The 55695-nt window shown below is 72.3% G+C and carries 57 protein-coding genes (2 of these 57 cut by a window edge); 10 read left to right on the forward strand and 47 right to left on the reverse strand.

The window, feature by feature from the left end:
* The 24 genes from smpB to ligD (AC3A3L_RS11315) all read right to left on the reverse strand — a co-directional run.
* On the reverse strand, positions 1–143 hold the beginning of the coding sequence (smpB, locus tag AC3A3L_RS11200; protein WP_487640103.1) for an SsrA-binding protein SmpB. Its footprint begins 337 nt before the window's first position; only the first 143 of its 480 coding nucleotides appear in the window; its start codon is at positions 141–143; its stop codon lies off the left edge, out of view.
* Positions 144–203: 60 nt separating this feature from the next.
* A complete protein-coding gene (locus tag AC3A3L_RS11205; protein WP_487640104.1) occupies positions 204–1409 on the reverse strand; it encodes a peptidoglycan DD-metalloendopeptidase family protein in 1206 nt (401 codons plus the stop codon).
* A 144-nt stretch (positions 1410–1553) separates the two neighbouring features.
* Positions 1554–2462 carry a permease-like cell division protein FtsX gene (ftsX, locus tag AC3A3L_RS11210; protein WP_487640105.1) on the reverse strand — a complete coding sequence of 303 codons (909 nt, stop codon included), beginning with the start codon at positions 2460–2462 and terminating at the stop codon, positions 1554–1556.
* A 43-nt stretch (positions 2463–2505) separates the two neighbouring features.
* Complete coding sequence (gene ftsE / locus AC3A3L_RS11215) at positions 2506–3195, reverse strand: cell division ATP-binding protein FtsE (RefSeq protein ID WP_268112177.1); 690 nt, start codon at positions 3193–3195, stop codon at positions 2506–2508.
* Positions 3196–3243: 48 nt separating this feature from the next.
* Positions 3244–4290 (reverse strand): WD40 repeat domain-containing protein, encoded by a 1047-nt coding sequence (locus tag AC3A3L_RS11220; RefSeq protein ID WP_487640106.1) that lies wholly within the window; start codon positions 4288–4290, stop codon positions 3244–3246.
* Positions 4283–4810: a DUF4919 domain-containing protein gene (locus tag AC3A3L_RS11225; RefSeq protein WP_487640107.1), complete on the reverse strand. Its 528-nt coding sequence runs from the start codon at positions 4808–4810 to the stop codon at positions 4283–4285. The genes AC3A3L_RS11220 and AC3A3L_RS11225 overlap by 8 nt, the downstream gene beginning before the upstream one ends.
* Positions 4807–5856, reverse strand: a complete 1050-nt coding sequence (locus AC3A3L_RS11230) for a hypothetical protein (RefSeq protein ID WP_487640108.1) — start codon at positions 5854–5856, stop codon at positions 4807–4809. Before AC3A3L_RS11230 ends, AC3A3L_RS11225 begins: the two co-directional genes overlap by 4 nt.
* Positions 5856–6158, reverse strand: coding sequence for a hypothetical protein (locus AC3A3L_RS11235; protein WP_487640109.1), 303 nt, complete (start codon positions 6156–6158; stop codon positions 5856–5858). The genes AC3A3L_RS11230 and AC3A3L_RS11235 overlap by 1 nt, the downstream gene beginning before the upstream one ends.
* A 66-nt stretch (positions 6159–6224) precedes the next feature.
* Positions 6225–7340, reverse strand: a complete 1116-nt coding sequence (gene prfB / locus AC3A3L_RS11240) for a peptide chain release factor 2 (RefSeq protein ID WP_487640110.1) — start codon at positions 7338–7340, stop codon at positions 6225–6227.
* A gap of 123 nt (positions 7341–7463) precedes the next feature.
* Positions 7464–8246, reverse strand: coding sequence for a hypothetical protein (locus tag AC3A3L_RS11245; RefSeq protein ID WP_487640111.1), 783 nt, complete (start codon positions 8244–8246; stop codon positions 7464–7466).
* 60 nt (positions 8247–8306) lie between these two features.
* Positions 8307–10079, reverse strand: coding sequence for a malto-oligosyltrehalose trehalohydrolase (gene treZ, locus AC3A3L_RS11250; RefSeq protein WP_487640112.1), 1773 nt, complete (start codon positions 10077–10079; stop codon positions 8307–8309).
* Position 10080: 1 nt separating this feature from the next.
* Entirely contained in the window at positions 10081–12378 is a 2298-nt protein-coding gene (gene treY / locus AC3A3L_RS11255; RefSeq protein ID WP_487640113.1) for a malto-oligosyltrehalose synthase, read from the reverse strand.
* Entirely contained in the window at positions 12375–14555 is a 2181-nt protein-coding gene (gene glgX, locus AC3A3L_RS11260) for a glycogen debranching protein GlgX (RefSeq protein WP_487640114.1), read from the reverse strand. The genes treY and glgX overlap by 4 nt, the downstream gene beginning before the upstream one ends.
* A gap of 84 nt (positions 14556–14639) precedes the next feature.
* Complete coding sequence (locus tag AC3A3L_RS11265) at positions 14640–15083, reverse strand: Tad domain-containing protein (RefSeq protein WP_487640115.1); 444 nt, start codon at positions 15081–15083, stop codon at positions 14640–14642.
* Positions 15080–15571 (reverse strand): hypothetical protein, encoded by a 492-nt coding sequence (locus tag AC3A3L_RS11270; protein ID WP_487640116.1) that lies wholly within the window; start codon positions 15569–15571, stop codon positions 15080–15082. The genes AC3A3L_RS11265 and AC3A3L_RS11270 overlap by 4 nt, the downstream gene beginning before the upstream one ends.
* Positions 15568–15963 carry a TadE/TadG family type IV pilus assembly protein gene (locus AC3A3L_RS11275; RefSeq protein WP_487640117.1) on the reverse strand — a complete coding sequence of 132 codons (396 nt, stop codon included), beginning with the start codon at positions 15961–15963 and terminating at the stop codon, positions 15568–15570. The genes AC3A3L_RS11270 and AC3A3L_RS11275 overlap by 4 nt, the downstream gene beginning before the upstream one ends.
* A 6-nt stretch (positions 15964–15969) precedes the next feature.
* The gene (locus AC3A3L_RS11280; RefSeq protein WP_487640118.1) at positions 15970–16155 is read right to left on the reverse strand and encodes a hypothetical protein; all 186 of its coding nucleotides are present in this window, start codon (positions 16153–16155) and stop codon (positions 15970–15972) included.
* Between the two features lie 44 nt (positions 16156–16199).
* Positions 16200–17141, reverse strand: coding sequence for a type II secretion system F family protein (locus tag AC3A3L_RS11285; protein WP_487640119.1), 942 nt, complete (start codon positions 17139–17141; stop codon positions 16200–16202).
* Positions 17138–17992, reverse strand: a complete 855-nt coding sequence (locus AC3A3L_RS11290) for a type II secretion system F family protein (protein ID WP_487640120.1) — start codon at positions 17990–17992, stop codon at positions 17138–17140. The genes AC3A3L_RS11285 and AC3A3L_RS11290 overlap by 4 nt, the downstream gene beginning before the upstream one ends.
* Positions 17992–19260: a TadA family conjugal transfer-associated ATPase gene (locus tag AC3A3L_RS11295; protein WP_487640121.1), complete on the reverse strand. Its 1269-nt coding sequence runs from the start codon at positions 19258–19260 to the stop codon at positions 17992–17994. Before AC3A3L_RS11295 ends, AC3A3L_RS11290 begins: the two co-directional genes overlap by 1 nt.
* 101 nt (positions 19261–19361) lie before the next feature.
* Complete coding sequence (locus AC3A3L_RS11300) at positions 19362–20054, reverse strand: response regulator transcription factor (protein WP_487640122.1); 693 nt, start codon at positions 20052–20054, stop codon at positions 19362–19364.
* Between the two features lie 80 nt (positions 20055–20134).
* Entirely contained in the window at positions 20135–21049 is a 915-nt protein-coding gene (gene ligD, locus AC3A3L_RS11305) for a non-homologous end-joining DNA ligase (protein WP_487640123.1), read from the reverse strand.
* Entirely contained in the window at positions 21046–21747 is a 702-nt protein-coding gene (locus AC3A3L_RS11310) for a L,D-transpeptidase family protein (protein ID WP_487640124.1), read from the reverse strand. The genes ligD (AC3A3L_RS11305) and AC3A3L_RS11310 overlap by 4 nt, the downstream gene beginning before the upstream one ends.
* Positions 21744–22658 (reverse strand): non-homologous end-joining DNA ligase, encoded by a 915-nt coding sequence (gene ligD / locus AC3A3L_RS11315; RefSeq protein WP_487640578.1) that lies wholly within the window; start codon positions 22656–22658, stop codon positions 21744–21746. The genes AC3A3L_RS11310 and ligD (AC3A3L_RS11315) overlap by 4 nt, the downstream gene beginning before the upstream one ends.
* Before the next feature lie 83 nt (positions 22659–22741).
* Here ligD (AC3A3L_RS11315) and ku point away from each other — a divergent pair, with 83 nt between their 5' ends.
* Positions 22742–23695, forward strand: coding sequence for a non-homologous end joining protein Ku (ku, locus tag AC3A3L_RS11320; RefSeq protein ID WP_487640125.1), 954 nt, complete (start codon positions 22742–22744; stop codon positions 23693–23695).
* A gap of 228 nt (positions 23696–23923) precedes the next feature.
* On the opposite strand, the gene AC3A3L_RS11325 is transcribed toward ku, so the two are convergent.
* Genes AC3A3L_RS11325 through AC3A3L_RS11335 form a run of 3 tightly spaced genes read right to left on the reverse strand, consistent with a single transcriptional unit; the run spans position 23924 to position 27986 of the window.
* Positions 23924–25387, reverse strand: coding sequence for a carboxyl transferase domain-containing protein (locus AC3A3L_RS11325; RefSeq protein ID WP_487640126.1), 1464 nt, complete (start codon positions 25385–25387; stop codon positions 23924–23926).
* A complete protein-coding gene (locus AC3A3L_RS11330; protein ID WP_487640127.1) occupies positions 25384–26586 on the reverse strand; it encodes a CaiB/BaiF CoA transferase family protein in 1203 nt (400 codons plus the stop codon). Before AC3A3L_RS11330 ends, AC3A3L_RS11325 begins: the two co-directional genes overlap by 4 nt.
* A gap of 8 nt (positions 26587–26594) precedes the next feature.
* The gene (locus tag AC3A3L_RS11335; RefSeq protein ID WP_487640128.1) at positions 26595–27986 is read right to left on the reverse strand and encodes an SLC13 family permease; all 1392 of its coding nucleotides are present in this window, start codon (positions 27984–27986) and stop codon (positions 26595–26597) included.
* Between the two features lie 121 nt (positions 27987–28107).
* Here AC3A3L_RS11335 and AC3A3L_RS11340 point away from each other — a divergent pair, with 121 nt between their 5' ends.
* A complete protein-coding gene (locus tag AC3A3L_RS11340; RefSeq protein WP_487640129.1) occupies positions 28108–28815 on the forward strand; it encodes a FadR/GntR family transcriptional regulator in 708 nt (235 codons plus the stop codon).
* The gene (locus AC3A3L_RS11345; RefSeq protein ID WP_487640130.1) at positions 28812–29582 is read left to right on the forward strand and encodes a sulfite exporter TauE/SafE family protein; all 771 of its coding nucleotides are present in this window, start codon (positions 28812–28814) and stop codon (positions 29580–29582) included. Before AC3A3L_RS11340 ends, AC3A3L_RS11345 begins: the two co-directional genes overlap by 4 nt.
* A 22-nt stretch (positions 29583–29604) precedes the next feature.
* Here the strand turns inward: AC3A3L_RS11345 and AC3A3L_RS11350 are convergent, their stop codons facing one another.
* Positions 29605–34494, reverse strand: a complete 4890-nt coding sequence (locus AC3A3L_RS11350; protein ID WP_487640131.1) for an NAD-glutamate dehydrogenase — start codon at positions 34492–34494, stop codon at positions 29605–29607.
* 136 nt (positions 34495–34630) lie between these two features.
* On the opposite strand from AC3A3L_RS11350, the gene AC3A3L_RS11355 reads away from it, so the two are divergent.
* Complete coding sequence (locus tag AC3A3L_RS11355) at positions 34631–35104, forward strand: DUF2505 domain-containing protein (RefSeq protein WP_487640132.1); 474 nt, start codon at positions 34631–34633, stop codon at positions 35102–35104.
* The gene (locus AC3A3L_RS11360) at positions 35101–35742 is read left to right on the forward strand and encodes a maleylpyruvate isomerase N-terminal domain-containing protein (RefSeq protein ID WP_487640133.1); all 642 of its coding nucleotides are present in this window, start codon (positions 35101–35103) and stop codon (positions 35740–35742) included. The genes AC3A3L_RS11355 and AC3A3L_RS11360 overlap by 4 nt, the downstream gene beginning before the upstream one ends.
* Here AC3A3L_RS11360 and AC3A3L_RS11365 read toward each other — a convergent pair.
* The 4 genes from AC3A3L_RS11365 to AC3A3L_RS11380 are packed head-to-tail and all read right to left on the reverse strand — an operon-like array spanning position 35735 to position 39463.
* On the reverse strand, positions 35735–35947 hold the full coding sequence (locus AC3A3L_RS11365; RefSeq protein WP_487640134.1) for a hypothetical protein: 213 nt from the start codon (positions 35945–35947) through the stop codon (positions 35735–35737). The genes AC3A3L_RS11360 and AC3A3L_RS11365 overlap by 8 nt on opposite strands.
* Before the next feature lie 37 nt (positions 35948–35984).
* On the reverse strand, positions 35985–37613 hold the full coding sequence (gene pruA / locus AC3A3L_RS11370) for an L-glutamate gamma-semialdehyde dehydrogenase (protein ID WP_487640135.1): 1629 nt from the start codon (positions 37611–37613) through the stop codon (positions 35985–35987).
* Positions 37614–37670: 57 nt separating this feature from the next.
* Positions 37671–38015: a DUF6912 family protein gene (locus tag AC3A3L_RS11375; RefSeq protein ID WP_487640136.1), complete on the reverse strand. Its 345-nt coding sequence runs from the start codon at positions 38013–38015 to the stop codon at positions 37671–37673.
* Positions 38012–39463, reverse strand: coding sequence for a WS/DGAT/MGAT family O-acyltransferase (locus AC3A3L_RS11380; RefSeq protein WP_487640137.1), 1452 nt, complete (start codon positions 39461–39463; stop codon positions 38012–38014). The genes AC3A3L_RS11375 and AC3A3L_RS11380 overlap by 4 nt, the downstream gene beginning before the upstream one ends.
* 137 nt (positions 39464–39600) lie before the next feature.
* Here AC3A3L_RS11380 and AC3A3L_RS11385 point away from each other — a divergent pair, with 137 nt between their 5' ends.
* Positions 39601–40023 (forward strand): hypothetical protein, encoded by a 423-nt coding sequence (locus AC3A3L_RS11385; RefSeq protein ID WP_487640138.1) that lies wholly within the window; start codon positions 39601–39603, stop codon positions 40021–40023.
* The gene (locus tag AC3A3L_RS11390) at positions 40020–41357 is read left to right on the forward strand and encodes a hypothetical protein (RefSeq protein ID WP_487640139.1); all 1338 of its coding nucleotides are present in this window, start codon (positions 40020–40022) and stop codon (positions 41355–41357) included. The genes AC3A3L_RS11385 and AC3A3L_RS11390 overlap by 4 nt, the downstream gene beginning before the upstream one ends.
* 2 nt (positions 41358–41359) lie before the next feature.
* Here the strand turns inward: AC3A3L_RS11390 and AC3A3L_RS11395 are convergent, their stop codons facing one another.
* The 3 genes from AC3A3L_RS11395 to AC3A3L_RS11405 form a co-directional block, all read right to left on the reverse strand.
* Entirely contained in the window at positions 41360–42211 is an 852-nt protein-coding gene (locus AC3A3L_RS11395; RefSeq protein WP_487640140.1) for a calcium-binding protein, read from the reverse strand.
* 83 nt (positions 42212–42294) lie between these two features.
* Entirely contained in the window at positions 42295–43590 is a 1296-nt protein-coding gene (locus tag AC3A3L_RS11400; protein ID WP_487640141.1) for a CpaE/TadZ family protein, read from the reverse strand.
* Positions 43591–43594: 4 nt separating this feature from the next.
* Positions 43595–44317: a CpaB family protein gene (locus AC3A3L_RS11405; RefSeq protein ID WP_487640142.1), complete on the reverse strand. Its 723-nt coding sequence runs from the start codon at positions 44315–44317 to the stop codon at positions 43595–43597.
* A gap of 100 nt (positions 44318–44417) precedes the next feature.
* Here AC3A3L_RS11405 and AC3A3L_RS11410 point away from each other — a divergent pair, with 100 nt between their 5' ends.
* Positions 44418–44663 (forward strand): helix-turn-helix domain-containing protein, encoded by a 246-nt coding sequence (locus AC3A3L_RS11410; protein WP_299932250.1) that lies wholly within the window; start codon positions 44418–44420, stop codon positions 44661–44663.
* Between the two features lie 17 nt (positions 44664–44680).
* Here AC3A3L_RS11410 and AC3A3L_RS11415 read toward each other — a convergent pair whose 3' ends face one another.
* The 3 genes from AC3A3L_RS11415 to sigE are packed head-to-tail and all read right to left on the reverse strand — an operon-like array spanning position 44681 to position 47312.
* Positions 44681–46201, reverse strand: a complete 1521-nt coding sequence (locus AC3A3L_RS11415; RefSeq protein WP_487640143.1) for a S1C family serine protease — start codon at positions 46199–46201, stop codon at positions 44681–44683.
* Positions 46198–46713 carry an anti-sigma factor family protein gene (locus tag AC3A3L_RS11420; protein ID WP_487640144.1) on the reverse strand — a complete coding sequence of 172 codons (516 nt, stop codon included), beginning with the start codon at positions 46711–46713 and terminating at the stop codon, positions 46198–46200. Before AC3A3L_RS11420 ends, AC3A3L_RS11415 begins: the two co-directional genes overlap by 4 nt.
* Positions 46713–47312: an RNA polymerase sigma factor SigE gene (sigE, locus tag AC3A3L_RS11425; protein WP_487640145.1), complete on the reverse strand. Its 600-nt coding sequence runs from the start codon at positions 47310–47312 to the stop codon at positions 46713–46715. Before sigE ends, AC3A3L_RS11420 begins: the two co-directional genes overlap by 1 nt.
* Positions 47313–47514: 202 nt before the next feature.
* Here sigE and AC3A3L_RS11430 point away from each other — a divergent pair, with 202 nt between their 5' ends.
* Positions 47515–48177: an O-methyltransferase gene (locus AC3A3L_RS11430; protein ID WP_487640146.1), complete on the forward strand. Its 663-nt coding sequence runs from the start codon at positions 47515–47517 to the stop codon at positions 48175–48177.
* 13 nt (positions 48178–48190) lie between these two features.
* On the opposite strand, the gene AC3A3L_RS11435 is transcribed toward AC3A3L_RS11430, so the two are convergent.
* The 3 genes from AC3A3L_RS11435 to AC3A3L_RS11445 are packed head-to-tail and all read right to left on the reverse strand — an operon-like array spanning position 48191 to position 50219.
* Positions 48191–48529, reverse strand: coding sequence for a hypothetical protein (locus AC3A3L_RS11435; RefSeq protein WP_487640147.1), 339 nt, complete (start codon positions 48527–48529; stop codon positions 48191–48193).
* Positions 48529–50049: a leucyl aminopeptidase family protein gene (locus tag AC3A3L_RS11440; RefSeq protein WP_487640148.1), complete on the reverse strand. Its 1521-nt coding sequence runs from the start codon at positions 50047–50049 to the stop codon at positions 48529–48531. The genes AC3A3L_RS11435 and AC3A3L_RS11440 overlap by 1 nt, the downstream gene beginning before the upstream one ends.
* A gap of 2 nt (positions 50050–50051) precedes the next feature.
* Positions 50052–50219 carry a DUF3117 domain-containing protein gene (locus AC3A3L_RS11445; RefSeq protein WP_487640149.1) on the reverse strand — a complete coding sequence of 56 codons (168 nt, stop codon included), beginning with the start codon at positions 50217–50219 and terminating at the stop codon, positions 50052–50054.
* Positions 50220–50396: 177 nt separating this feature from the next.
* Here AC3A3L_RS11445 and AC3A3L_RS11450 point away from each other — a divergent pair, with 177 nt between their 5' ends.
* Positions 50397–51197, forward strand: coding sequence for an enoyl-CoA hydratase/isomerase family protein (locus tag AC3A3L_RS11450; RefSeq protein WP_487640150.1), 801 nt, complete (start codon positions 50397–50399; stop codon positions 51195–51197).
* Positions 51198–51200: 3 nt separating this feature from the next.
* On the opposite strand, the gene AC3A3L_RS11455 is transcribed toward AC3A3L_RS11450, so the two are convergent.
* The 6 genes in view from AC3A3L_RS11455 to ileS are tightly spaced (at most 48 nt apart) and all read right to left on the reverse strand, a layout consistent with a single transcriptional unit that may run on beyond the window.
* The gene (locus tag AC3A3L_RS11455) at positions 51201–51986 is read right to left on the reverse strand and encodes a M14 family zinc carboxypeptidase (RefSeq protein ID WP_487640151.1); all 786 of its coding nucleotides are present in this window, start codon (positions 51984–51986) and stop codon (positions 51201–51203) included.
* Complete coding sequence (locus AC3A3L_RS11460) at positions 51986–52408, reverse strand: hypothetical protein (RefSeq protein ID WP_487640152.1); 423 nt, start codon at positions 52406–52408, stop codon at positions 51986–51988. The genes AC3A3L_RS11455 and AC3A3L_RS11460 overlap by 1 nt, the downstream gene beginning before the upstream one ends.
* A gap of 16 nt (positions 52409–52424) precedes the next feature.
* Positions 52425–52745 carry a DivIVA domain-containing protein gene (locus AC3A3L_RS11465; RefSeq protein WP_487640153.1) on the reverse strand — a complete coding sequence of 107 codons (321 nt, stop codon included), beginning with the start codon at positions 52743–52745 and terminating at the stop codon, positions 52425–52427.
* On the reverse strand, positions 52745–53527 hold the full coding sequence (locus tag AC3A3L_RS11470; protein WP_487640154.1) for an LOG family protein: 783 nt from the start codon (positions 53525–53527) through the stop codon (positions 52745–52747). The genes AC3A3L_RS11465 and AC3A3L_RS11470 overlap by 1 nt, the downstream gene beginning before the upstream one ends.
* Entirely contained in the window at positions 53524–54582 is a 1059-nt protein-coding gene (dapE, locus tag AC3A3L_RS11475; protein WP_487640155.1) for a succinyl-diaminopimelate desuccinylase, read from the reverse strand. The genes AC3A3L_RS11470 and dapE overlap by 4 nt, the downstream gene beginning before the upstream one ends.
* 48 nt (positions 54583–54630) lie before the next feature.
* Positions 54631–55695, reverse strand: the end of a protein-coding gene (ileS, locus tag AC3A3L_RS11480) for an isoleucine--tRNA ligase (RefSeq protein ID WP_487640156.1). It continues 2139 nt past the right edge of the window; only the last 1065 of its 3204 coding nucleotides appear in the window; its start codon lies beyond the right edge, outside the window — the gene reads right to left on this strand; the stop codon is at positions 54631–54633.

Below are 55695 nucleotides of genomic sequence, written 5' to 3' on the forward strand. Positions count from 1 at the left end.
ACGAGCGACGCGCGCCCCTGGCGCAGCGACTTCACCTCGGTCCCCATCAGGACGAGCCCGGCCTCCCAGGTGTCCTCGATGTGGTAGTCGTGGCGCGCCTTCTTGTTCTGCGCGACCATCTTCTGGCCCTGCTCCTTCGCCATGGGTCCATTCTCCCAGAGCGTGTCCAGCCGGTTGTCCGGCGTGGTGGTCGAAGCCGGTACTCAGAGCCAGTTCATCGGGTCCACGGCCACGCCGTTGGCCATCACGGTGAAGTGCAGGTGGCAGCCGGTCGACCAGCCAGTGCTGCCCTCGAAGCCGATGACCTGGCCCTCCTGGACCGTGTCGCCGACACCGACGTTGTAGCCGCTGGCGTGGTTGTAGATCGTGGCGACGCCCCTGCCGCCGAGGACACCGTGGTCGATCACCAGCCGGTTGCCGTAGACGCCGCTGAAGTACGACGACACGACCTTCCCGGGTGCGGCGGCGCGCAGCGGGGTGCCGCAGCCACCACCGAAGTCGATGCCGTCGTGCAGACCCCAGTAGTGGTAGATCGGGTGGGTCCGGTAGCCGAACGGCGAGGTGACGTAGCCGTCGACGGGGTACGCCAGCAGCCCGGGGCTCGGCGTCGAGGCCTGCGACCTCGCCTGGGCGCGCTGACGGCGCAGCGCGGCGAGCGCGCGCTTGCGCAGCATCTCCTCGATCTTCTTCTGCTCGTTCTCCAGCTTGCGCAGCTTGGCGAGGTCCTTGGCGCGTGCCGCGCTGGCACCCGCGCGGGCGTCGCGGCGCTCGATCACGAGCGAGACGACGGAGTCCTTGGCGGCCTGCTCCTCGGCCTCCAGGCCCTGCATCAGCTCGAGGTGCTCGGCGGCGGCCTCACGCTTGACGGCGACGGCGTCGCGGGCGTCGGCGACCTGGTCCTCCCGCACCTGGAGCAGCACCTCGGCGGCCTTGAGCTCGTCGTACTCGCGCGCCTCCTGGCCGATCACGACGTCGCGGACACCGTCGCGGCGGGTGAGCTCCTCGGTGGAGTCGGCGTCGAGGAGGGACGAGAAGGCCAGCAGCTCGGGGTCGCCCTCGGCGTACATGTCGGTGACCGTGCGGGCGACCTTCTCGCGCTGGGCGTCACGGTCGACCTGCCCCTGGGCGAGGGCCGCCTCGGCGGCGGCGAGCTCGGCCTCGGCGGCCGCCAGCTCGGCCTGCATCTGCTCGTCGCGCTCTGTCGCGACCTCCACCTTGCCGCGCGCCGTGGCGAGCCGGGTCTTGGCGACGGCGAGCTGCTGCTGGGCGGCGTCGAGGCGGGCTGCGGCCTTGCGCAGCTGCGCGCTGGACTCGTCGAGGTCCTGGTGCGCGCCCTTGAGCTCGCGCTCGACCTTGTTCTTCTTGTCCTTGAGGTCGTCGGCGTGAGCAGCGGAGACACCCAGCGCCATGACCGCAACGAGAGCTGCGGCCACAGGGCGATGAGCGGCACGGGGGAAGGTACGCACCGGGGAAGCCTTTGCGTCGGGGAAGCGGGGAAGGGTGTCCTCCCGACGCGGGGCCGGGCGGGACGCCTAGACGCTAACCTCCGACGATCAGACTTTGAGGTATTTCCGCGTCAACACGAGTGTCGGGAGCAACGTCAGCAGCGGACCGAGGATCGCGATGGCTCCTGCGGCCAGCCAGAACTCGTCCCAGCCGATCCACGGCACGAACCTCAGGTTCTGCTGGAGGTCCCCGATCGCGAACTCCATGAAGGCCGCCAGCGCCCCGATGGCGAGGGCGACACTGATCAGCGCGGTCACCAGCGCCTCGAGGAGGAACGGCAGCGCGATGTAGAGCGTGGAGGCGCCCACCAGCCGCATGATCCCGATCTCCTTGCGCCGCGCGAAGGCGGCGAGGCGGATCGTGTTGGCCACGAGCAGCAGGGCGGCCAGTACCAGCAGGGCGGCCGTGCCGAGGGCGTACGTCCGCATCTTGGTGATGGTCGTGAGGATCGGTCCGACCTGCTCGCGCAGGTCCCGCACCCGGGAGACGCCGTCGAGGCCCTGCACCGCGCTGGTGATGCCCTCGTACTGCTCCGGGTCCTCGAGCGTGATCCAGATCGTCTGCGGCATGTCCTCGGCAGTAAGTGCTGGGTTGTCGCCGGAGAACAGCTCCTCGCCGTAGAGCTCCTTCGCCTTCTCCAGGGCCACCTCGCCGGACTCGAACCGGTAGCTCGCGACCTCCGGGTTGTCCTCGACGACGGCCTCGATCTCCGCCTTCTGCGCGTCGGTGACCGGGTTGGGGCAGACCGGGTTGGAGTCGTTGAGCCGGCACAGGTAGACCGTGATCTGGAGCTGGTTGCCGAAGTGCTCGGCCGCCCGCGTCGCCTGCTGCTGGAAGAGCAGGCCGATGCCCACGAGCGTCAGCGAGACGACCAGGGTGAGGATCACCGCGAGGTGCATCGTCAGGTTGCGTCGCAGGCCCTGGCCGAGCTCGGAGTAGACGTAGCGCAGCTGCATGGAGTGGGGGTCTCGATTCGTTCGGGAAGGCGGATCGGGTCAGTCAGTTCTGGTGGCCGTAGACGCCCTGCGCCTGGTCGCGCACGACGTGGCCGTTGTCGAGCTCGATCACGCGCTTGCGCATCTGGTCGACGATGCCGGCGTCGTGGGTGGCCATCACGACCGTGGTGCCGGTGCGGTTGATCCGGTCGAGGAGCTTCATGATCCCGACCGACGTCGTGGGGTCGAGGTTTCCGGTGGGCTCGTCGGCGATGAGGATCATCGGCCGGTTGACGAACGCGCGCGCCACGGCGACACGCTGCTGCTCGCCGCCGGAGAGCTCGTCGGGCATCCGGTCGCCCTTGCCGCTCAGGCCCACCAGCTCGAGCGTCTCCGGGACGACGTCCTTGATCTCCTTGCGGGACTTGCCGATCACCTGGAGCGCGAACGCGACGTTCTCGGTCACGGTCTTGTTGGGCAGCAGGCGGAAGTCCTGGAAGACGGTGCCGATGTCGCGGCGCAGCCGCGGCACCTTCCAGCCGGCCAGTCGGTTGATCTCCTTGCCGGCGACGTAGACGCGGCCGGTGGTCGGGCGGTACTCGCGGAGCACCAGGCGCAGGAAGGTCGACTTGCCCGAGCCCGAGGAGCCCACCAGGAAGACGAACTCCCCCTTCTCGACGTCGACGGACACGTTGTCGAGCGCGGGGTGGGGGTGGCCGGGATAGGTCTTGGTGACCTTCTCGAAGCGAATCACGGCGTCGAGGCTACGTGAGGGGTGGACGCGATCGGCGAATCCGGGCGGCTACCGGCCCTCGGGCACCTCGAAGTCCGTCGCAGACTGCTCGCCGGTGGCGGCGTCCCACGCCAGCACGCCGTCGTCGGCGGACACCGAGTAGAGGACCGAGCCGTCCGGTGACCAGGCGACCGCACCGGGGGCGTCGGTGTGCCCCTCGAGCTGCTCCGCGCGACGGCCGCCGCGGGTCGGGTCCCAGAGCGTGACGGACGTCTCGTCCAGCGACGTGAGCGCGACCGTCTCCCCGTCGGGGGCGTACGCCGCCTCGTGGAGGCGGGTGCCGCGCAGCTCCGCCGCCAGGCCCCAGCCGTCGGCGTCCCACACCGAGGGCTGGCCGTCGGCGCCCGGGCCGAGGAGCCACGCGCCGTCGGCGCTCCAGGCAACGGTGCCGCCCTGCCCTGACGGCAGCTGCTGCGACTCCCCCGAGACCAGGTCGTGCACCTCGACGGGACCGTTGCCCGCGGTGGCGATCCGGTTGCCCTCGGGCGAGACCGCGATGCGGTGCACCTCGCCGGCGGTGTCGAACGACGCCTCCTCGGTGCCGTCGACCGACCAGACCACGAGCCGCCCGGACCCGTCGTCGCCGGTGCCGGCCGCCGCGACCCGCCCGCCGTCGGGGCTGTAGGCCACGGCCGTGACGGGCGAGCCGTCGGCCACGTCGTCGGCGGCGAGCCCGGTGAGGTCGGTGACCGCCTCCCCCGAGTCGAGGTCCTCCAGCACCACGGTCCCGTCGTCGACGGTCGCCACGGTCGACCAGTCGGGGGCGACCGCGACCGAGCCGCGGTCGGGCAGGAGCTCGAGCGTGCCGTCGGCGGCGTCCCAGCGGCAGATGCCGTTCCAGCAGTCGGCCAGCACCTCGTCGCCGTCGGGGCTGATGGAGAGGTCGTCGGTGGCGACACGCTCGTAGGCCACGCCCTCCCCCGTGCCGCCCGTGGCTCCAGGCTCGGGGGCGGCACCCGTCCCGGTGGTCGGCTCGTCCGTCCCGTCGTCGGAGCACCCGGCGACCGCGAGGACGAGCAGCGTCGCTGCCGCAGCGACGACGCGCCGGTCAGGCACGGACCGCGGCCCCGGGGACCCGGGTGACGTCGAAGTGGAGCGTGCGGCCGTCCTGGCACTCGATGCGGTCGATCCGGCGCGGCCCGTCGGCGACCAGGCCCTGCCGGACCGGTCGCGTGCCGAGGCTGTCCACGACGTCGTACTCGTCGCTGATGCGCAGCACGGACCACGGGCGGTCGGCGCTGCCGTCGCCTGTGGCGAGGATGCCGTCGAGGGCAGCGCGCGCCAGCCGGGCGTGCCGGGCGGCAGCGTCCGCGCGGCCGGTGCGCTTCAGCGCAGTGGCGAGCATCGCGTGGGCGGCCGGGCTGAGCAGCGAACCGGGCATGCTCGCCTCGAGGGCCGCCACCGCGTCGGCGTGGCGCCCCTCGCGCAGCAGGGCGTCAGCCTGCTCGCGCACCCGCAGCTCCGGGTCGAATCCGGGCGCGGCGCGGACGGCGTCGCGCAGGGGCTCGAGCGTCTCGGCACCCGGGTCGGCGAGGTGTGCGTCGACCAGGTCGGCGTAGGTCGTCGTGGGTGTCATCGCTGTCCCTCCTCGAGGAGCCGCTCGAGCTCTTCCTCGGTCATGTCCTCGAGCTCCTCCTTGCCGATCCGACGCGCGTCGACCTCGACCGGTTGCTCGAAGTACTCCTCGTAGGTGTCGCCGTTGGAGGTCGACTTGTAGTCGTCGAAGTTCTCGTCCCACTCCTCCGCCTGCTCCTCGGTGATCCCGTCCTCCTCGTGCATGTCGAACGGGTCGTCCTGCCACGGCCAGTGCCAGGCGTCCTGGTCGTCGATGGCCTCGAACTGGCGGGCGTGCCGCATCTCGTGGGCCACGGTGTTGAGGATGAACGGGTCGTCGAGGATGCCCTCGTTGAGGGCGATCTCCGACCCTCCGCCGCGGGCCTCGCCCCAGGGGCCCCACGTCTCGGGCTCCCAGGTGATGGTGGGCGTCGGGATGCCGGCCTCGGCCGCCTGCTCCTCGATCATCTCCTCGACGACCGCGCGTCGCTCGTCGTCGGTCATCGTGGCCCACTGCTCCGCGACCTCGGGGTCGGCGACCCCGTAGTCGTCGACGAACGGCACGTGCCCCGGGGGTACGCCACCGGCGATGGTCGCGTCGGCGGCGGCCGCCCGGCCGAGGATCGTCGACACGTCGTCGGCCAGGGCCTGCGCGGTCTGCTGGCGGGTGCGGGACCACTCGTCGGCCTCGTAGCGGTTCGGGAAGGTCGGCGGGTCGCTGACGTCGCTGACGGTGCCCTCGGCGCTGATGGTGAACTCCTTGGCGCGGGCCTCGCCCTCGACCTCGGTCACCAGCCGCTCGACCTCGGCGACGATCGTCTCCGCGTCGTACAGGGCCCGCTGCATCCGGCGCTTGCCGTCGATGTGGCGGTCGAGCTGCTTGACCAGGAGGGTGCGGCGCGCGACGGCGAACGTCACGGCCACCCCGGTCCAGGACTCGGGCACGCCCTGCGTCTCGAGCTCGTCGCGTGCCCCCTCGAGCGCGTCGAGGTCCTTCTTGAGGCTGTCGCCGGCCGTGCCGAGCGGCCCGGACTGCCAGCGCTTCGCATCGCCGTAGGTGACCGACATCAGCCACCGCCCAGCAGGCCGCCGAAGAACCCGCCCGTGGTCTGGTCGACCGCGCGGTAGTCCTCCCCCGCCGCAGCCAGGTCGGCACCGAAGTCCTCGGTGGCCGTCACCCAGGCGGCGATCTCGTCGTCCCAGCTCGTGCCGAGCTCCCGCAGGTGGTCGACCGAGGAGGCGCCCGGCAGTCCGCCGCCGGCCCAGGTCAACGCGTCCGCGGACCCGTGTCCCTTGGCGTCGGCCGCGGCGGTCTGCGCGGCGTTGGCCGCGTCCTGCATCGCGGCGAAGTCGACCTGCAGCTGCGACATGTGTCCCCCCGGTGGTCAGCGTGCGAGTGAGGCACGTCTACCCGCGGGAGGAGGCTGCGAAACGCCTCAGGCGTCGACCTTCTCCGCTCCCCTGCGCCAGCGGATGCCGGCCTCCATGAAGTCGTCGAGGTCGCCGTCGAAGACCGCGCTCGGGTTGCCGGACTCGTGGCCGGTCCGCAGGTCCTTGACGATCTGGTAGGGGTTGAGGACGTAGTTGCGCATCTGGTCGCCCCAGCTGGCGGCGACGTCGCCCTTGAGGTCCTTCTTGAGGGCTGCTTCCTCTTCCTTCTTCTTCGCCAGCAGCTTGGCCTTGAGCACGACCATCGCCGACGCCTTGTTCTGCAGCTGCGACTTCTCGTTCTGGCAGGACACGACGATGCCGGTCGGGATGTGCGTGAGCCGGACGGCGGAGTCGGTGGTGTTGACCGACTGGCCGCCCGGACCGCCCGAGCGGAAGACGTCGGTGCGGATGTCGTTCTCGTCGACCTCGATCTCGTCGGTCTGCTCGAGGACGGGCACCACCTCGACGGCGGCGAAGGAGGTCTGGCGGCGACCCTGGTTGTCGAACGGGCTGATCCGCACGAGTCGGTGGGTGCCGGCCTCGACCGACAGGGTGCCGTAGGCGTAGGGGGCGTGGATGGCGAACTCGGCGGACTTGATGCCCGCCTCCTCGGCGTAGGACACGTCGTAGACCTCGACGCCGTACTTGTGCTGCTCGGCCCAGCGCGTGTACATCCGCATCAGCATCTCGGCGAAGTCGGCGGCGTCCACGCCACCGGCGCCCGAGCGGATCGTCACGATCGCCTCGCGCTCGTCGTACTCCCCCGACAGCAGGGTGCGGATCTCGAGCGACTCGACGGCCTTCTTGATGCGGCCGAGCTCGGCCTCGGAGTCGGCGAGCGTGTCGGCGTCGCCCTCCTCCTGCGCCATCTCGACCATCAGGGCGAGGTCCTCGATGCGGGTCTCGAGGCTCGTGTAGCGGTCGAGCTCGCCCTGCAGCGCGGACAGGCGGCCGGTGATGCGGGTGGCGCTCTCGACGTCGTCCCAGAGGTCGGGGGCAGCCACCTGCTCGCCCAGGTCGGCGATCTCACCGCGCATCTTGTCGAGGTCGAGGACCTGACCGATGGTCTTCATGGTCGCCTGGAGCTGCTTGATCTCTACGTCGAAGTCGATGCCTGCCACAAGGAGCAACAGTACGGCGCACGCGGGAAGGGTGTCGAAAGCAGCGGTCCGGACGAACGGCAGCGGCGGGCACTCCCGGGCCTGTGAATCCGGTCGTGCCCGCCGCTGCGGATCGGGTGCGCGTCAGCGCGTGCAGAGCACCTCGGGCGTCGCGACGGCGGCGATCGCGGCCGGCGTGGCGGAGGTGTTCAGGTCGATCTTGAGGCGGAAGACGTCGGAGACGTCGAGGACCTCGTCGGCGACGACGGTGCCGACGGACAGCGAGTGCGTGGCGAGCGCGGAACCGTCCGCCGTGACCGACACGGCGCCGCTGGAGCCGCTGGCCGAGCTGTCGGTGAGGGCGTACGTCGCGCGCAGGTCGGTGCACTTGCGACCGAGGGTGTACTCCACCGACGACGGCGTGCCGGAGGTCGTGGTCGCCAGGCTCTGGCCGAAGTACTCGGCGCCGATGAGGACGCCCGTGGGCTCGACGTTCACGCGGGGGCCGCTGAGCCGGTAGACCAGCTTCTCCCACTTGTAGACCTCGACGGCCAGGGCCTTGCTGTAGCCCTTCTTGATGCCCTTCGAGGCGGGCTTGAGGACGCGGTACTCGCGCGGGCCCTGGGTGGAGGGCTTGTCCTTGAGGACGTAGGTGCCGTTCTTCTTGATCTTGGCGTTGCCCGTGGACTTCCAGGACTTCTTGTTGCCGACGCGCTGCTGCAGGACGACCTTCTCGCCGGCGGCCTTGGGCGTGACACGGCCCTTGACCTTGACGGTGTCCTCCTTGGCGACGGCGACCTCGATGTTGGCCTTGGCGGTGACCTTGTAGGCCGTGGCCTTCGCGGGAGCTGCCTGCGTCGGCGTGGTGAGCGCCAGCGAGCCGGCGGCGAGGGCCACGGTGGCGGCCAGTGCGGTCAAGCGGTTCATGGTTCGTTCCCCGTCGTGTGGGCCCGGAAGCGGGCCGTTCACCGAGGGAGACGCCGCGGGTCAGGGAAAAGTTGTGACCGGTCCGAGAAGTGCTCCGGAGTGCGCCGGCACCGACAGCACCCCGTCGCGCACGACGACCCCGGCCGGGGTCTCGAAGAGCACCTCGCGCTCCCCCACGTCGGTCGTCGCGTCCTCCTCGCCGGCGTTGACGACCACCAGCAGGTCGCCGCGCCGCATGGTGAACAGGCGCCCCTCCACGGTGCAGGAGACCGAGCCGAAGGCGGGGTCGGTCAGCTGCGGCAGCTCGCGGCGCAGCCGGCCGAGGCGCCGGTAGCAGTCGAGCACCACCGCGTGCCGGCCGCGGGACCGCTCGGCCCAGTCGAGCTTCGAGCGGCGGAAGGTCTCGGGGTCCTGGGGGTCGAGGACCTCGTCGGGGTCCCAGCCCATCTTCTCGAACTCCGCGATCCGGCCCTCGGCGGTGGCCGTCCCGAGCTCGGGCTCGGGGTGGGAGGTGAAGAAGGCGAACGGCGTCGACGCCGCCCACTCCTCCCCCATGAACAGCATCGGGGTGAACGGCCCGGCGAGCGTCAGCAGCGCGGCGCACGCGAGCTGGTCGTCGTCGAGGTGCTCGGCGAGGCGGTCGCCGCGGGCGCGGTTGCCGACCTGGTCGTGGTTCTGGTTGGCGACCACGAGCCGCCAGGTGGGCATGTGCTCGGTGTCGACGGGCGAGCCGTGGTCGCGCTCGCGGAACGACGAGAACGTGCCGTCGTGGAAGAACCCCTTCTCGCACACCTTGGCCAGCGCCTCGAGCGGCTCGAAGTCGGCGTAGTAGCCGGTGGTCTCGCCGCTCAGCGCCACGTGGACGGCGTGGTGGAAGTCGTCGCTCCACTGCGCGTCGAGGCCGTGGCCGCCGGCCTCGCGCGGGCGGACGAGGAGGGTGTCGTTCAGGTCGGACTCGGCGATGAGGGTGAGCGGGCGACGCAGGTGCGCGGACAGCGCGGCCGTCTCGATCGCCATCTCCTCGAGGAGGTGGACCGGCGAGGTGTCCTGCAGTGCGTGCACGGCGTCGAGCCGCAGCGCGTCGACGTGGAAGTCCTCGAACCACATCCGGACGTTGTCGAGGATGTAGCGACGCACCTCCGCCGACCCCTCGCCGTCGAGGTTGACCAGGTCGCCCCAGGTGTTGCGGCCGGTCTTGAGGTAGGGGCCGAACAGCGGGAGGTAGTTGCCCGAGGGGCCGAGGTGGTTGTGGACGACGTCCTGCACGACGCCGAGGCCGGCCGCGTGGCAGGCGTCGACGAAGCGGCGGTAGGCGTCCGGGCCGCCGTACTGCTCGTGCACGGCGAACCAGCCGACGCCGTCGTAGCCCCAGTTGTGGGTGCCGTTGAAGGCGTTGACGGGCATCACCTCGACGAGGTCGACGCCGAGGTCGACGAGGTGGTCGAGCCGCTGGATCGCGGAGTCGAGCGTGCCTCCGGGCGTGAACGTGCCGACGTGGAGCTCGTAGATGACCGAGCCCGGCAGCTGGCGCCCGGTCCAGGCCTGGTCCTGCCACTCGTACGCCGTCCGGTCCCGCCGCGACAGCTCGTGCACGCCGCCGGGCTGGCGGCGCGAGCGCGGGTCGGGGCGCGAGTCGGGGTCGTCGTCGAGGAGGTAGCCGTAGTCGACGTAGGCGTGGTCGACGGCACCGGGGAGCGGCTCGGCGGGGGTCCACCAGCCGTCGTCGCCGCGCTGCATCTCCAGCACCGAGCCGCCAGCGTTGTCGCCGCAGAGCAGCCGGACGCGCTGTGGGCGCGGCGCCCAGACGTCGAAGGGGCCTCGCTCGTGGGCCATCTCAGTCCTTCCGCACCAGCAGGGCGACGGGGTGGACGGCGAGCAGCGCGTCCAGCCGGCCGTCGGTGTCGAGGCCGCTGAGCACGTCGTGCCAGCGGCCCTCGGGCAGGTCGAGCGCGGTGTCAGCCCAGCCGCCGGCGGCGGCCAGCCCGACGGGCAGCCGGGTGGCGACGGCGATGGCACCGCCCCGGTCGAACGCGACGACGTGCCCGGCTCTGTCACCGGTCGCGGTGACGGGCGCGTAGCCGGTGAACAGCTCCGGCCGGTCGCGGCGCAGGGTGAGCGCGGTGCAGGTGACGTGCAGCTTGGTCGCGGCATCGTCCTCGGCGGTGCCGGCGAGCACCGCGGCCCGGTGGTCGAAGTCGACCGGTCGCCGGTTGTCGGGGTCGACGAGCGAGGTCTCCCACAGCTCGCTGCCCTGGTAGACGTCGGGCACGCCCGGCATCGTGACCGCGAGCAGCTTGGCCGCGAGCGAATTCGCCTGAGCGGGCGCGTCGATCCTCGACGCGAGGTCGACCAGCACGGCGCGCACCTCCTCGGAGTCGAAGACCGCGTCGACCGCGGCGTGCACCTGTGCCTCGTACGCCTCGTCGGGCTCGGTCCACGTGGTGCGGTCACCCGCCTCGCGCATCGCCTTCTCGGCGTAGCCGTGGAGCCGGTCGCGGAGGTCGGGCAGGTGGTCGGGCGTCCAGGCGCCGAGCACGGCCTGCCACAGCAGCGAGCCGAAGCCCTCGTCGGGCACGGGCGCGAGCCGGAGCAGCTCGTCGAGCGCCCGCTCCCAGTGCCCGGGCTCCTCGGCCAGCACGGTGATGCGGGCGCGGACGTCCTCCCCGCGCTTGGTGTCGTGGGTCGAGAGGGTCACCATCGCATGGGGCCAGTCGCGCTGCCGCGCGGCCATCGCCTCGTGCCAGTCGTCGACGCCGATCGCGAAGATCGACGGGTCGCCGCCGACCTCGTTGAGCGACGTCAGCCGCGACCAGCGGTAGAACGAGCAGTCCTCGACGCCCTTGGCCATCACCATGCCGGAGGTCTGCTGGAAGCGCCGGGCCGGCTGGCTCCACTCGTCGTGCAGCAGCGGCTCCAGGACGTCGTACGTCGACGAGAGGTCGGGCCGCGCCTCCCGCGCCCGGGCGAACGCCTGGTCGAGGTGGTCGCGGCCCTCGGGCAGGTAGGAGCGGTAGACGGGGAAACAGGCGAGCAGCTCGCCGATGGCGTCGGCGACGGCGTCCTCGTCGGCGCTCTCGTCGCGTGAGTGCAGGACGCGCTCGACCTCACGGGTGATGCGCCGGACCTCGGAGTGCAGGATGCCGTCGGCCACGGCCCGCTTGTTGTCGCGGACCATCCGCTCCCAGTCCACGGTCGTGCCACGGAGCCGGTCCTCGAGCGCGGTCAGCGGCGCCTCGCCCGCCGGGTCGGTGAGCAGCCGGTCGATGAGCGCGAGAGCGTCGTAGCCGGTGGTGCCGGCGGTCGCCCAGTCGGCGGGCAGGTGCTCGCCGGGCTCGAGGATCTTCTCGACGAGCACGTAGGCGCCGCCGGTGAGGGCGGCGAGGTCGTCCAGGTAGCGCTTGGGGTCGCGCAGGCCGTCGGGGTGGTCGACGCGCAGCCCGTCGACGAGGCCCTCGTCGAACCACCGCTTGACCTCGACGTGGGTCTCGGCGAAGACCTCGGGGTCCTCGACGCGAACCGCGGCGAGGGTGTTGACGGCGAAGAAGCGGCGGTAGTTGAGGTCCTCGTCGGCCGCGCGCCAGCTGACCAGCTCGTAGTGCTGCTCCTCCAGCGTCGAGGTGCCGGGCGCGAGCGGGAAGCGCTGGTCGTGGTAGCGGACCTCGCCCTCCCCCTTGCCCGACCGGACGATCCGGATCGCGCCCTCGTCGTCGTCACCGACGACCGGGATCAGGATGCGGCCGTCGCCGGCCGCCCAGTCCACGTCGAAGGCCGACGCGTGCTCGGACTCGCGGCCCAGCTTGAGCACGTCCCACCACCACGGATCCTCCGCGGGTGTGGCGACGCCGACGTGGTTGGGCACGATGTCGACGAGCACGCCCATCCCGAGGCGGCGCGCCTCGGCCGACAGCGCGGCCAGCCCCTCCTCACCGCCCCGCTCCGGGTCGACGTGGTCGAAGGCGACCACGTCGTAGCCGTGCGTGCTGCCGGGCTCGGAGGCCAGCAGCGGCGAGAGGTAGACCCAGTCGACGCCCAGGTCGTGCAGGTACGGCAGCACCTGCGCGGCGTCGTACAGCGTGAAGTCCGGGCTGACCTGGAGCCGGTAGGTGCTGTGCGGCGTGCGGGCGTCGGTCACGGGGCGTCCGTACCCGAGCGGGCCGCGAGTGATGCCGCCACCGAGTGGTCGGGACTGGCCTCGGGCTCGGAGTGCTCGCGGAGCACGACGAGGCTGTGGGTGCCGAGGTCGAACGTGCCGCCGGCCTCCAGCAGCGGGTCGGCGTCGGCGTTGCCGCCGGTGTCGATCACGACGTCCCACGCGGCGGCGTACTCCTCGGTCGGCAGCGTCACCTGCGCCGGGCCGTCGGCGTTGAAGTAGAGCAGGAAGTGGTCGTCGGTGATCGTGGCGCCGCGGACGTCCTTGCCGGCGATGCCGTTGCCGTTGAGGTACATCCCGATGGCCTTGCCCCCGGCCCAGTCGTCGTCCTCCATCGGCTCGCCGTCGAGGTCGAGCCAGACGATGTCGTTGAGGCGCTCGCCGTCGCCGGTGCGCACGGTGTTGCCGGTGAAGAACCGCTTCCGGCGGAACGTCGGGTGCTCGGCGCGGAGCTTGGCGACCGCGGCGGTGAACTCGATGAGCGGCCGGTCGGCGTCGTCCCAGTGCACCCAGCTGATCTCGCTGTCCTGGGCGTACGTGTTGTTGTTGCCGTCCTGGGTGCGGCTCAGCTCGTCGCCGTGCAGCAGCATCGGCACGCCCTGGCTGAGCAGCAGCGTGGCGATGAAGTTGCGCTGCTCGCGGGCGCGCGCCTCGAGGATCTCGGGGTCGTCGGTCGGGCCCTCGACACCGTGGTTCCACGAGCGGTTGTGGCTCTCGCCGTCGTTGTTGTCCTCGCCGTTGGCCTCGTTGTGCTTCTCGTTGTAGGAGACGAGGTCGCGCAGCGTGAAGCCGTCGTGGGCGGTGACGAAGTTGATGCTGGCGAACGGCCGGCGCCCGGAGTGCTCGTAGAGGTCGGAGGACCCGGAGAGCCGCGAGGCGAACTCGCCCAGCGACGGCTCGCCGCGCCAGAAGTCGCGGACGGTGTCGCGGTAGGCGCCGTTCCACTCGGTCCACTGGGGCGGGAAGCCGCCGACCTGGTAGCCGCCGGGGCCGATGTCCCACGGCTCGGCGATCAGCTTGACCTGGCTGACGACGGGGTCCTGCTGCACCATCTCGAAGAAGGTGGAGAGCTTGTCGACGTCGTAGAACTCGCGGGCCAGGGTGGCGGCGAGGTCGAAGCGGAAGCCGTCGACGTGCATCTCGGTGACCCAGTAGCGCAGCGAGTCCATGATCAGCTGCACCGAGTGCGGGTGGCGCACGTTGAGGGTGTTGCCGGTGCCGGTGTAGTCCATGTAGTAGCGCTGGTCGTCCTCGACGAGGCGGTAGTAGGCCGCGTTGTCGATGCCCTTGAAGCTCAGCGTCGGGCCGAGGTGGTTGCCCTCGGCGGTGTGGTTGTAGACGACGTCGAGGATGACCTCGATGCCGGCGGCGTGCATCGCCTTGACCATCGCCTTGAACTCCTGGACCTGCTGGCCCTGCTGGCTAGAGGCGTAGTCGGCGTGCGGGGCGAGGAAGGCCAGCGTGTTGTAGCCCCAGTAGTTGCGCAGGCCCTGGTCGAGCAGGGTCGAGTCCTGCACGAACTGGTGCACCGGCATGAGCTCGATCGCTGTGACGCCGAGCTTCTTCAGGTGGGCTGTCACCGACGGGTGCGCCAGGCCGGCGTACGTCCCCCGCTGCTCCTCCGGCACGTCGGGGTGCAGCTGGGTGAGGCCCTTGACGTGGGCCTCGTAGATGAAGGACTCGTTGTAGGGGATGGAGAGGCGGCGGTCGCCCTCCCAGTCGAAGAACGGGTTGATGACCACGCCGTGGGTCATGTGCGCCGCGGAGTCGTCGTCGTTGCGGGAGTCCTCGTCGCCGAAGTTGTAGGCGAACAGCGACTGGTCCCAGTCGATCTCGCCCGCCGTCGCCTTGGCGTAGGGGTCGAGGAGCAGCTTGTTCGGGTTGCAGCGCAGGCCCTGGGTCGGGTCCCACGGGCCGTGGACGCGGTAGCCGTAGCGCTGGCCGGGCTGCACGGTCGGGAGGTAGCAGTGCCAGACGTAGGCGTCGACCTCGGTGACCTCGATGCGGGTCTCGGTGAAGGAGCCGGCGTTGTCGGGGTCGGGCTCGAACAGGCACAGCTCGACGCGCTCGGCCACCTCGCTGAAGAGGGCGAAGTTGGTTCCGGTGCCGTCGAACGTCGCGCCCAGGGGGTAGGCCGTGCCGGGCCAGGTCTCGGTCATGCCATGAACGTACCCATGACCGGGCGGTAGGCCCGCCACGGACCATCTGATGGGGTGGGCGGCGTGACGACCGTCATGCGGGCGTCAGTCACCCGACACCACCGTCACGGCGGCGGTGCTGCTGGCACCGACCGTCGGGTTGCTCGGCGAGCCCGGGATGGTGAGCGGCAGGTCGAGCGGGGCGCTCAGCCGGACCGTGACCGACCGGCCGACGGGGTCGACGCGGACGCCGACGTCGATGCCGGGGTACGTCGCTCCGGCGTCGGCACGGGCGAGGTAGTCACGCACGGCCGCCTCGACCGCCGCCTCCTGCTGGGTGAGGCGCTCGCCGTCGAGGCCCAGCTCGTAGATGCCGGCGGACCCGAGGTCGGCGCCGTAGAGCGCGGCACCGTCGGCGAGGTTGTCGAGGCCCTGCCGCTGGAGGTAGGCGGCGGACGCATCGATGACCACGACGACCGCCATGAGCAGCATGCTCGCGAAGCCGATGATCAGCAGCGTCACCTGGCCCCGCTCGTCGCGGTGCGTCACCGCTCGGTCTCCTCGTCCGGTCCGATGTCCTCGGGCGCGCTCTCGACGTACTGACCGATCGGGACGGTGTGGGTCGCATCGAGCGAGAAGCTCGCGGCACCCTTGCCGAGGATCGCCGGGAAGAACGGGAGGTCGACTCCGGAGTCGACGCGGACGGTGATGACCGACGTGCCGACGTGGCAGTTCCCGGCGGGGGCGTCGCACGTGACGCTCACCCGAGCGCGTTGGCCGGGGGTGCCCTGGTCGGCGAGGACCTGGCGCACGACGGCGTCGGCGCGCGCCGCTCCCGTGGCGTCGTCCGGCGCCAGGGCGTAGGCCCGTCCGGCGGCACGGGCGGCCGCGCTGGTCGCGAACGCACCCTGCTGCACCTCGAAGACCGAGATGACGATCCACACGATCGGGACCAGCAGGATGATCGCGAGCCAGCTGAGCTCGACGAGGGCGGATCCCTGCTCGTCGCGTCGTGCGGTCGGTCGCAGCCGGCTCACGGTGGTGCCACCTCGGCGACGGCGTGCCCGGAGACGCGGACGGGGACGCCTGCGCCTCCCAGTCCGAGCAGGCCCACGTCGGCCGTGACGACGGCCTCGTAGCCGGGGGCACCGCCCACGACGGCCGCGCGGACGCTCACGGAGCGGACGAAGTCCGCCGAGAGGGCGCCGTTGACCAGCTCCTCCACCTTCGCGCGGCCGGCCGGTGCGGACGAGCCCGCGACCGCCGCATGGCGGGCACCCTCCGCGGCGGCGGAGGCGAGGGTGTTGCGCACGTGGAGGACGAGCGCGAGCTGGAGGATCCCGATGACCAGCGGCAGGAGGACGAGCAGGACGAGGACGAAGTCGACGACCGCTGCCCCGCGCTCGCTGGTGCGGGCGCGGCGAGGCACCTCGGCCTAGCCGCTGACCATCGCGAAGGCGCGGGCCAGCAGCCCACGCAGCTCGTCGCTGACGAAGGGCGTGAGCGCGGCGACCACGATGGCGGTCATCAGCGTGACCATCACCCAGCCGGGCACGTCACCGCGGTCGTCGCGAGGGCGCGTCGTCAGGTGGAGGAGGAGTCCCGAGACGGACGGAAGCATGGCTTGTCCTTTCGTTGGAAGCGTCGGAGAGGGGTCGGTGGCCGTCAGGGCGTGGTGAGCCGGAGGCCCAGCACCCCGGGGTAGAAGGCGAACAGGATCGTCACCGGCAGCACGAAGAACACGACGGGCGCCATCATCGCGATCTCCTTGCGGGCGGCGGTCTCGATGAGCAGGCGTCGACCTGCTTCGCGCACGTCGGCGGCCTGGGCGTGGAGGACGTCGGCCAGCGGGGTGCCGCGCTCCATGGCGACGGTGATGCCGGTGGCGAACCGGGCCACGATCGGTAGACCCGTCGAGCGGGCGAGCGACTCGAAGGCGGCACCGACGGGCTCGCCCGTCCGGATCCGGGCGAGCACCTGGGCGAGGTCGTCGGACAGCGCGCCGTGGCTGCGGCGTACGACGCGGTCGAGGGCCGACACCGGACTCTCACCGGCGGCGACGGACAGCGCCAGGAGCTCGGCGACCGTCGGGAACTCGACAAGCACCTGGCGCTCGCGGTCCTTCACCTGGCTGCTGAGCCGGTTGTCGCGCAGGAGGACGCCTCCCGCGAAGCCGAGCAGGCAGAAGACCGCGCCCGACCCGATGCCCCCGACACCACCGAGGGCGCGCAGCAGGACGATCGCGGCGGCGGCCGCGAAGCCGACGAGCCCCCAGACGACCTGCTCGATGCGGAAGTCCTGGACCGTCCGGCCGAGGCCGGCGCGCTGGAGGCGACGCCGCACGGACGTGCTCCCGCCGAGCACCCGCTCGACCACCTCGGCAGCCTGCCGCAGCAGCGGTCCGAAGATGCCGGCGGCGGCCGAGGTCGGGGCGGACGTCACCGGTCGGAGCACCGCACCTTCGTCGAGGCGGGGCACGTCGCGCAGGTAGGGCAGCACGCGGACCGACAGCTGCGGCCGGCGCAGGACCGCGACGCGCAGGCCGACGAAGAACAGGCCGGCGCCGGCGACGGCGCCGAGGAGGGATCCCCACACGGCCGTGCTCACGACAGGATCCGCTTCTCGGTCGGCAGCCGGCCGATGCGCATCATCGACCAGTAGGCGAGGACGCAGACGCCGAACCCGATGCCCAGCACGAGGACGCCGCCCGGCGAGGCGTACTGCTGGATGGCCGTCGTCTGGAACGACATCAGGAGCAGCACGATCCACGGCGCGGCGACGGCCAGGCGAGCGCCGTTGACGGTCCACGCCTGTCGCGACTCCAGCTCGGACCGCGTGCGGGCGTCGTCGCGCAGGAAGCCGGACAGGTTGCGGAGCAGGCGGCCGAGATCGCCGCCACCGACCTCGCGAGCGAGCCGCAGCCCTTCGATCACGCGGTCGCCGACGGGGTCGGCGAGCCGGTCCTTGAGCCGGTCGAGGCACTCCCCGAACCGGCCGGTGACCTGGTAGTCCACGGCGAACCGGGCGAAGTCGGCGCGCAGGGCCTCGGGCCCGTTGGTGCCGAGGGCGGCCACGGCGTCGGGGAGGGACAGGCCCGCACGCACGGCGCTGGCGAGGTTGTCGACCGCCTCCGGCCACACCTCGGCGAAGTCGCGGAGCCGGCGCGCCGCCCGCTGCCGGAGCACGGCGATCGGGAGGTAGGCGGCCATGGCGGCGAACACGACTGCCACCGGAACGGTCCGCGACACCGCCTGCACGAGCGCGAAGGCCACGGCGAACAGCACCGCGCACAGCGACAGGACGCTCGCCGGCGTGACGTCCGCGAGGCCGGCCCGGCCGAGGAGGCGACCCAGCGCCGTCGAGCCCTGGGTCGTGGAGCGGGGTCGGCGCGGCAGCGCGAAGGCCGACCAGATCAGCAGCAGGCCGACGCCCACCCCGAGACCGACGAGCGCGCCCATCAGCGAGTGCCCTCGTCGGAGGCGAGCAGCTGGTGCACGTCGATGCCCACCCGCTCGTAGCGCTCGACGCGCGCGGGCACTCCCCCGGTGCGCCGCAGCTCGGCTCCGTGCCGCACGAAGATCGGCTCGACCTCGATGACGTCGGCCTCCACCCGTCCCGGCACGGACACGATCTCGTTGACACGGCGTACGCCGTCGGCGCCGAGGCCGAGGTGCACGACGAGGTCGACGCTGGTGGCCACCGTCGGCACCACGAAGCGCGCCGAGATGTTGTCGCCGGCCAGCAGCGGCAGCGTGCACATCTTGACGAGGGCCTCGCGGGCGCTGTTGGCGTGGAGGGTGGCCATGCCGGGCAGGCCGGAGTTGAGGGCGAGCAACAGGTCGAGGCACTCGGCCGCACGGACCTCCCCCACCAGGATGCGGCTCGGGCGCATCCGGAGCGCCTCCTTCACGAGGTCGCGCAGCACGATCTCGCCGGTCTGCTCGAGCCCCGCCTGCCGGGTCTGCATCGCGACCCAGTCGGGGTGGGAGAAGCGCAGCTCGAAGACCTCCTCGGCACTCACCACCCGCTCACCGCCCGGCACCGCGGCGGCAAGGCAGTTGAGCATGGTGGTCTTGCCGGCCTGCGTGCCGCCGGCGACGAGGACGTTCAGTCCCGCACGCACGGACGCCTCGAGGAACCGAGCCGCCTGGGGCGTCAGGCTGCCGAGGGCGACGAGGTCGGAGAGGCGGTGGGCGCGGAGCAGGAACTTGCGGATGTTGACCGCGGTGAAGCCGCGGGTGATTCCCTCGAGGACGACGTGGAGGCGGTGCCCCTCCGGCAGCATCGCGTCGACGAAGGGCGTGGAGATGTCGAGGCGGCGCCCGCTGGACTTCAGCATCCGCTCGACGAGCTCGTTGACCTGCGCCGCGTCGAGCCGGAGGTTGGTCAGCTCGTGGCGCCCCCGGCGCGCGATGAACACCCGACTGGGGTCGTTGATCCAGATCTCCTCGACCTCCGGGTCGTCGAGGAAGGGCTGGAGCGGGCCGAAGCCCGACACACGCGCGACGAGCTCGCCGACCATGGCGCTGTCGTCGGCCACCGGCGCGACCGCGCCGGTGAGGCTGAGGTCGTCGTGGTCGCGGACGACGTCCTCGGCGATGCGGCGTACGACGAGGGCTTCGCGCTGCGGGTCGACGCCCTCGCGCCGCACCCGCTCGCGCACCTGCAGGTCGAGTTGTTCGACGAGGTCGTCGACGTGCGGTCGCGTGACGCGATCAACGGCCATGTGGTGCCTGCTTCCCCGAGAAGACCTGCACGGGGGACGCTACCCAGCGCGGGGCGTCGGAAAACACCCCCAGGGCAAAGCTTGTGGAGAACCTGCAGGACTCAGGTGCCGGTCTCGAGCCGGAAGCCGACGCCGCGGATCGCGACGACCTTCTCACCGGCCGCGGCGGCCTCGAGCTTGCTGCGCAGGCGCCCGATGGTGACGTCGAGGGTCTTGGTCGAGCCGTACCAGTTCTGGTCCCAGACCTCGTTCATGAGCGTCTCGCGCGGCACGACCTTGTCGTGGTTGGTGGCGAGGACGGCCAGGACGTCGAACTCCTTGGCGGTCAGCGCGATCTCGCGGTCCCCGAGGTGGACCCGGCGCGAGGCGGCGTCGATCTTGAGTCCGGACGAGGTGGTGACGGTGGTGTCGTCGGGGGCCGGGGTGCTGCCGCTGCGGCGCAGGAGCGCGCGCACGCGGGCGAGGAGCTCGGCGAGGCCGAACGGCTTGGCGAGGTAGTCGTCGGCGCCGACGTCGAGGCCGACCACGCGGTCGAGCTCACCGGCGCGGGCGGTCACCATGATGATGCCGCCGAGGTAGCCGCCCGAGCGCATCTGGCGGCACACGTCGATGCCGTCCATGTCGGGCAGGCCCAGGTCCAGGATCACGACCGCCGGGCCCTCGCCCACGGCGAAGGAGACGGCCTCGGCACCCGCGGACACGCGGTTGACCTCGTAGCCCTCGCGCTCGAGGGTGCGCATGAGGGGGACAGCGATGTCCTCCTCGTCCTCAACCACCAGCACGTCGTGAGCCATGGCGAGAGCATAGATGCACGTCCCGACGTGCATGGGTCGAATCCACGCGACACCTGTGCGACCCACCCGCTCGGACGGGGTCAGGCCTCGAAGACGTCACCCAGCCGAGCCACGCGCTCGAGCACCTGGTCCATCGTGAGCTGCTCGAGTGCCAGGTCGTCCTCGGCGCCCTCCTCGACCTCCTCCCACGTCAGCGGCGCGGCGGCTGTCGGCCGCTCGCGTCCGCGCAGGGAGTACGGCGAGATCGTGGTCTTGGAGCCGGAGTTCTGCGACCAGTCGAGGAACACCTTGCCGGGCCGCTTGGCCTTGGTCATGACGCTCGTGACGAGGTCGGGGTGCTCCTTCATCAGCTCCTCGGCGACCTCCTTCGCCAGCGCCGTCGTACCGTCGCTGTCCAGGCTGCCGCGCCCGTCCGGCAGCGGGGCGTAGAGGTGCAGGCCCTTGCTGCCGCTGAGGACCGGCGTGCAGCCGAGGTCGCGCTCGGCCAGCGCGTCGCGCACCATCAGCGCCACCTGCGCGCACTCGTGCAGGCCGGCGGGCTCGCCGGGGTCGAGGTCGATGACGAGGCGGTTGGGGTTGCGCGGCCGGCCCTTCGCGTCGACGGTCCACTGGTGCACGTGCAGCTCGAGCGCGGCGAGGTTGGCCAGCCACGTGAGGGTGGCGAGGTCGTCGCAGATCGGGAAGCGGATCGTGCCGTCCCCCTTGCCGGACCGCGAGCCGGTCGTCGACACCTCGTGCGTCCGCACCCACGACGGCGTGCCACCGGGTGCGTTCTTCTCGAAGAAGCTCCCCTTCTCCACCCCGTGCGGCCAGCGGATCCGGGTCACGGCGCGGTCCTTCAGGTGCGGGAGCAGTACCGGCGAGACCTGCGCGTAGTAGTTGAGCACCTCGCCCTTGGTCGTGCCCGTGCGCGGGTAGAGCACCTTGTCGAGGTTGCTGATGGTGAGGGTGCGGCCGTCGACGTCGACCTGGAGCTCCTGGCCGGCGGGGCTCATCGGCCGATGCCGATCACGGGCACGCGGGCGGGGTCGAGGAGCCGCACGAGCGAGCGGATGAACCGGCGCGGGGCACTCACGCACCCGGCGGTCGCGCCGCGCCCGTTGACGTGCAGGAAGATGCCGGCGCCGCGGTGGCGCACCTGCTCGACGTTGAAGTCGGTGACGATCGACCACTCGTACTGTCTGCGGTAGTCCGTCAGCCGCTCGGAGGAGTCGGGGTCGGACGCCGGCAGCCACCAGCGGAAGCCGCCGTCGCGCTGGTTGCGCAGCTGGTTGTAGAAGTCCGAGGCGTTGTCCTGCACCCAGTGGTCCCCCTTCCGGATCCGGTGGTGCGGCAGCCGTGCGCGCGGGTCGGCGGCGTGGGTGCCGAAGGTGGAGGTCAGCCCGTAGGTGCCCAGCGGCGTCGTCCCCGATCCCTGCCGGCGGCGGTCGCCGTCGACCAGCCCGCCGTAGCCGGTGCGGCCGTCGGCCGTGGTCAGCTGCCGCCTCCAGCCGTCGGCGGTCAGCCGCCACAGCGACACCCGGGCGCGGACGCCGCGGGTGTGGTCGACCGTCACCACCTGTGTGGTGCCGGCGCGGAGCTCGACGCGTACGCCGTCGAGGCGGACGAGGTCGGCCCGCGCTGCGGCTGGTGCCGCCGGGGCGGCCGGGGCGAGCAGGCCGGCGAGCAGCGCCGCGAGCACGAGCCGCTTCATGTGAGGTCCTCCGGGGAGAGGTCGTCGCGGACGCCCTGGAACGACGGCTGGCGCAGGCGCTCGTAGCCGAGGCCGTGGGTGTCGATGTCGACCACGACCCGCGGCTCGACCCAGAACGTGCCGGCGGCGTCGACGCGCGGCACCTCGTCCGCGAACGGCGACGAAGCGGCCGCGAGCGGTGCCATCAGCGCGGCCAGCCGGGTGCTGGTCGCTCCGGCGATGCCGCTGCCCACCCGCCCGCGGTAGAGCAGGCCGTCGGGGGTCGGCTCGCCGACGAGCAGCGACGCCAGCCGGTCCGTCGTACCCGTCTGCGGGCGCCAGCCGCCGACGACGAAGGACCCGCGGTGGCGGTGGGCGAGCTTGCGCCAGTCCTCGCTTCGGGAGTCGAAGCGGTAGCGCGAGCCGCGACGCTTGCTCACCACGCCCTCCAGCCCCTGCTGCAGGGTGGCGTCGAACAGCATGTCGCCGTCGTCGTACGCCGCCGGCACCTGCCACTTCGAGTCGCCGAGCGGCAGTCCCTCCAGAAGCGCGCGCCGCTCCTCCAGCGGACGGGCGGTGAGGTCCTCGCCGTCGAGGCGGAGCAGGTCGAAGACCATCAGGGTCGCAGGCACGGACGTGACCAGGCGCGCGACCTCGCGGGCGTTGCGGACGTGCATGCGGTGCTGGAGCACCCGGAAGTCGGGGACGCCGCGCTCGTTCAGGGCGATCACCTCGCCGTCGACCATCAGGTCGCGGTCGCCGAGCGGCGGCGCGGCCAGGTCGGGCCACGCAGGGGTGACGTCGTTGTCGTTGCGGCTGGTCATGCGTACGACGCCGTCGTGGGCGTCGACGAGCACGCGCACGCCGTCCCACTTGACCTCGTGCAGCCACTGCGCGCCGGTCGGGACGCGGTCGGTCTTGCTGGCGAGCATCGGGCGCACGCGTGCAGTCTGGCATCCCTGCGTCCCCCATCTGGAGGGAGACGTGTGTCTGGTGTGACGGCTATCGTCGGCTCATGCGCGCGATCTGGAAGGGTGCCGTCTCCTTCGGCCTGGTCAGTGTCCCGGTCAAGCTCTATGCCGCCACGGAGAGCCACGACGTGTCGTTCCGCCAGGTGCACGCCAAGGACGGCGGTCGGATCAAGTACCAGCGCGTCTGCTCGCTCGACGGCGAGGAGGTGGCCTACGCCGACATCGCGAAGGGCTACGAGACCGAGGACGGCGAGATGGTAATCCTCACCGACGACGACATGGCCCAGCTGCCGTCGACGTCGTCGCGCGAGATCGCGGTGGAGAAGTTCGTGCCGCGCGAGCAGATCGACCCGCTCCTCTTAGAGAAGTCCTACTACCTCGAGCCCGAGGGTGCCGGCGCCAAGCCCTACGCGCTGCTGCGCCAGGCCCTTAAGGACGCCGACCGGATGGCCGTCGTCACGGTCGCGCTGCGCCAGCGCACCACGATCGCGGTCCTGCGCGTCCGCGAGACCGAGGCCGGCGAGGTCATCGTGCTCCAGACGATGATGTGGCCCGACGAGGTGCGCGTGCCCGACTTCAAGGTCGAGGTCGACGACGCCAAGCCGCAAGAGGTCAAGATGGCCCAGATGCTCGTCGAGACGCTCGCCGGCGACTTCGACGCGAGCGAGTTCGAGGACGACTACGCCGGTGCCGTCGACGCGCTCGTGAAGTCCAAGATCGAGGGCGGCGAGATCAAGCGCACCGAGACCTCGACCAAGACCTCCGGCGAGGTCGTCGACCTGCTGGCCGCGCTCCAGAAGTCGGTGGCCGCCGCCAAGTCCGCCCGCGGCGAGGCCGACGACGACTCCGACGACGAGAAGCCGGCGAAGAAGGCTGCCGCGAAGAAGTCGACGGCCAAGAAGTCCCCGGCGAAGAAGACGGCTGCCAAGAAGTCGACGGCCAAGAAGACCGCGACCAAGAAGACCGCTGCGAAGAAGCAGACCAAGAAGGCGAGCTGACCGCTCGCCGCCTGAGCGGTGCCACAGCCACATTCGTCGCGCGCGAGATGTGGCTGTGGCACCGCTCGGCCGCGCGCCCGCGCCGACCCGCCGACCGGCGGTGCGCCACCCACCTTTCCGGCGTACGGAATGTGGCTGGGCCACCGCCCACCGCCCGCGGCGGTGAGTGAGACACCTTTTCGACGCCCAGAACCTGCGTCACTCACCGCCCGACGGACGCGCGAAGCCTCAGGAGGCGTGGGCCACCGGCGTACGACCCGCGAGCTCGCGCAACCGCGCGCCGACCTCGGCGGCCACGGCGACGGCCAGGTCGCGGCGGGACTCCCCGTCGACCTCCGGCACCACGTGCTGGACCACGCCGTCGGCGAGGAGGTCCGCGGCCCGCACCCGCTGGCGTGCGGCCATCGCGGCCGCGTGCGAGGTGTCGCCGTGCACGATGAGGCTCGCGCCCTCGGGCGGCAGCGGGGAGAGCCAGGCGTGCTCGGTCGCGACGACGGACCGCGCGGGCAGGAACGCGAGCGCCCCTCCCCCGCAGCCCTGCCCGAGGATCACCGAGACCGTCGGCACCGACATGGTCGTCAGGGTGGCGATGCAGCGGGCGATCTCTCCGGCGATGGCGCGCTCCTCCGCCTCGGGCGACAGCTCGGCGCCCGGGGTGTCGATGACGCTGACCAGGGGCAGGCCGAGCTCCTCGGCGAGCCGCATCCCGCGCCGGGCCTCACGCAGCGCGCCCGGTCCCATGGCGTGACCGGGCACCTGTCGCGACCGGTCCTGGCCGATCACGACGCACGGCTGGTCGTCGAGCCGCGTCAGCGCGACGAGGACGGTCGAGTCGCGCTCGCCCTCGTCGGTGCCGCGCAGCTGCAACGTCCCGGAGGCGCCGTGGGCGAGGAGGTCGCGCACGCCCACCCGGTCCGTACGACGGGTCCGCTCGACGCTGTCCCAGGCGGTGTGGTCCCCGATCGGGCGCGCGGTGCGCAGCGGCAGGCGGCCCGCGCCGGGTGCGTCGACCAGCACCGCGAGGGCGCTGTCGACCATGGCCGGCAGGTCCTCTGCGGCGACGACGCCGTCGATGACGCCGGCGGCGGCGAGGTTCTCCGCGACCTGCACGCCCGGCCGGAAGGGCCGTCCGTTGAGGCCCTCGTAGACCTTGGGGCCGAGGAAGCCGACCAGGGCACCGGGCTCGGCGACGGTCACGTGGCCGAGCGAGCCCCACGAGGCGTACACGCCTCCGGTCGTGGGGTGGCGCAGGTGCACGAGGTAGGGCAGGCCCGCGGCGCGGTGGTCCATCAGCGCACGGGAGATCTCGACCATCCGCACGAAGGCGGGCGTGCCCTCCTGCATGCGGGTGCCGCCCGACGCGGTGCTCGCCAGCAGGGGCAGGCCCTCCGCGGTCGCGCGGCGCACGGCCGCGGTGATGCGGTCGGCGGCGGCCCGGCCGATGGAGCCGGCGAGGAAGCGGAACTCGTTGACCACGACCGCGACCGGCCGGCCGCGGACCTCACCGCGCCCGGTCAGCACCGACTCGTCGGTGCCGGCCTTCGCCGCGGCGGCCTCGAGCGCGGCGCGGTAGTCGGCGTCGGCGTAGGACAGGTTGATCGGCTCGTCCCACGAGGTGAAGGTGCCCTCGTCGAGCACCAGGTCGAGCAGCTCGTGAGCGGTCCAGCGCCGGGCCGCGCCCTCCCGGCTCACGCTCCGCCTCCGCCGACCCAGGCGCGGATCTCGTCGGCGTGCTGGTCGAGCAGCGGCGGCGCGACGTGGTCGCGGCGCGTGACCTCGGCTCCCTCGGCGTCGAAGAACCGCAGCGGCGGGCCCGGCAGGGTCAGGCCGCCGAGGGTCGGGTGGTCGACGTCGACCAGCAGTCCCTGGCTGGCGACCTGGTCCCACTCGTAGACCTCGTCGAGGGTGCGCACCTTGCCGGCCGGCACGCCGACCTCGGCGAGGCGCGCCAGGAGCGGCTCGGCGTCCCAGTCGGCGAAGGCCTGCTCGACCACCTCGATGACCCGTTCGCGGCTGGCGACCCGCTCGCCGTTGGTGGCCATGCCCTCGGCGTCGGGGTCGAGCCCGAAGCCGACGCAGAACTTCTTCCACAGGCCCTCGCTGCCGAGCGCGATCTGCACGGCGCCGTCGCGGCAGTGGAAGAGCCCGTAGGGCGCGATGGACGGGTGGTGGTTGCCCTGCGCGCAACCGACCTCGCCGGCCACGGTCCACCGGGTGCCCTGGAACGCGTGCACGCCGATCACCGAGGCCAGCAACGACGTACGGACGACGGTGCCCACGCCGGTGCGCTCCCGCTCGTGGAGCGCGGCGAGCACGCCGTAGGCGCCGTACATGCCGGAGAGCAGGTCCGCGATGGGTACGCCGACGCGCTGCGGGTCGTCGGGCCCGGACCCCGTGAGCGACATCAGGCCGGCCTCGCCCTGGGCGATCTGGTCGTAGCCGGCGCGACCGCCCTCGGGGCCGTCGTGGCCGAACCCGGTGATCGAGAGCACGACGAGGCGCGGGTTGCGGCGCATCAGCTCCTCGATGCCGAGCCCGAGGCGCTCGAGGACGCCGGTGCGGAAGTTCTCGACGAGCACGTCGGCGCGCTCGACGAGGCCGACCAGGACGTCCTTGTCGGCCTGGTCCTTGAGGTCGAGGGCGATCGACTCCTTGTTGCGGTTGGTGCACAGGAAGTACGTCGACTGCCGGGCGTCGGGCTCGCCGACGAACGGCGGCCCCCAGCCGCGGGTGTCGTCGCCGCTCCCGGGCGCCTCGACCTTGATCACGCGGGCGCCGAGGTCGCCCAGCATCTGGGTGGCGTGCGGGCCCGCGAGCGCGCGGGTCAGGTCGACGACGAGGAGGTCGGACAGGGGTCCGGTCGTGGCGGTGCTCGTAGAGGAGGAGGTCATGTCGGTGGTCACCATCCGGGGAGAACGAGGGCGGCCCAGACCAGCAGCGGGCCGACGAGGGTCACGATCGTGGCGTAGGTCAGGATCTGCTTGTAGTAGGTGCTCTCGTCGATGGTGTCGGGCCTGTTGGCCAGCATCAGCGCGCCGTTGGTGGAGAACGGGCTGACGTCGACGATGGTCGAGCTCACCGCGAGGGCCGCGACGAAGAAGCCGGCCGACAGGCCGCCCTCGGCGACGAGGGGGATCGCGATCGGGATGATCACCGGCAGCAGCGCGGTCGAGGACGCGAACGCCGAGACGATGCCGCCGACGTAGCAGAGGATCAGCGCGCCGATGGCGGCCGCACCCAGTCCGGCGGCCCACTTGCCGACGAACTCCGGCGAGCCGGCGGTGGTGAGGATCGTGGCGTACGTGCTGACGCCGGCGACGAGGAGCACGGTCGGCCAGGCGATCTGCTTGACGGTGTCCTTGTAGGCCTTCGGCGTGAGGATCGAGAGCACGACCGCGGCGGTGATCGCGGCGAAGCCGATGTTCTTGTCGAAGACGAGCGCGACGACCGCGACGGCGAGGAAGGCGACGAGGGTGAGGACGTGCTCGAGGGTCGTGCCGGCGTCGTCGGGGTTCGGGGTGCCGGTGGTGGGCGTGGCGCCGGTGGCCGAGCGGGCGTCCGAGCGGTCGGGGTGCACGCGCGGCGCGCTCCCTGCGGCACCGGCGGCGGCGCCGACTGTGTCGCGCGTCGTGGCACCCGTCGTGGCGCCGACCTCGACGAGCTCGCCGTCCTCGTCCATGCGCATCTTCATCAGCTTGCGGCCGCCGAGCACGACGAAGAGGATCGCGGCCATCACGGTGTTGACCACCAGGCTGGAGAAGAAGATGACCAGCGGCGTGGTGCCGAGACCGGCGTCCTCCATCACCGAGTTGGTGATCGTGCCGTAGATCGAGATGGGCGAGAAGCCACCGGCCTGCGCGCCGTGCACGACGAACATGCCCATCATCAACGGGCTGATGCGGTAGCGGCCGGCGAAGCCGAGGGCGATCGGGCCGATGATGGCGCACGCGGCCGGGCTGGCCGCTCCGATCGCGGTGATCACGGCCGTGACGGCGAACATCACCCACGGGATGAGGGCCACGCGTCCGCCGACCGAGGCCACGGCTGTGCGGACGATGAGGTCGACGGTGCCGTTCTGTCTCGCGATCGCGAAGAGGTAGGTGACACCGATCAGGGTCAGGACCAGGTCGGCGCTGATGCCGGCGAGGATCTCCTTCTCGTCGAGCCCCAGGGAGTACATGCCCACGAGCCACGCGGCGACGTAGGCAAGCGCTCCCATGTTGATCGGCAGCACCGTGCCGACCACGAACAGCGCGACGAGCGCGATGATCGCAATCCATTCCGGACCCATGGCGGTCCCCTTCCGAGTCGAGTGCCGGCACGGCGGGGTCGCGGGGGGTGGCCCTCGTCACAATGCTGGCTCAGTGGCCTAGCCAATAGGACAATGAGCCGATCGTCAATAGGGTGGTGCCATGTCCGAGTCGTCCTCCTTCCCGCCGCGCCTGCTGCGCACGCGTCTCTACGAGCAGGTGGCCGGGCAGATCTCCGCGTGGATCGACGACAACGGCCTGCAGGCCGGCGACAAGCTCCCGCCCGAGCGTGAGCTCGCGCAGCGCCTCGGCGTCAGCCGCGCCACGCTGAGCCAGGCGCTCGTGGCGCTCGAGGTGGTCGGCGTGGTCGAGGTACGCCACGGCGACGGCACCGTCGTCACCGCCGGACACCGGAAGTCGACCCGCATCGTCGAGGCGATCCGCAGCCACGCCGACCGGCTGCCCGAGATCATCGAGACCCGCGACGCGCTCGAGACCAAGATCGCCTCCCTCGCCGCCGCACGACGCACCGACGACGACCTCGCCCGCATCGACGACGCCCTCGCCTTCATGGCCGCCGACATCGAGGCGGGCGGCCGAGGCGTGGAGGGCGACGAGCGCTTCCACGGCGCTGTGACCGCCGCCTCCCACTCCCTCCTGCTCGCCCGGCTGATGGACGAGATCGGCGACCTCGTCAAGGAGACCCGCCTCGAGTCCCTCGGCCAGCCCGGGCGACCCCAGGACTCCCTGGCGGGCCACCGCGCAATCGCCGAGGCGATCCGCGCCGGCGACCCCGCCGCCGCGGCCGCGGCGATGCACGCCCATGTCGCGATGGTCAGCGACGTCGCCCTCATCCGCGAGGCGCAGTGACCGCAGTCGAGGCGCTCCTGGTGCTCGTCACCGGGTTCGGCGCCGGCGTGCTCTCCTCCACGGTCGGGGTGGCGTCCCTGTTGAGCTTCCCCGTCCTCGTCGGCCTCGGCCTGCCCCCGGTCGTGGCCAACGTGTCCAACACCCTCGGCCTGATCCCGGCCGGCCTGGGCGGCGTCGTCGGCTACCGGCAGGAGGTTCGCGAGGCGGGGCGGGTGGCGTACGTCATCGTGGCCGTCTGCGCGATCGGCGCCGTCATCGGCGCCGCCCTGCTGCTCGGGCTCCCGCCGGGCGTGTTCGAGGCGGTCGTCCCCTACCTCATCCTCTTCACCTGCCTGCTCGTCGGCGTGCAGCCCCGCATCGCGGCGTGGCTGCGGGCCCGTCACGAGGCGCGGCACGGTGTCGCGCTGGCCGAGCGCCGGCACATGTCCCCCGCCACCACGGCGTTCGCGACGATCACGGGCGTCTACGGGGGCTACTTCGGCGCAGGCGCCGGCGTGATGATGGTGGCGGTCCTCGGCATCGGCACCGACCTCGAGCTGCGCGTCGTCAACGGCCTCAAGACGCTGTCGCTGATGGTCGGCAATGTCGTCGCCGGCCTCATCTTCGTCGTGGTCGCCGACCCGCGCTGGGGCGTCGTGGTGCTCCTCGCGGCCGGGTCACTGGTCGGCGGCTACGTCGGTGCGCGCATCGGCCGCAAGCTCCCCGACGCGGTCTTCCGGTGGGCGGTCGTCGCCGCCGGCGTCGTCGCCGCCCTGCTGCTGTTCTGACGCGGGCGGCGTACGACGCCGGTCAGGACAGCAGGCCCCGCACCACCCGCAGCCCGACGGACAGGCGGGCCAGCTCGGCGGTCTCCTCGCGGCAGATCTCGTCCAGCGTCGCCGCGGCGCGACCCACGAGCTCCTCGTCGGCGTCCTCCCAGGCGGCCACGCGCGCCGGCGCCGAGTCCGCGGCGTCGGTGGACTCGAGGACCTGGGCGGTCAGCTGCTGGTGGACGCCGTAGAGGTCGTCGCGCACCGCGGCCCGCGCCATCGTCTGCCACCGGTCGTCGCGCGGCAGGGCGAAGATGCGCTCCACGAGCGCCGGCAGCCCGAGCCGCTCCCCCAGCGCGAAGTGGACCCGGGCCACGTCGACCGGATCGAGGTCGAGCCGGTCGGCCGTCTCGACGATGCCGAGCAGGGCGTAGGCGGAGGCGAGCACCGCGACCCGGGAGGCCAAGTCCGCGGGGACATCCTGGTCGGTGAGGCGCTTCTCGCGGGCGCGGTAATCGTCGAGCTCGCGCCCGCTCATGATGCCGGGCAGCTCGGCCATGACGCGCTGGACGCGACCGCGGAAGAACTCGACCGTGGCGCTGGAGTCGAGCGGCGGGCGCCGGTTGGTGACCAGCCAGCGCGACGCGCGCTCGACGAGCGTGCGCATCTCGATGCGCATCCGGGTCTGGCGCTCCGCCGGCACCTGGTTGTCGAGCGCGGCGATCTCGTGCCGCAGTGGCAGCGAGCCGAAGATCTCGCGGGCGACGAAGTTGGCCCGCGTCAGGTCGGCGGGGGTGGCCCCGGTCTCGCCCTGCAGCCGCGGCCAGAAGGTCATGCCGGCGCCGTTGACGAGGTCGTTGACCACCTGCGTCACGATGATCTCGCGCCGCAGCGGGTGGTCCTCGATGGCCGCCTCGAGGTCCGGCTTCATGCGGCTCGGGAAGTAGGCGAGCAGGTCCTCGCGCAGGTAGGGGTCGTCGGGCAGGTCGGAGTCGACGAGCTCCTCGGCCAGCACGATCTTGGTCCATGCCAGCAGGACCGACAGCTCGGGCGCCGACAGGGCCTGCTTGCGCTCGAGGCGGCGCCGGACCTGGCGGGTGCTGGGCAGCCCCTCGAGCTCGCGGTTGAGCACGCCGCGCTTCTCCAGGGCGCGCATCCAGTCCTCGTGCACGTGCAGCAGCGACGGGGCGTGGGCCTGCGCGTTGGCGAGGGCGAGGTTCTGCTCGTAGTTGTCGCGCAGGACGAGCTGGCCGACCTCCTCGGTCATCTCGGCCAGCAGCTCGTTGCGGGCGTCCTCCCCCATCGCCCCCGATCGCACGACGCGGTCGAGCAGGATCTTGATGTTGACCTCGTGGTCGGAGGTGTCCACACCGGCGGAGTTGTCGATGAAGTCGGTGTTGATCCGTCCGCCGTCGCCGCGGGCGCCGAACCGGGCGTACTCCACCCGGCCGAGCTGGGTGAAGCCGAGGTTGCCGCCCTCGCCGACGCACCGGGCCCGCAGGTCCTCGCCGTTGACGCGGATGGCGTCGTTGGCCTTGTCGCCGGCGTCGGCGTCGGTCTCCTCCGACGACTTCACGTAGGTGCCGATGCCGCCGTTCCACAGCAGGTCGACGGGCGCGAGCAGGATCGCCCTCATCAGCTCGGCAGGCGTGAGCGAGGTGACGTCGTTGGCGAGCCCCAGGGCCTCGCGCGCCTGGGCGGACACCGGGATCGACTTCGCCGAGCGCGGCCACACCCCGCCGCCCTCGGAGATGAGGGAGGTGTCGTAGTCCTTCCAGCTCGACCTCGGCAGGTCGAAGAGCCGGCGCCGCTCGGCGTACGACGACGCGGCGTCGGGCGAGGGGTCGATGAAGATGTCGCGGTGGTCGAACGCCGCCACCAGCCGGGTGTGCTCGGAGCAGAGCAGGCCGTTGCCGAAGACGTCGCCGGACATGTCGCCGATGCCGACCGCGGTGAAGTCCTCGGCCTGGCAGTCGACACCCATCTCGCGGAAGTGCCGCTGGACCGACACCCACGCGCCCTTGGCGGTGATGCCCATCGCCTTGTGGTCGTAGCCGACCGAGCCGCCTGACGCGAACGCGTCACCCAGCCAGAAGCCGTAGTCCTTGGCCACGCCGTTGGCGATGTCGGAGAACGTCGCGGTGCCCTTGTCGGCGGCGACGACGAGGTAGGAGTCGTCACCGTCGTGGCGCACGACCTCGCGAGCCGGCACCGTGACCCCGTCGACGAGGTTGTCGGTGATGTCGAGCAGCCCGGAGATGAAGGTCTTGTAGCAGGCGACGCCCTCGGCGAGCCACGCGTCGCGGTCGGAGGCGTCGGGAAGCTGCTTGCAGAAGAACGCGCCCTTCGCGCCGACCGGCACGATCACGGTGTTCTTCACCATCTGCGCCTTGACCAGCCCGAGCACCTCGGTGCGGAAGTCGTCGCGACGGTCCGACCAGCGCAGTCCACCGCGCGCCACCGCGCCGAAGCGCAGGTGCGAGCCCTCGACGCGGGGGCTGTAGACGAAGATCTCGAAGCGGGGCCGCGGCTCGGGCAGGTCGGGGATCGCCGACGGCTCGAGCTTGAAGGAGATGTAGGGGTGCACCTCGCCGTCGGCGGAGCGCTGGAAGAAGTTGGTGCGCAGGGTCGCGCGCACCAGGGTGCGGTAGGAGCGCAGGATGCGGTCGTGGTCCAGGCTGACCACGTCGTCGAGGGCCTTGGCGAGCCGCTCCTCCACTGCCTCCACCTTGGCGACCCGCGCCTCGGCGTCGTGCTCCAGCGAGCGGTCGCCGCGGCCGGGGTCGAAGCGCGACTCGAACAGCTCCACGAGCAGCCGGGTGATGTCGACGTTGCTGCGGAGCGCCTCCTCGATGTAGTCGAGGGCGAAGGGCGAGTTGCCCTGCTTGAGGTACTTGGCGTACGCCCGCAGCACGGTGGCCTGCCGCCACGTCAGCCCGGCGGCGAGGACGAGCTGGTTGAAGCCGTCGATCTCGTTGAAGCCGTCCCACACCGCGCGGAGCGCCTCGGCGAACAGCGTGCGCTCGTGGGGCGCGAGGGTGCGGCCGTGGCGCAGGCCGAACTCGTAGATGAACGAGGGCCGGGCCAGGCCGGTGAGCTCGTAGGGGCGCTCGTCGACGACCTCGACGCCCATCGACGTCAGCATGGGCAGCATCGCGCTCAGCGACAGCGGCTCGCCGACCCGGAAGACCTTGAGCCGCGACTCGCCGCGACGGTAGTGACCGCCGCGCTCGTCCTGGTCGAACAGCGCGAGGTCGATGCCCTCCTCGCCGGAGATGGCCTCGATGCGGCCGAGGTCGGCCGACCCGCGCTGCGGCTGGTAGTCCTCCTTGTAGGCCTCGGGGAAGGCGTGGGCCCAGGCCCGCGCGAGCCGCGATCCCTCGTCGACGCCGTGCTCGCTCACGACGGCGGCGACGAAGTCGTCGCGCCACGAGCGCGAGGCCTCCATCAGCCGGCGCTCGAGGTCGGGGACGTCGATCTCCGGGATCTCGCCGCCCTTGGGCGGGTGGACCACGAAGTGCACGCGAGCGGTCGTCGACTCGTTGACCCGCGCGGTGAACTCGACGTGCTCGCCGCCGAGCTGCTCGGCCAGGATCTCGGAGAACCGCTCGCGCACGGCGGTGCTGTAGCGGTCGCGGGGCAGGTAGACGAGGACCGAGACGTAGCGGCCGTAGGTGTCGCGGCGCACGAACGCCCGCAGCTGGCGACGCTCCCGGGCGTTCATCACGTCCTGCGCGACCGGCGCGAGCTCGTCGGGCGAGGTGTGGAACAGCTCGTCGCGCGGGTAGTTCTCGAGCGTGTCCATCAGCGCCTTGCCGGCGTGGCTGCGGGGGTCGAAGGCCGCGTGGCGCATGACCTCGGTGACCTTCTCGCGCAGCACCGGGATCCGGGTGACCGACTCGGTGTAGGCGGCGCTGGAGAACAGGCCGAGGAAGCGGCGCTCACCCACGACATCGCCGTCGGGGCCGAAGGTCTTGATGCCGACGTAGTCCAGGTAGGCGGGACGGTGGACGGTGGCGCGGGAGTTGGCCTTGGCCAGCACGAGCAGCTTCTTCTCGCGGGCCTTCGCCTTCACCAGCGGGGGCAGCTTGGCGAACGAGGCCGACAGGTCCTGGTCGTGGCGCAGGATCCCGAGGCCGGTCCCGGGGACGGCGCGAAGGCCGCACTCCTCGGGCGCGCCCTCCTCCGCCTCGAGCTGGTACTCGCGGTAGCCGAGGAAGGTGAAGTGGTCGTCGGCCAGCCAGGTGAGGAACTCGCGGCCCTGGCGCAGCTCCTCGGCGGGGAGGGGCGGCGGGTCCTGGTCGAGCTCCTCGACGACGGCGAGGGCCTGGGCGTGCATCTTCTCCCAGTCCTCGACGGACTCGCGCACGTCGCGCAGCACCCGCTGGAGGCCGTCGGTGATCTCGGCCGCCTCGTCGTCGTCGGTGCGGTCGATCTCGACGTGCATCCACGACTCCGCGCCCTCCTGGGCCGACGGCTGCGTCTCGGACTGGACGGCCGCCCGGGCGCCCCCACGCGGCTCGTGGGCGTGCACCTCCTGGAGCTCCCCGGTGATGTCCCGCTCGACGGCGAGCTGCGGGTGGATGATCGCGTGCACGTTGTGCCCGAGCCGGTTGAGCTCCATCATCACCGAGTCGACGAGGAACGGCATGTCGTCGGTGACCACCTCGACGACCGAGCGGCCCGAGGCCGACCAGCCGGCGTCGGCGAGCGTGGGGGTCACGACCCGCACGGCTGCGGTGCCCTGCGGGCGCGAGGACGCGAGGTCGTGGTGGGAGGAGACGGCGCCGAGCAGGTCCTCCGGCGACCGCTCGGCGACCTCGTCGGGAGCGACGTGCCGGTAGTAGGCGCGGACGAGGTCCCCCCACTCCGGACGAGCCGCCGTCGCTGCGTCGAGCTGCTGGTCCTTGATCTCCTCAGGCGTCGCCACGCCCCGACACTAGAACCCGCACTGTGACCGTCACAACACGGGTCGGTACCCGGCAGTCACACCCCGTCGGCCATGATGTCGGCACCGGCCGGAGCGCCTGCCCCGGCCGCTCGGACGGACACCCGGAGGAGCCTGGATGGGCAAGCGCGTGGTCAAGGAGCTCACCTACGACGCCTCGCTCGAGGAGGTGGCCGCGATGCTCACCGACCGGTCGTTCCGCGAGCGCGTGCTCGAGCGGATGCACGTCGTCCGCGGGAGCGTCACCGTCGAGGACGGCGTCGTCACGATCGAGCAGGTGCAGTCCTCCTCGGGCCTGCCGTCGTTCGCGACCAAGCTCGTCGGCGACGAGATCAGGATCATCCAGGTCGAGGCGTGGCGCACCACCGAGCACGCCGACGTCGAGGTCAGCATCCCCGGCAAGCCGGGCGAGATGGCCGGCACCGCGACGCTGGTCGAGTCGGGCGGGCGCACGACCGAGCGCGTCGACCTGGAGGTGACCGTCCGCATCCCACTGGTCGGCGGCAAGATCGAGGGCCTCGTCGCCGACATGCTGGGCAAGGCGCTCGACACCGAGCACCGCACCGGCGTGGAGTGGCTCGCGGCTCGATGACCGCGCTGCTCACGGAGTCGTACGACGCACTGGCCGCCGTCGTGTCGCGGCTGCGCGAGGACGACGCCTGGGTGCCCACCGGGTGCACCGGCTGGACCGTGCGCGACCTGGTGTGGCACCTGCACGCCGACGCGACCCGAGGGCTGGTGGCGGTCCACACGCCGGCGGGGCGCGAGGCCGACTGCGACGCGGTCGCCTACTGGCGGTCGTGGGGCAGCGACCCGGACGCCGACGAGCGCAGCCGCCGGCTGACCCGCGTCGAGGCCGGCCTCCACGACTTCTCCTCCCTGCGCGAGCGCTACCTCGAGGCGGCAGCCGCGACCGCCCGTGCGGTGGCGGCCGTCCCTGCCGGGGTGCGGGTGGCGACGCAGGGTCACGCCCTCAACGTCGGCGACCTCGCCAGCACGTTGGCGGTGGAGGCGACGCTCCACCACGTCGACCTCGTCGCCCACCTCGACGCCCCCGGCCCGCCTGCCGCGGGTCTCGCCGAGGCGCGCCGGGTGGTGGAGGCGTTGCTGGGCCGGACCCTCGACGGCTGGACGACCGAGCGGGTCGCCCTGGTCGGCACGGGACGCGCCGAGCCGACGGCTGCCGAACGGTCCGGGCTCGCCGGCGCCGAGGTGCCCGTCTTCAGCTGAGGTGCTCGCGGTCGTCCGCGGGAGCGCCGTCCTCGCGGGAGGCCGTGGCGCCGTCCGCGCCGTCCTGCTCGGCGCGCCGCCGCCAGATCACCAGGCCGAGCACGAGGAACGGCCCGAACGCGAGCAGCAGCGTGAGCGCCTGCTCGTAGGGGTGCAGGGCGCCCATGTGCCACAGGGGCCGGAGCGGGAGGACGGGGACGAGCACGCCCCCATCCTCCCCCATCGGCGCGGGGGCCGGGACGTCAGCCCTGGTGCGGGTAGCGGTGGTCGGTCGGGGGCACGAAGGTCTCCTTGATCGACCGCGGCGAGGTCCAGCGCAGCAGGTTGACCGCGGCACCGGCCTTGTCGTTGGTGCCCGACGCACGACCGCCGCCGAAGGGCTGCTGGCCCACGACGGCGCCGGTCGGCTTGTCGTTGACGTAGAAGTTGCCCGCGGCGAAGCGCAGCGTCTTGCGCGCCCATGCGATGGCCGCGCGGTCCTGCGCGATGATCGCGCCGGTCAGCGCGTAGGGGGCGAAGGACTCCATCTGCGCCACCACCGACTCGAAGCGGTCGTCCTCGTAGACGTGGACGGCCAGGATCGGGCCGAAGTACTCGTCGGAGAACATCTGGTCGGTCGGGTCGCTCGACTCGATGATGGTGGGCCGCACGAAGTACCCCACCGAGTCGTCGGTCTGCCCTCCGGCCAGCAGCGTCAGGTGGTCGTTCTCCTCGACCCGGGCGATGGCCTTGCGGTGCTTGGCGAACGCCCGGTCGTCGATCACGGCTCCCATGAAGTGGGACAGGTCGGTGACGTCACCCATCGACAGCGCCTCGGTGTCGGCGATGAGCTGGTCCTTGATCTTCACCCAGACGGAGCGCGGGACGTAGGCGCGCGAGGCTGCCGAGCACTTCTGGCCCTGGAACTCGAACGAGCCACGGATCATCGCGACGCGCAGCACGTCGGGATCGGCCGACGGGTGGGCCACGATGAAGTCCTTGCCGCCGGTCTCGCCGACGATCCGCGGGTAGCCGCGGTAGCCGGTGATGTTCTCGCCGACGGTGCGCCACAGGTGCTGGAACGTCGGGGTCGAGCCGGTGAAGTGGATGCCGGCCAGGTCACGGTGGGCCAGGGCGACCTTGGACACGTCGAGGCCGTCGCCGGGAAGCATGTTGATGACTCCCGGCGGCATGCCGGCCTCCTCCAGCAGCTCCATCGTCAGCGACGCGGCCAGCTGCTGCGTCGGGGACGGCTTCCAGAGCACCGTGTTGCCCATCAGCGCCGGGGCGGTGGGCAGGTTGCCGGCGATGGCGGTGAAGTTGAACGGCGTGATCGCGTAGACGAAGCCCTCGAGCGGGCGGTGGTCCGTGCGGTTCCAGATGCCCGGGCTGTTGGCGATCGGCTGGTCGGTCAGGATCTGCTTGGCGTAGTGGACGTTGAAGCGCCAGAAGTCGATCAGCTCGCACGCCGCGTCGATCTCGGCCTGGAAGGCCGTCTTCGACTGGCCCAGCATCGTCGCGGCGTTGAGGCGCTGGCGCCACGGGCCGGCCAGCAGGTCGGCTGCCTTGAGGATGATGGCGCACTTCTCGTCGAAGGGCATCGCCTGCCAGCCCGGCGCCGCCTCGGCCGCGGCGGCGATGGCGTCCTCGGTGTCCTTGGTGGTCGCACCGCGGAGCGTGCCCAGCACGTGCTGGTGGTCGTGGGGCTGGACGACGGCGGTCTCGGCGCCGCCTCCCTCGCGGTGCTCGCCGCCGATGACGGCGTGGAAGGTGTGCTGCTCGCCCTCGAGCCGGGCGAGCTCGGTGACCAGTGCCTCGCGCTCCGGGGTGCCGGGCGCATAGGTCAGGTTCGGCTCGTTGGTGGGAGCCGGAGGAAAGGTGATCGCGTCCATGCGGCTGATCGTGTCAGACCGGCCTGCACGCCTCAAAGTGCCGGATGAGGGGCGCGATCACCCGGGGGCGAGGAGGTCGGCGATCTCCTGGGTGGCCCACCACGCGAGGTCGTCGTCGGCGTCCGCGTCGTCCTCGGTGTCGACGTGCACCGCGACCACGTCGCGCCAGCGGACCGGCCCGTCGGGCGAGGGGGTCTCGGCGACCACGACGACGCGGCGGCGCCGGCCGTCCGGCAGGCCGGCCACCAGCTCGCCGGACGCGTCCGCGGCGGTCATGAGGGCGACGTACTCGCTCTCCTCCCCGTCGTCGGGGGCCAGGACCTGGTCGACGACGCGGGGTCCGTCGGCTGCCCAGTCCTCGGCCAGGCGCGGGAGGGACGAGGGAAGGTAGCGACGGCTCACGTCTTCTCCTCGGCGGCTGCCTTGGTGCGCCCGCGCGGCGCGCGGGGCCGGGTGTCGGAGGCCGAGTCCTTGAGCTCCTCGAGCGCCTCGAGCACGCACTGGCCGAGGACGTCGGCGTCGGGCACGGCGTCGCGGTCCGCCGTGATGCCGTAGAACACGCCGCCGTCGTAGGAGGTGACGCCGATGGCCAGCGGGTGGTCGGGCAGCAGCGGGTGGACGGGGTAGGACTCGAGCATGCGCGCACCGTCGGCGTAGAGCGGGAACTGCGGCCCCGGCACGTTGGTGACCGACACGTGGAAGCCGCGGCGCAGCTCGGCCGTGGCCAGCCGGGCCCCCAGCGCGTGGAACGTCGTCGGGGCGAAGCCGGCGATGCCGGAGAGTCGACGGGCCGAGACGTTGCGACCGTTGTCCCGGTGCGCCCGCAGGTCGTAGCTGACCTGGTGCAGCCGGACGACCGGGCTGGGCTCGCCGATCGGCAGGTTCACGAGGTGCCCGCTGATCTGGGTGCCGAGGGAGGTCGGCTCGAGCTCGTCGTCGATCACCGACATCGGCACGATCGCCTTGATGGTGCGCAGGCCGCCCAGCGACTCGGCGCGCGCCATCAGCCAGCCGCGGAGCCCGCCGGCGACGGTGGCCAGGATGACGTCGTTGACCGTGCCGCCGTGCACCTCCCGGATCGCGCGGTAGTCGGCGAGCTCGGTGCGCACGGTCACGAACCGGCGCTGCTGGGAGAGTCGGCGGTGCACCGGGGTGGAGTGCACCGGGCCGCGCCCGGCGAGGGCGTTGGCGACCTCGGCGACACGGGCGGTCGAGGAGGAGGCGGCGCGGCCGAGCGACTCGGCGTTGGCGCGGGTCGTCATCCAGAGCGTGCGCGGGCTCTCGAGGCTGTCGGTGACGGCGGCGAGGGCAGCCGCCACCGGCCCGGCCGCGCGGCCCGGGTGCCAGTCGTCGTCGTGGCCGAGCGTCGAGCGGTCCGGCGAGGTGTCGAGCAGCACCTGCCCGATGTCGACGGTCTCGCGGCCGTCGACGAGGATCTGGTGGCTCTTGGTGAGCAGGGCGACGCGCCCGTGCTCGAGGCCCTCCACGAAGTAGCACTCCCAGAGCGGACGGCTCCGGTCGAGCGGACGGGAGGCGATGCGGGCGACGAGCTCGCGCAGCTGGTCCATCGACCCCGGGCGCGGCAGCGCGGAGCGTCGTACGTGGTAGCCGAGGTCGAAGCCCTCGTCGTCCACCCAGGCCGGGTTGGCCAGGCGGCCCGGCACCGGCTGCAGGCGCTGCCGGTAGCGCGGGACGAAGGCGATCCGGTCGGCGATCAGCTGCACGAGCCGGTCGTGGTCGAAGCCGGACTCCCCCGGGTCGAAGATCTCGACCGTGGCGTTGTGCATGGGCGTCCTGGGGGACTCGGCAGCCAGGATGGCCAGGTCCCGCGGCCGGAGCCGTTCACTCATGCACGTACTCGCTTCGCTCACTCATGCACATGCCCCCTCGTCGACGATCTTGTCCCGCATGGGATTCTGGCAGAGGCAGTGACCCGGCAGGTGCCGCGGGCGCCGCCTGCCCGTGCAGCTGCAGAAGGAGATCCCTCGTGCCCGGTCGCGTCCTCACGCGCATCGCCCCCGTCGCCCTCGTCCTGGTCGCCACGCTCACCGCGTGCGGCGGCGACGGCGACACCGACTCGCCGGCCACCGACCCGAGCGGCAGCTCCTCCCCCTCGGACTCCCAGTCGGGGTCCAGCAGCACCGGTGACGGCGTCGCCGTCACCGTGACGCGCGAGGGCGACTCCTTCACGCCCAACGGGGAGCGCGTCGAGCTGGGGGTCGACCAGCCGCTGGTCCTCACCGTCGAGTCCGACGAAGCCGGTGAGCTCCACGTGCACAGCACGCCCGAGCAGGAGATCGCCTACGACGCGGGGACGTCGGAGCACGAGATCGTCATCGACCGCCCCGGCGTCGTCGAGGTGGAGAGCCACGAGCCCGACGTGGTCCTGCTGCAGCTCGAAGTCCGGTGACCCCCCTCGCCGTCGGCGGTTCGATCTCGGCGCACGGCCTCGGCGGCGCCAAGGACCTGCCGATCCCCTCGGAGCTGGCGATCGCAGGAGCGGTCGCCGCGCTGGTCGTGTCCTTCACGGTGCTCGCCGTGGCGTGGCGCGAGCCTCGCTACGACCCGGCGACCAGTGGTCGACCGGCCCCGGAGTGGCTGGACCGCTTCGTGTCGTCGCGGGCGCTGGCGATCACCGGCCGGGTGCTCGGGATGGTGTTCTTCCTCTACGTCGCCGCGGCCGCGGTCTTCGGCGAGGACACGCTCATCAACCCCTTCCTCGGCACGTTCTACGTGCTCCTGTGGGTCGGGATCGTGCCCGCGTCGCTGCTCCTCGGGCCCGTGTTCCGCGCGATCAGCCCCGCGCGCACGATCAGCATGCTCTTCGCGAGGATCTCCGGCGTCCCCGATGGCGAGGGGCTGTACGCCTACCCCGCGGGCCTCGGATACTGGCCGGCCGCGGCCGGGTTGTTCGCCTTCGTCTGGCTCGAGCTGGTCTACCCGTACTCCACCGACGTCGGACCCGTCCGGCTGTGGTGCGCCGCCTACCTGGGCATCATGTTCATCGGCTCGGCACTCTGGGGCACCACGTTCCTGGCCCGCGCCGACCCCTTCGAGGTCTACTCCTCGCTCGTCGCCAAGCTGTCGATCTGGGGGCGTCGCGACGGACGCCTGGTGCTGCGCAGCCCGCTCGCCAACCTCGACACCGTCGTCCCGCGGGCGGGCCTGGTGGCGGTCGTCGGCGTGCTGTTCGGCAGCACGGCGTTCGACTCCTTCCGGGAGTCCACGCCCTGGCTCAAGCTCGTGCAGTCGATGTCGACCTCACGGGTGTGGCCCGACACCCTCGCCCTCATCGCCTTCTCGGGCGGTGTCGCGCTCGTGCTGACCGTCGCCACGATGGCAACGGGGGTCAGGAGCGACATCCCGCGCCGCTCGCTCCCGAACCTGTTCGCGCACTCGGTCATCCCGATCATCGTGGGCTACATCGTGGCCCACTACCTGACCTACTTCGTCGAGTACGGCCAGCAGACGCTCATCCAGCTGAGCGACCCGTTCAGCCGCGGCGACGACTACCTCGGCACCGCCGACCTGCAGGTCAACTACTGGCTGTCGGCGCACCCGACGTTCCTCGCGGTCAGCAAGGTCGCCGCGGTCACGCTCGGCCACGTCGTCGGAGTGGTGGCCGCGCACGACCGGGCGATCAAGCTGCTCCCCCGTCGGCACCAGCTCACCGGTCAGCTGCCGCTGCTGTTCGCGATGGTCGCCTTCACCGTGGGCGGGCTCTACCTGCTGTTCGCGGCCTGACCTCAGCGCACGACCGGGCCGTACGGCCAGCCGGCCGGCAGCACGTCGGTGACCTCGATGATCTCGCACGAGCCGCGGTAGTCGATGACGTCGGCGGGGTCGCGCCAGCCGACGAAGACCACGCGGTCGGCGTTGCCGTTGTCGCTCTGGGTCGGGTCGTCGCAGTGGATCTTGTCCACCTGACCGTCGGGCAGCACGTAGATGGTGTCGTTGCCCTGCTCGGTGAAGACCTTGTCGGCACCGGGGCCGAGGAAGACGATGTCGTCGCCCTCGTCGCCCTTGATCTTGACGTCGTTGCCCTCGCCGTCGATCAGCACGTCGTTGCCGGGGCCGCCCTGGATCGCTCCGTCGTCGCCGGGGCCGGCGTCGATGTAGTCGTTGCCGTTGTTGCCGATGTGCTTGTCGACACCGTCGCCGCCGAAGAGCCGGTCGGCGCCCTCGCCGCCGCCGACGAGGTCGTTGCCGCCCTCGCCGTAGACGACGTCGTCGCCGGCCCCGGCGGTCAGCTTGTCGTTGCCCTCGCCGCCCCAGAGCTCGTCGTCGCCCTGGCCGCCGTCGATGGAGTCGTTGCCGAGACCGCCGGCCGCCCAGTCGTTGCCGGGCTGGAGGGTGATCCAGTCGTCGCCGTCGTCACCGGTGACGGTGTCGTGCCCGTTGCCCGCCCACACCTTGTCATTGCCACCGCGGGCCGTGACCTTGTCCTGGCCGCCGATGGACATGATCTTGTCGGCGCGGTTCTTGCCCCGAATGGTGTCGTCGCCGGTGGTGCCTTGGAAGAGCTTAGCGGACGCGGGCGACGCAGCCATGACGACGGCGAGCGCCGAGATGGCAGCGATGCGGTAGTGACGTGACATTGGGTCTCCTTCGAACATTCGAATCAGTACCCAAATTACGTTGAATCTTGATGATTTTCAGAATCTTGCCCTCTTGCATTGCCTCATTTCGACCGGGCGAAGCGGCGTCTGCCGGCGCCGACCGACCCTCGGCCACGCCTGAGGCCGGTGCGGGCCGACGGTCCGTCGGCGCCACCGCGGGCGTGGGCCGGGAACGCCGCGTCGGTCAGCGCGGCGAGGGCCTGCGTCAGCGACGAGGGACCCAGGTCGGCGACCGGGCGGCCGCTCACGAGCGCCTGGTCGACCCCGCCTCGGTCGTCTGGGAGGAAGTGGAGGCCGGCGACCCGGCTGAAGCCCTCGACCATGCCGGCGATCTCCCGCTCGGACCACCCGATCGAGGGTCGCATGCGGTTCACCGCCACCCGCACCGGCGCCAAGGGAGCGCGTTCGCGCAGGTCGACCAGGCCGCGCGCGAGCCGGGTGAGCCCCACGGGGTCGGCCGAACCCACGACGACCACCTCGTCGGCCTGCTCGAGGGCGGCGAGGGTCAGGGCGTTGCGCCCCGGCCGGCCGCCGAGGTCGGGACCGGTGTCGTCCTCGAGGCTGAACCCGGTGTCGACCACGACCTGACCGTGGGCGCGCGCCCGCTCGAGCAGCTGGTCCACCTGGGCGGCGCGCACCTCACGCCACCGGTCGGCGCGGGGCAGGCCGGTGACCACGGCCAGGTGCTCCCCGACACCGCGACAGATCGAGGGGAACCGGTCGTCGAGCTGCCCCGCGGCGGCGAGTCGGGAGGCCGAGAGCAGGCCGGACACCTCGTCGAGGATGCCGAGCTGCTGGGCGACGGCACCGCCGTAGGGGTCCAGGTCGACGAGCACCACCGGGGTGTCGCGCCGGGCGAGCTCCCACGCCAGGCTGGTGGCGACCGTCGTGCGCCCCGGGGCGCCGACCGGACCCCACACGACCACGAGGCGTCCGGGCTCGGGCCCGGGCGTCCGGTCGATGCCGGCGAGCGGTGGGGCGTCGGGCACCCGGGTGTCGGCGACGTCCTCCACGGTGGTGACGACCCGCGGCAGCGACGCGAGCTCGCCCCGGCCGACCAGCGCGGTGATGCCCAGGCGCCCGGCATGCTCGCGGGCGTCGAGGTCCTCGGGGAGCGCCGAGGTCACGGCGACCGGGCGCACGGCGTGGCGGCGCAGGTGGGCCACGCTCGCCGGGTCGAGGCCCGGGGCGTCGAGCGCCACGACGGCGACGTCGGCCTGGCCGCTCGTGACGGCGGCGAGGAGGTCGTCCACGTCGACGCACCGCTTGAGCACGACCACCCCCGGATGGGCCTCCAGGTCGGTGAGGGCCGGCGACTCCCACGCCTCGCCCGCCGCGAGCAGCAGCACGCAGATCACCCCGTCACCCCCGGCCGACGACCCGGACCCGGTCGTCGCCGACGGCCGCGAGGACCTCGCCGAGCGACTCCTCGTCCACCTCGGGCACCGCGAGGACGAGCTGTCGGCTGGTCGCCGACGCGAACGCGTCGGTCACCACCGGTGCGTCGAGGACCGCGACGTCACCGAGGACCAGCTCGGCGGCTGCCTGACCACGGCGCTGGGAGACGGTGCGGTCGGCCACGACCCAGACGTCGACGCGCGATCCTCGCGCCAGGTCGGTGGGGACGTGCTCGGGGGCGACCGCGATCGACAGCGACACGGTGTCGTCGGCGGCCTGCTCGCCAAGAGCGGCGGCCGGCACCAGCTCGCCCGCCGACAGCGGCCGGGTCAGGGTGAGCGCGGCCGGCAGCTCCTCCTCGACGCCGAGGTAGCGGTCGAGGTCGGAGGCGTCGTCGAAGCGCACCCGGGCGGGCTCCAGGTCGTCGGCGGTGAGGGTCTGCCCCGCCACCAGGTCGGTCGACACGGCCCAGACCGAGGTCATGTCGTCCGCGCCGGACAGCAACCGCGCACCCGCCACCACCGACCCCGTCACCAGGACGACCCCGATCCACAGCCGCGGGTCGCGCCAGCCGGGTGTCGTGGCGCGCGTCGCGGGAGGGACGTCGGCGGGGTGGGCGACGGCCGGCGCGGGGACGGGTGCGTGGCGGGACGAGCCGCGAGAGGAGGTCCGAGAGGTCCGAGGCACGACGTCATCATTGCCGCACCAGCCGGACTTCACACCTGTCCCTCCACAGGAGGCGGCCCGGCGGCGACGGCAGGCGGGCGCGCGGTGGCACGATGGACCCATGGCCGACGACCCCCGCTTCCTGACGCTCGCCGACGTCGCAGAGGTGCTCAACACCTCCGGCGCGCAGGTCTACGCGCTGGTCCGTCGCGGTGAGCTGCCGGCGATCAAGATCGGCGGCCGGGGCCAGTGGCGCGTCGAGCGGGTGCAGCTCGAGGAGTTCATCCAGCGGATGTACGCCGAGACGCGCACGTTCGTCGACCAGCACCCGTTCGTGGACGCCGAGACCGAGTCGTCCGACACGTAGGTCCCGGGTCAGAACAACTAGCCGACCTTGCCGTCGAGCTCGACCTGCACGACCCGCTCCTCGCCGCCACGGACGACCGACATCTCGACGGTCTCCCCCGGGAGGTGGGTGCGGATGGCCACGATCAGTGCGATGCCGTCGTTGACCGGCTGGTCGTCGACCGCCGTGATGACGTCGTCCTTCTCGAGGCCGGCGCGCTCGGCAGGGGTGTCGGGCATGACCTCGGTGATCGTGGCCCCCTCGGCGTTCGGCTCGCCGCCCGTGCGCACCTGGGCACCGATGACGGGGTACTCCGCCTTGCCGGTGCGCAGGATCTGGTCGACGGTCGTGCGCACCTGCTCGATCGGGATGGCGAAGCCGACGCCGATGTTGCCTGCCTCGCCGGACGCGCCGCCGTTGGTGGCGATCGCGGAGTTCACCCCGACGACCTCACCGGCGAGGTTGACGAGCGGTCCGCCGGAGTTGCCCGGGTTGATCGCGGCGTCGGTCTGCACGGCGTTGATGTAGGACGAGTCGTCCTCGGACTGCCCCGAGGTGGTCACCGGCCGGTTGAGGGCGCTGACGATGCCCGAGGTCACGGTCTGGCTCAGCCCGAGCGGGGCGCCGAAGGCGATCACGGGGTCGCCGACGCGCAGCACCTGCGAGGCGCCCAGCGCTGCCGGCTCGAGCTTGCCGCCGCCCTCGACGGACAGCACGGCGAGGTCGTAGACCGAGCTGCGCCCCACCACCGTCGCCTCGAGCCGCTGACCCCGGTGGTCGATGACGACGATCGGCCCATCGTCCTCGGCGGCGGAGGCGACCACGTGGTTGTTGGTCACGACGTGGCCCTCGCGGTCGAGGACGAAGCCGGAGCCGGTGGCGCCGCCGTCCTGTCCGTCGAGCTCGGCCACGATCTGGACCGTGCTGGGGAGCAGCGCCTGCGCCACCGCGGCGACCGACCCGTTGTCGGCCTCGAGCGGAGCCGCGGTCTGCGTGCGGACGCCGTTGATCCCGTTGTCGTTGGTGCCGGGGCGGGCGGAGAGCTCGTCCTGGATGGCGCCACCGGCGAGTCCGCCGAGCATGCCGACGACGAGGGCGAGGCAGGCCACCGCGGGCCAGACCCACAGCGGGATCTTGCGGGCCACCGTCGTCGGGCCGGCGTAGGGCGGACGCGGTGGGGGGCCGGGACCGAACCAGGCCTGGCCGCCGGGCTGCTGCGGCCCCTGGACGGGACCTCGGGTCGGGTACGGCACCGTCGGGGCCGCGGCCTCGTGGCCGCCGGCCTCCTGCTGGGACGGGCCCTGCGGCTCACCGAACGGCGTCCGGTGGGGCGGCGGGCCGGCCATCATGCCGGGCTGCTGCGTGGTGTCGTCGCCGGGAGCGCCGTAGGGACGCCCCTCGGGCTGCACGGCAGGAGCAGGCTCGGACGCCGGAGCCGGCTCGGTGGGACGCCAGCCGGCGAGCGGCTGGGTGGGCTCCTCCGGCTGCGCGCCGGGAGCGGGCTGGTCGGGGACCTGCTCGTCCGGAGTCTGCTCGTCGGGCCTGTGCTCGTCGCTCACGGAGCAATCTTCTCCCGGATCGCCACGAGGCGCTCGGCCAGGGGCGTCCGGGAGGGTGAGGCGGGTCCGCGCGTGCGGTCGTCGCCGGTGACGGCCGGGCTCGCCGGACCGGTCGGCCGGCTCAGGTCCGTGACCGGCGGCCGCGGGTCGACGCGCGGGGCACCGGCCACGCCGAGCGCGAGCACGCCGACGACGCAGGCACTCGCCGCGCCGCCACCGATGGCGACGATGCCGCGGCGGGGGCGGGGACGCGAGGTCGGGAACTCCAGCGCGGCCAGGCCGTGGCCGGCGCCCAGCGCCGAGCAGCGGCCCACCAGCGCCGACTTGAAGTCGTGGGAGGGCTCGCCGGGCCCGAACGACAGCTGGGCGAGCTGGGTCTTGACCCACCCCTCCTGCTCCACGAGGTCACGGCAGGCGTGGCACGCGTGGACGTGGCTCCAGCACCGCTCCTCCTCCTCGGGCGCGAGACGACCGTCGAGGAGAGCGCTGACACGGGATCCGAGGTGGCTCATCACGTCACCGACCCGCGGGTGGTGGGGGCGAGGGGACCGGAGTAGCGCGAGCGTCCCGCAGCCGGCTCGCGGTGGGCGAGGGCCTTGCGGAGCATCGTGCGACCACGGTGGATGCGCGAGCGCACGGTGCCGAGCTTGGCGTCCATGATCTCGGCGATCTCCTCGTAGCTGAGGCCCTCGACGTCACACAGCACGACCGCTGCCCGGAAGTCGGGCGGCAGCGTCGCCAGCGCCGTCTCGATGTCGTCGTCGAAGGTCTGGTCCGCCACGGCGAGCTCGGGTGCCGGCGCCGGACTGGTCAGCCGGGCGGCGCGCTCGTCCGAGAGCGGGTCGAAGCGGATGCGCTGCTTGCGACGCGCGCCGTCGAGGAAAAGGTTGGTGGTGATGCGGTGCAGCCACCCCTCGAACGTGCCGGGGGTGTAGGTGTCCAGCGACCGGAAGACGCGGACGAAGACCTCCTGGGTGAGGTCCTCCGCGTCGTGGCGGTTGCCCGTCAGGCGGTAGGCCAGCCGGAACACCCGGTCGGAGTGCTGCTCGACGACCTCGTCCCACGTCGGCACGTCGACCGCATCCGGTGTGCCGTCGACCTGGTCCCCCACGGGCGCTCCCTGGCTCGTCTTCCTCGACCGCAGCTGCAACGGTTCGATGTCCTTCCTGACGCTAGGTATCCCGCCTGAGAGTTCCCTGTGAACCACATGCGGACCGGCCAAGAACTCCCAGGCCGGTCATCGCCTCCAACGACCGAGGGGGGCCGTGTGTTCCCGGCCACGTCCCGCTGCCGCTGCGCGATAGAGTCGCCGCGTGCCGACCAACACCGCGCCGATCAAGCCCGCGAGCTGGACCTACGCCGAGACGTTCGTGGCCGAGGACGAGCTCCTCGCCGCCGCACGCAGCCGTGCCGAGGAGGTGGGCGTGGCCCCCGTCGGGTCCGGCGTCGGCGCCGCGCTGCGCTTCCTCGCCTCGGTGCTCGACGCGCGCGCGGTGGTCGAGATCGGCACCGGCACGGGCGTGTCCGGGCTCTGGCTGCTGCGCGGCATGCGCGCCGACGGCGTCCTGACGACCGTCGACATCGAGGCCGAGCACCAGCGCCTCGCCAAGGAGACGTTCACCGAGGCCGGGATCCCCGGCAACCGGGCCCGCACGATCGCCGGCGCCGGCCTCGACGTGCTGCCCCGCCTCACCGACGGCCACTACGACCTGGTCTTCTGCGACGGCGACAAGCGTGAGTACGCCGCCTACCTCAAGGAGGCGCTGCGGCTGCTGCGTCCCGGCGGGGTCGTGGCGTTCGACAACGCGCTGTGGCACGACCGGGTCGCCGACCCGGCCCAGCGCGACGAGGAGACCGTCACCATCCGCGACCTCGGCCGGACGATCCTCGAGCACGAGGCGCTCGTGCCCGTCCTGCTCCCCGTCGGCGACGGCCTGCTCGCCGCCAAGAAGGAGTGGTCGCCCGAAGCCGGCTGACGCCGAGCAGCGGCTAGAGGCGCGGGGCGGCGGCGAAGCCGTCCCAGCCCTCGGCGATCGCGACGACGTCGCACGCCTCGATCAGGATCGGCGGGCTGCCGATGATCCGGGAGCCGGGCGCGTCGGCGGCACCCTCGGTGAAGGTGCGCTGGAAGTCCTCGCGTGCCTCGTCGGTGGCGAAGACGTAGCAGCCCTCGAACCACTCCCCCGGCACCTGGCGCCAGGTCTTGTAGCGCAGCCCGGCCATCCCGGTGAACCGGGCGTGGGAGGTCTCGGCGACGTAGGTCGCGAGCTGGTCCTCGACTCCCTCGGGCGCGTCGGCCAGCGACCACCGGACGGTGAGCCCGAGCATCAGACGATCCCGGCCAGCGGGTCGTCGGAGCCGAGCCACGTCAGCAGCAGGCGCGGTCCCCAGCCGCTGGGCCCGGCGGTCCACTCGAAGCGGTCGGCCGGCGACTCGGCGGCGGAGGCGAAGTCGATGTGGGCCCAGGGCACGTCGCCGACGAAGTGCTGGAGGAAGAGCGCCGCGGTGATCGCGCCGGCGCCACCTGCCGCGTTGTCGCCGTCGGCGATGGTGGAGGCGACCTTGTCCTCGTAGTCGGCGACCAGCGGCATCCGCCAGGCGTTCTCCCCCGAGCCTGCCGCTGCGGCCTGCACCTGGTCGGCCAGGCCCTCGTGGTTGGCGAAGTAGCCGCCGGTCCACTGACCGAGCGACACCTTCATCGCGCCGGTCAGGGTGGCGATGTCGACCAGTGCGGCCGGCGCGAGCTCGCTGACGGCGTAGGCCATCGCGTCGGCCAGCACGAGGCGGCCCTCGGCGTCGGTGTTGTTGACCTCGGAGGTGCGGCCCCCGAAGTGGGTGACGACGTCGCCGGGGCGCATCGCGCAGCCGCTGACCGCGTTCTCCGCTGCCGGCACCAGGCCGACGACGCGGACGGGGCAGTCGACGTCGCGGAGCGCGGCCATGGTCGCGATGACGGCGCCACCTCCGCTCATGTCGCGCTTCATCGTCAGCATGCCCTCGCTGGGCTTGATGTCGAGGCCGCCGGTGTCGAAGGTGATGCCCTTGCCGACGAGGACCACCGTGGGCATGCGCTTGGTGGCGCCGCGCGGGGTGTAGTCCATGCGGATGAGCCGCGGCTCGTTGACCGAGCCGCCGCCGACGGCGCGGATGCCGCCGAAGCCCTCGGCCTCCAGCCGCGCGTCGTCCCAGACCTGGACCTCGAGGCCGGCGGCCTCACCGACCTCGACGGCCTGGTCGGCCAGCCAGGCCGGCGTCTTCAGGTTGGCCGGGACGGTCGCGAGGGTGCGCGAGCGCCAGCCGGCACCGCCCAGCGCGAGCGCCCGGGCGAGCTCGTCGTCGGCGCCGTCGTCGTCCACGCCGGCGAGCACGATCCGGGCGACCGGGCGGTCCTTCGGCCCGGTGGAACGCCAGTGGAAGGCGAACGAGCCGAGCATCGCCCCGACCACGAAGGCGCCGAGGCCCTCGTCGGGCGCGATCGACACGAGCGACGTGGCGACGCTGCCCCGGTCCTTGGTGGCGCGGGCGAGCACCGCGCCGGCGCGGCGGAAGTCGGTGGACGTCGCCTCGCCCACCCCGACCAGCAGCACCAGGCCCGGCCCGTCGGACCCGGTCGGGACCGACGTCAGCTCGCCGGTGCGTCCGGTGGCTCGCGACGCCTCGAGCGCGGCGAGCAGGTCGAGGCCGAGAGCATCACCGGCCTCGTCGGCGCCCGGGCCCAGGAGCGGCCCGTCCTCGCCCGGGAGGACCGGGAACGCCCAGACCTCCGCACCACCGATCTGGTGCGGCAGCGCGGGGCTGAGGGCGAACTCGGGAGGTGAGACCTGGGGCGGGAGCGCGGTGCTGGGCACGATCAGCCGACGACGTCCTTGAGGGCGTCACCGAGATTCGAGGCCTCCTCGGCGTTGAGCTCCACCACCAGACGTCCACCGCCCTCGAGCGGGACGCGCATGACGATGCCGCGGCCTTCCTTGGTGACCTCGAGCGGTCCGTCGCCCGTGCGGGGCTTCATGGCGGCCATCGGCGCACCTCTTCCTGTTCAGCCATCACTGGTTGTGGCTCATCACATGCGAATCGAGGCGGCTGAGTCGTTTCGGCCACCTCGATCGGCGTCGTACGCGGTCCATTATCCCCCATGAGCCGCGTGATCGGCACCACAGGGCGTAAACACCCGATGTTGGTCAGGCAGACTGCGACCATGACGACCTCCCAGCCCCAGGTCCTGCTCGACGTGCAGGACGGCGTCGCGACGATCACGCTCAACCGGCCCGAGGCCATGAACGGCCTCGACGTCGCCACCAAGGACCTGCTGCGCGACACCGTCCAGCGGGTCGCCGACGACCCGGAGGTGCGCTGCGTCGTGCTCACGGGCAGCGGCCGCGCCTTCTGCGTGGGCCAGGACCTCAAGGAGCACCTCGCCGGCCTGAAGGGCGAGGCGGACGTCCCGCTGTCGGAGACCGTCGAGCAGCACTACAACCCGATCGTGCTGGCGCTGGCGACGATGCCGAAGCCGGTCGTCGCGGCGGTCAACGGCGTCGCAGCCGGCGCCGGGGCGAGCCTGGCCTTCGCCGCCGACTTCCGGGTCGTCGTCGACTCCGCCGGCTTCAACACCTCCTTCGCCGGGGTGGCGCTGTCGTGCGACACCGGGTCGAGCTGGACGCTGCAGCGCCTCGTCGGGCGCGCCAGGGCGGTCGAGCTGCTCTACTTCCCGCGCACCGTGACCGCGCAGGAGGCGCTCGAGCTGGGGCTGGCCACCCAGGTGGTCACGGCCGAGGAGCTCCCGCAGGCCGTGCGCGAGCTCGCCACCCGCCTGGCGTCGGGCCCGACCGTCGCGCTGGGCTCGATCCGGCAGGCAGTGGCGTACGCCGCCGCGCACCCGCTGGAGGACTCGCTGGCCTTCGAGGCCGAGAAGATGGCGCTGACCGGCGGCACCGAGGACCACCTCGCCGCGGTCGACGCCTTCATGGCCAAGGAGAAGCCCGTCTTCCACGGCCGGTGAGGCTCAGCCGCGGCGCGTGCGGTGGGCGCCGAGGACGCCGAGGACCTGCCGGGGGGCCTGGACGGCCATCCGGTGCCGCGAGGGCCGGCTGCCGTACTCGACGGTGAGCGCGGAGCCGCGGAAGCGGTGGTTGAACCACATCGTCATGGTGCCGTGGCACAGCCCCCCGCAGTCGAGGGAGGTGCGCGGCAGGCGCAGAGCGCGCGCCAGGCGCCGCGCGAAGCCCGGGTCCTTGGTGTCCGTGTCGACGCCGTGCAGCGGCTGGTGGAAGCTGATCACCCGGCGCGGGTCGATCTCCTCGAGGAAGGACATCACGGCCCGCGTCTCCGGCTCGCTCGCCGGGCGGGGGCCGGACTCGTAGTTCCCGTCGAGGTCCTTCCACAGGTGCGGGAAGTTGCGGTTGAGGTCGACGCCGCGGGCGTTGCGGCGGGTGCCGCGGGCGAGCCCGTCGGGGTTGTAGGTGGGCAGCACCCACAGGTCCACGCCGCGGACCGGTCGTCCGTCGCGCAGCGTCTCGAGGATCCGGCGGGTGTGCGGCTCGTTGCCGTGCATCGTCGACACCAGCACGATCCGGCGCTTGCCCGGCTCGCCCAGCCGCCACGCCCGGATCGGCCGCCCCTCGACCGAGTGGCCGATCGTGCGGACCTCGACCACGGCCGGGCGCTCGGCGGGTCCCTCGGCCGCGGCCGCCACGGCCGGGGCGGACACCGGCTGGCTGAGTCCCGCGACCACCAGGGCCGCGGTCGCCAGCACGGCGGCGTACGGCGACCGGGTGCTCGGCGTGCGCATCACACGGCCGCGGTGAGGTAGGCCCAGGTGAAGACCAGCACGCCGACCACCATCCCGAGGTGGGCCAGCAGGGACAGGCCCGGCCCGTCGCTCCACGAGTCGCCTGCGGCCTCGGGCGCGTGCCGCCCCTTGGTGGGCAGCCAGCGCGCGAGGATCAGCAGCCCGCAGACGGCGGTGAGCCACCAGCAGGCGATCGCGACGATGCCGACGAGCGGTCCCCCGAGCGCGGAGTCCTCGGGAGCCAGCAGCACGCCGAGCCACAGGACCAGCGCGACGATGCCGGACACGAAGTGCGTGAGGGGCACGCGGCTGCTGATGGAGAGGCGGCCGGCGGCGGCATCGTTGCGCAGGCGCAGCCTGGTCAGCACGATCGCCACGGCAGCGAGGGCCGTGAGGATCCAGACGACGATCGTGAACGACATGACGCGGCAGTCTGCCCTAGACGCGTGGCGGCTCGCCAGACGAGGCGGGACCGTCGGGCTGGTCCCCCGGCTCGTCCCCCGGCTCGTCCCCGCGCCGCTCCTCCAGCTCGGTCGCCAGCCGGGCGAGCAGCTCGTCGACGTCGGACATGCGGTAGCCGCGGAAGGCGAGGGGGAACCGCACCCTGCGCAGGTCGGGTGCCGCGATCGGGCGGTCGGCGGGCAGCACGAGGTCCGGACGGTCGTCGTACGCCGGGGGCATCGAACCGCCGCGGCCGGAGGCCACCATCGCGACGCCACCCATCACGAGGACGACGAGGACGGCGAAGAGCCACATCATCACTCGGGCCGCTCCGGCGCGGGGGTGGGCCAGCGGTCCTCGCGGGCGGCCACCATCAGCGACACCGCCTCGTCGATGTCGTCGGTCAGCACCATCATGTCGAGGTCGGCGGCGTTGATCTTGCCCTCGGCCAGCACCGTGTCGCGCAGCCAGTCGAAGAGTCCGGACCAGTACGCGGTGCCGATGAGGACGATGGGGAACGACGTGACCTTGCGCGTCTGCACCAGCGTCAGCGCCTCGAAGAGCTCGTCCAGGGTGCCGAGGCCACCGGGCAGGACGATGAAGCCCTGGGAGTACTTGACGAACATGGTCTTGCGCGCGAAGAAGTAGCGGAAGTTGATGCCCTTGTCGACCCACTGGTTGAGGCCGGACTCGAAGGGCAGCTCGATGCCGAGCCCGACGCTCGCGCCGCCGGCCTCGCAGGCGCCCTTGTTGGCCGCCTCCATCGCTCCCGGGCCGCCGCCGGTGATGACGGCGAAGCCGGCCTCGGCGAGCTTGCGGCCGACGTCCTCACCGATGGCGAAGTGGGGGTGGTCGACCGGGGTGCGGGCGGACCCGAAGACCGCGATCGCGGGGCCGATCTCGGCCAGGGCACCGAAGCCCTCGACGAACTCGGCCTGGATCCGCAGGACGCGCCATGGATCGGTGTGCACCCAGTCGGTCGGGCCGCGGGAGTCGAGCAGCCGCTGGTCGGTCGTGCTGCCCTCGTGGACCTGGCCGCGGCGCTCGATGACGGGGCCCGCGACCCGGTCGCCCTGCTGGTCGCTGCGTCGAGGGTTCATGCCAGCCACTCCTTGAGGATCCGCTCGCAGCGCTCGATGTGTTCGGTGGGGACGTGCTCGTCCTGCTTGTGGGCGAACATCGGGTCGCCGGGGCCGAAGTTCACCGCCGGGACGCCGAGCCGGGTGAATTGCGCGACGTCGGTCCATCCGAACTTCGGCGCAGGCTCGCCGCCCACGGCCTCGACGAACGCCTTCGCCGCCGGCCGGTCGAGCCCGGGCATCGCGCCGGCGGCCATGTCTGTCACCCTGACGTCGTAGCCCTCGAAGAAGTCGCGCACGAACGCCTCCGCGTCGGCCTCGCTGCGGTCGGGGGCGAACCGGAAGTTCACCTCGACGACGCACTCGTCGGGGATGACGTTGCCGGCGACACCGCCCCGGATGCCGGTCGCGTTGAGGCCCTCGTGGTAGGTGAGTCCGTCGATCTCGGGCTGCCGCGCGACGTAGTCGTTGAGCCGGCCGAGCACGGGGCCGGCGAGGTGGATGGCGTTGACGCCCTTCCAGCTGCGGGCGCTGTGCGAGCGCTCGCCCGTGGTCCGTACGTCGACGCGCATCGTGCCCTGGCAGCCCGCCTCGATCGAGGCGTTGCTCGGCTCCATCAGGATCGCGAAGTCGGCCTGCAGCAGGTCGGGGTCGCTCTCGGTCAGCTTGCGCAGGCCGTTGTGGACCGAGTCGACCTCCTCGGCCTCGTAGAAGATGAAGGTGAGGTCGCGGTTGGGCGCGGTGACGTCGGCGGCCAGCTTGAGCATCACCGAGTCGCCTCCCTTCATGTCGCAGCTGCCGAGCCCGTGCAGGACGCCGTCCTCGAGCCGCGAGGGCAGGTTGTCGTTGAGCGGCACGGTGTCGAGGTGCCCCGCGATGACCACCCGCTCGCCCAGGCCGAGCTCGGTGCGCGCGACGACCGTGTGGCCGCGCCGGGTCACGCTGAGGTGCGGCAGGGCCAGCAGGGCCGCCTCGACGGCGTCGGCGATCTCCTGCTCCTGGTGGCTGACGGAGAAGGTGTCGACGAGCTGCTGGGTCAGGGTGACGACGTCGGCGGACAGGTCCAGGTGTGCCATGCCCCGATTCAACCAGCCCGTCGACCAGTCGCCACGCCCTCCCGACGGTCAGGTCCGGGCGACCTGCACGTCGACGGCTGCGGCGTCGACGTAGGACACCGCGGTCGCCAGTGTCTCGTCCGCGATCAGGGCCTCGTGGGTCCGTGCGGCTGCCAGGGTGGCGTCGGGGCCGGAGATCGTGAGGCTGATCCGGTCGCTGACCTGGAGCCCGGCGTCCTTGCGGGCCTGCTGGACCGCGCGGACGAGGTCGCGGGCGGTGCCCTCGGCCTCGAGCTCGGGCGTCACGGCCGTGTCGAGGACGACGAAGCCGCCGCGCGGGAGCATGCCGATCGCGGTGTCGTCGTCCGACGAGCCGGCCACGGTCTCGAGGGCGTACTCCCCCTCGACGAGCGCCAACCCACCGGCAGTCACGGTGCCGTCGTCGGCGACCGACCAGTCACCGGACTTCGAGCCCTTGATCGCGAGCTGGACGTCCTTGCCGAGGCGCGGACCGGCAGCGCGGGCGTTGACCGTGAGCCGCTGCGAGACGCCGTACGACGCCGCCTCGGGCGCGTCGGCCGCGAGGACCTGGACGGCCTTGAGGTTCAGCTCGTCGGCGACGAGCTGCTCGAAGCCGTCGAGGTGGGCGTCGGTGACGACGGTGAGGCGCGCCAGCGGGAGGCGGTTGCGGAGGTTGGCGGCCTTGCGCAGCGCCGAGCCGGCCGAGCAGACGTCGCGGACGGTGTCCATCGACGCGACCAGCGACTCGTCGGCGGGCAGGTCGTCGACGGACGGCCAGTCGGTCAGGTGGACCGAGCGCTCACCGGTGAGGCCGCGCCAGACCTCCTCGGTGGTCAGCGGCATCAGCGGCGCCGTGGCGCGGCAGACCACCTCGAGCACCGTGTGGAGGGTGTCGAACGCGTCGGCGTCCTCGTCCCAGAAGCGCTCGCGAGAGCGACGGATGTACCAGTTGGTCAGCACGTCGAGGAAGCCGCGCGTCGAGTCGCACGCCGCGGCCACCTCGTAGTTGTCGAGCTGGTCGGTCATCGCGGCGACGTAGTCACGCAGCTTGGCCAGGATGTAGCGGTCCATCGGGTGCGCGCTGTCGGTCCGCCAGGTGGCGTCGTACCCCTC

This window comes from Nocardioides sp. Soil_C_8 (assembly GCF_057656315.1).

Bases quoted from the DNA above. Each gene is read 5' to 3' on its own strand.
- AC3A3L_RS11205 (WP_487640104.1), bottom strand. From the start codon at position 1,409: ATGGCGCTGGGTGTCTCCGCTGCTCACGCCGACGACCTCAAGGACAAG.
- ftsX (WP_487640105.1), bottom strand. From the start codon at position 2,462: ATGCAGCTGCGCTACGTCTACTCCGAGCTCGGCCAGGGCCTGCGACGC.
- AC3A3L_RS11225 (WP_487640107.1), bottom strand. From the start codon at position 4,810: ATGACACCCACGACGACCTACGCCGACCTGGTCGACGCACACCTCGCC.
- AC3A3L_RS11230 (WP_487640108.1), bottom strand. From the start codon at position 5,856: ATGTCGGTCACCTACGGCGATGCGAAGCGCTGGCAGTCCGGGCCGCTC.
- AC3A3L_RS11235 (WP_487640109.1), bottom strand. From the start codon at position 6,158: ATGTCGCAGCTGCAGGTCGACTTCGCCGCGATGCAGGACGCGGCCAAC.
- AC3A3L_RS11245 (WP_487640111.1), bottom strand. From the start codon at position 8,246: ATGAACCGCTTGACCGCACTGGCCGCCACCGTGGCCCTCGCCGCCGGC.
- treZ (WP_487640112.1), bottom strand. From the start codon at position 10,079: ATGGCCCACGAGCGAGGCCCCTTCGACGTCTGGGCGCCGCGCCCACAG.
- glgX (WP_487640114.1), bottom strand. From the start codon at position 14,555: ATGACCGAGACCTGGCCCGGCACGGCCTACCCCCTGGGCGCGACGTTC.
- AC3A3L_RS11280 (WP_487640118.1), bottom strand. From the start codon at position 16,155: ATGCTTCCGTCCGTCTCGGGACTCCTCCTCCACCTGACGACGCGCCCT.
- AC3A3L_RS11290 (WP_487640120.1), bottom strand. From the start codon at position 17,992: ATGGGCGCGCTCGTCGGTCTCGGGGTGGGCGTCGGCCTGCTGCTGATC.
- AC3A3L_RS11295 (WP_487640121.1), bottom strand. From the start codon at position 19,260: ATGGCCGTTGATCGCGTCACGCGACCGCACGTCGACGACCTCGTCGAA.
- AC3A3L_RS11300 (WP_487640122.1), bottom strand. From the start codon at position 20,054: ATGGCTCACGACGTGCTGGTGGTTGAGGACGAGGAGGACATCGCTGTC.
- ligD (WP_487640123.1), bottom strand. From the start codon at position 21,049: ATGAGCCCCGCCGGCCAGGAGCTCCAGGTCGACGTCGACGGCCGCACC.
- AC3A3L_RS11310 (WP_487640124.1), bottom strand. From the start codon at position 21,747: ATGAAGCGGCTCGTGCTCGCGGCGCTGCTCGCCGGCCTGCTCGCCCCG.
- ligD (WP_487640578.1), bottom strand. From the start codon at position 22,658: ATGCTCGCCAGCAAGACCGACCGCGTCCCGACCGGCGCGCAGTGGCTG.
- ku (WP_487640125.1), top strand. From the start codon at position 22,742: ATGCGCGCGATCTGGAAGGGTGCCGTCTCCTTCGGCCTGGTCAGTGTC.
- AC3A3L_RS11330 (WP_487640127.1), bottom strand. From the start codon at position 26,586: ATGACCTCCTCCTCTACGAGCACCGCCACGACCGGACCCCTGTCCGAC.
- AC3A3L_RS11335 (WP_487640128.1), bottom strand. From the start codon at position 27,986: ATGGGTCCGGAATGGATTGCGATCATCGCGCTCGTCGCGCTGTTCGTG.
- AC3A3L_RS11340 (WP_487640129.1), top strand. From the start codon at position 28,108: ATGTCCGAGTCGTCCTCCTTCCCGCCGCGCCTGCTGCGCACGCGTCTC.
- AC3A3L_RS11355 (WP_487640132.1), top strand. From the start codon at position 34,631: ATGGGCAAGCGCGTGGTCAAGGAGCTCACCTACGACGCCTCGCTCGAG.
- AC3A3L_RS11360 (WP_487640133.1), top strand. From the start codon at position 35,101: ATGACCGCGCTGCTCACGGAGTCGTACGACGCACTGGCCGCCGTCGTG.
- pruA (WP_487640135.1), bottom strand. From the start codon at position 37,613: ATGGACGCGATCACCTTTCCTCCGGCTCCCACCAACGAGCCGAACCTG.
- AC3A3L_RS11380 (WP_487640137.1), bottom strand. From the start codon at position 39,463: ATGAGTGAACGGCTCCGGCCGCGGGACCTGGCCATCCTGGCTGCCGAG.
- AC3A3L_RS11395 (WP_487640140.1), bottom strand. From the start codon at position 42,211: ATGTCACGTCACTACCGCATCGCTGCCATCTCGGCGCTCGCCGTCGTC.
- AC3A3L_RS11410 (WP_299932250.1), top strand. From the start codon at position 44,418: ATGGCCGACGACCCCCGCTTCCTGACGCTCGCCGACGTCGCAGAGGTG.
- AC3A3L_RS11420 (WP_487640144.1), bottom strand. From the start codon at position 46,713: ATGAGCCACCTCGGATCCCGTGTCAGCGCTCTCCTCGACGGTCGTCTC.
- AC3A3L_RS11435 (WP_487640147.1), bottom strand. From the start codon at position 48,529: ATGCTCGGGCTCACCGTCCGGTGGTCGCTGGCCGACGCGCCCGAGGGA.
- AC3A3L_RS11445 (WP_487640149.1), bottom strand. From the start codon at position 50,219: ATGGCCGCCATGAAGCCCCGCACGGGCGACGGACCGCTCGAGGTCACC.
- AC3A3L_RS11450 (WP_487640150.1), top strand. From the start codon at position 50,397: ATGACGACCTCCCAGCCCCAGGTCCTGCTCGACGTGCAGGACGGCGTC.
- AC3A3L_RS11455 (WP_487640151.1), bottom strand. From the start codon at position 51,986: ATGCGCACGCCGAGCACCCGGTCGCCGTACGCCGCCGTGCTGGCGACC.
- AC3A3L_RS11460 (WP_487640152.1), bottom strand. From the start codon at position 52,408: ATGTCGTTCACGATCGTCGTCTGGATCCTCACGGCCCTCGCTGCCGTG.
- AC3A3L_RS11465 (WP_487640153.1), bottom strand. From the start codon at position 52,745: ATGATGTGGCTCTTCGCCGTCCTCGTCGTCCTCGTGATGGGTGGCGTC.
- AC3A3L_RS11470 (WP_487640154.1), bottom strand. From the start codon at position 53,527: ATGAACCCTCGACGCAGCGACCAGCAGGGCGACCGGGTCGCGGGCCCC.
- dapE (WP_487640155.1), bottom strand. From the start codon at position 54,582: ATGGCACACCTGGACCTGTCCGCCGACGTCGTCACCCTGACCCAGCAG.